57 protein-coding genes and 1 other RNA gene (2 of these 58 cut by a window edge) are annotated in these 57,671 nt (G+C 34.3%); 38 read left to right on the forward strand and 20 right to left on the reverse strand.

Annotated elements, in window-relative coordinates; translation table 11 throughout:
- From tig to AC0L5Q_RS19350, 6 genes are all read left to right on the forward strand, one after another.
- A protein-coding gene (gene tig, locus AC0L5Q_RS19325; protein ID WP_473613173.1) for a trigger factor crosses the window boundary here: on the forward strand, positions 1–200 show its 3' end. Its footprint begins 1,108 nt before the window's first position; the window shows 200 of its 1,308 coding nt (coding positions 1,109–1,308); its start codon lies off the left edge, out of view; it ends in the stop codon at positions 198–200.
- Between the two features lie 88 nt (positions 201–288).
- On the forward strand, positions 289–924 hold the full coding sequence (clpP, locus tag AC0L5Q_RS19330) for an ATP-dependent Clp endopeptidase proteolytic subunit ClpP (RefSeq protein WP_473613174.1): 636 nt from the start codon (positions 289–291) through the stop codon (positions 922–924).
- 87 nt (positions 925–1,011) lie between these two features.
- Positions 1,012–2,289, forward strand: a complete 1,278-nt coding sequence (clpX, locus tag AC0L5Q_RS19335) for an ATP-dependent protease ATP-binding subunit ClpX (RefSeq protein ID WP_473613175.1) — start codon at positions 1,012–1,014, stop codon at positions 2,287–2,289.
- 150 nt (positions 2,290–2,439) lie between these two features.
- Positions 2,440–4,788, forward strand: a complete 2,349-nt coding sequence (lon, locus tag AC0L5Q_RS19340; RefSeq protein ID WP_473613176.1) for an endopeptidase La — start codon at positions 2,440–2,442, stop codon at positions 4,786–4,788.
- A 317-nt stretch (positions 4,789–5,105) separates the two neighbouring features.
- Positions 5,106–5,381, forward strand: coding sequence for a nucleoid-associated protein HU-beta (gene hupB, locus AC0L5Q_RS19345; RefSeq protein WP_473613177.1), 276 nt, complete (start codon positions 5,106–5,108; stop codon positions 5,379–5,381).
- A gap of 325 nt (positions 5,382–5,706) precedes the next feature.
- The gene (locus tag AC0L5Q_RS19350) at positions 5,707–7,608 is read left to right on the forward strand and encodes a SurA N-terminal domain-containing protein (RefSeq protein ID WP_473613178.1); all 1,902 of its coding nucleotides are present in this window, start codon (positions 5,707–5,709) and stop codon (positions 7,606–7,608) included.
- Between the two features lie 125 nt (positions 7,609–7,733).
- Here AC0L5Q_RS19350 and AC0L5Q_RS19355 read toward each other — a convergent pair whose 3' ends face one another.
- Genes AC0L5Q_RS19355 through pspF form a run of 6 tightly spaced genes read right to left on the reverse strand, consistent with a single transcriptional unit; the run spans position 7,734 to position 14,144 of the window.
- Entirely contained in the window at positions 7,734–8,516 is a 783-nt protein-coding gene (locus AC0L5Q_RS19355) for a peptide ABC transporter ATP-binding protein (RefSeq protein ID WP_473613179.1), read from the reverse strand.
- Position 8,517: 1 nt separating this feature from the next.
- Entirely contained in the window at positions 8,518–9,507 is a 990-nt protein-coding gene (locus AC0L5Q_RS19360) for an oligopeptide/dipeptide ABC transporter ATP-binding protein (protein WP_473613180.1), read from the reverse strand.
- Positions 9,507–10,400 (reverse strand): ABC transporter permease subunit, encoded by an 894-nt coding sequence (locus AC0L5Q_RS19365; protein ID WP_473613181.1) that lies wholly within the window; start codon positions 10,398–10,400, stop codon positions 9,507–9,509. Before AC0L5Q_RS19365 ends, AC0L5Q_RS19360 begins: the two co-directional genes overlap by 1 nt.
- Positions 10,390–11,418, reverse strand: coding sequence for an ABC transporter permease (locus tag AC0L5Q_RS19370; protein WP_473613182.1), 1,029 nt, complete (start codon positions 11,416–11,418; stop codon positions 10,390–10,392). The genes AC0L5Q_RS19365 and AC0L5Q_RS19370 overlap by 11 nt, the downstream gene beginning before the upstream one ends.
- Positions 11,418–13,034, reverse strand: a complete 1,617-nt coding sequence (locus AC0L5Q_RS19375) for an ABC transporter substrate-binding protein (protein ID WP_473613183.1) — start codon at positions 13,032–13,034, stop codon at positions 11,418–11,420. Before AC0L5Q_RS19375 ends, AC0L5Q_RS19370 begins: the two co-directional genes overlap by 1 nt.
- A gap of 3 nt (positions 13,035–13,037) precedes the next feature.
- A complete protein-coding gene (gene pspF, locus AC0L5Q_RS19380; protein ID WP_473613184.1) occupies positions 13,038–14,144 on the reverse strand; it encodes a phage shock protein operon transcriptional activator in 1,107 nt (368 codons plus the stop codon).
- Positions 14,145–14,335: 191 nt separating this feature from the next.
- On the opposite strand from pspF, the gene pspA reads away from it, so the two are divergent.
- The 10 genes from pspA to ffs all read left to right on the forward strand — a co-directional run bounded on the left by pspA (position 14,336) and on the right by ffs (position 22,782).
- Complete coding sequence (gene pspA / locus AC0L5Q_RS19385; protein ID WP_473613185.1) at positions 14,336–14,995, forward strand: phage shock protein PspA; 660 nt, start codon at positions 14,336–14,338, stop codon at positions 14,993–14,995.
- Positions 14,996–15,033: 38 nt separating this feature from the next.
- The gene (gene pspB, locus AC0L5Q_RS19390) at positions 15,034–15,261 is read left to right on the forward strand and encodes an envelope stress response membrane protein PspB (RefSeq protein WP_076418179.1); all 228 of its coding nucleotides are present in this window, start codon (positions 15,034–15,036) and stop codon (positions 15,259–15,261) included.
- Positions 15,258–15,710 carry an envelope stress response membrane protein PspC gene (gene pspC / locus AC0L5Q_RS19395; protein WP_473613186.1) on the forward strand — a complete coding sequence of 151 codons (453 nt, stop codon included), beginning with the start codon at positions 15,258–15,260 and terminating at the stop codon, positions 15,708–15,710. The genes pspB and pspC overlap by 4 nt, the downstream gene beginning before the upstream one ends.
- Positions 15,711–15,906: 196 nt before the next feature.
- Positions 15,907–17,337 carry a YcjX family GTP-binding protein gene (locus AC0L5Q_RS19400; RefSeq protein WP_473613187.1) on the forward strand — a complete coding sequence of 477 codons (1,431 nt, stop codon included), beginning with the start codon at positions 15,907–15,909 and terminating at the stop codon, positions 17,335–17,337.
- A complete protein-coding gene (locus AC0L5Q_RS19405) occupies positions 17,334–18,338 on the forward strand; it encodes a YcjF family protein (protein ID WP_473613188.1) in 1,005 nt (334 codons plus the stop codon). Before AC0L5Q_RS19400 ends, AC0L5Q_RS19405 begins: the two co-directional genes overlap by 4 nt.
- 273 nt (positions 18,339–18,611) lie before the next feature.
- Complete coding sequence (gene phhA, locus AC0L5Q_RS19410) at positions 18,612–19,397, forward strand: phenylalanine 4-monooxygenase (RefSeq protein ID WP_473613189.1); 786 nt, start codon at positions 18,612–18,614, stop codon at positions 19,395–19,397.
- Between the two features lie 41 nt (positions 19,398–19,438).
- On the forward strand, positions 19,439–19,777 hold the full coding sequence (locus AC0L5Q_RS19415) for a 4a-hydroxytetrahydrobiopterin dehydratase (RefSeq protein ID WP_473613190.1): 339 nt from the start codon (positions 19,439–19,441) through the stop codon (positions 19,775–19,777).
- Positions 19,778–19,892: 115 nt separating this feature from the next.
- The gene (gene tyrR, locus AC0L5Q_RS19420; protein WP_473613191.1) at positions 19,893–21,443 is read left to right on the forward strand and encodes a transcriptional regulator TyrR; all 1,551 of its coding nucleotides are present in this window, start codon (positions 19,893–19,895) and stop codon (positions 21,441–21,443) included.
- 204 nt (positions 21,444–21,647) lie between these two features.
- Entirely contained in the window at positions 21,648–22,535 is an 888-nt protein-coding gene (locus tag AC0L5Q_RS19425) for a DUF3014 domain-containing protein (RefSeq protein ID WP_473613192.1), read from the forward strand.
- A 150-nt stretch (positions 22,536–22,685) separates the two neighbouring features.
- Positions 22,686–22,782, forward strand: an RNA gene (gene ffs / locus AC0L5Q_RS19430) — signal recognition particle sRNA small type.
- A gap of 545 nt (positions 22,783–23,327) precedes the next feature.
- Here ffs and AC0L5Q_RS19435 read toward each other — a convergent pair.
- Positions 23,328–23,798 (reverse strand): hypothetical protein, encoded by a 471-nt coding sequence (locus AC0L5Q_RS19435; RefSeq protein WP_473613193.1) that lies wholly within the window; start codon positions 23,796–23,798, stop codon positions 23,328–23,330.
- A complete protein-coding gene (locus tag AC0L5Q_RS19440; RefSeq protein ID WP_473613194.1) occupies positions 23,798–25,021 on the reverse strand; it encodes a PepSY-associated TM helix domain-containing protein in 1,224 nt (407 codons plus the stop codon). Before AC0L5Q_RS19440 ends, AC0L5Q_RS19435 begins: the two co-directional genes overlap by 1 nt.
- Positions 25,022–25,198: 177 nt before the next feature.
- On the opposite strand from AC0L5Q_RS19440, the gene AC0L5Q_RS19445 reads away from it, so the two are divergent.
- Entirely contained in the window at positions 25,199–27,298 is a 2,100-nt protein-coding gene (locus AC0L5Q_RS19445; RefSeq protein ID WP_473613195.1) for a TonB-dependent siderophore receptor, read from the forward strand.
- A 156-nt stretch (positions 27,299–27,454) separates the two neighbouring features.
- On the opposite strand, the gene AC0L5Q_RS19450 is transcribed toward AC0L5Q_RS19445, so the two are convergent.
- The 3 genes from AC0L5Q_RS19450 to AC0L5Q_RS19460 all read right to left on the reverse strand — a co-directional run bounded on the left by AC0L5Q_RS19450 (position 27,455) and on the right by AC0L5Q_RS19460 (position 29,305).
- Entirely contained in the window at positions 27,455–27,718 is a 264-nt protein-coding gene (locus tag AC0L5Q_RS19450) for a late competence development ComFB family protein (protein ID WP_473613196.1), read from the reverse strand.
- 192 nt (positions 27,719–27,910) lie between these two features.
- Positions 27,911–28,522: a primosomal replication protein PriC gene (gene priC, locus AC0L5Q_RS19455; RefSeq protein WP_473613197.1), complete on the reverse strand. Its 612-nt coding sequence runs from the start codon at positions 28,520–28,522 to the stop codon at positions 27,911–27,913.
- A 9-nt stretch (positions 28,523–28,531) separates the two neighbouring features.
- Positions 28,532–29,305: a sulfite exporter TauE/SafE family protein gene (locus AC0L5Q_RS19460; protein ID WP_473613198.1), complete on the reverse strand. Its 774-nt coding sequence runs from the start codon at positions 29,303–29,305 to the stop codon at positions 28,532–28,534.
- A 551-nt stretch (positions 29,306–29,856) separates the two neighbouring features.
- On the opposite strand from AC0L5Q_RS19460, the gene AC0L5Q_RS19465 reads away from it, so the two are divergent.
- The 6 genes from AC0L5Q_RS19465 to AC0L5Q_RS19490 are packed head-to-tail and all read left to right on the forward strand — an operon-like array spanning position 29,857 to position 34,797.
- Positions 29,857–30,636 (forward strand): DUF3450 domain-containing protein, encoded by a 780-nt coding sequence (locus AC0L5Q_RS19465; protein WP_473613199.1) that lies wholly within the window; start codon positions 29,857–29,859, stop codon positions 30,634–30,636.
- Complete coding sequence (locus AC0L5Q_RS19470; protein ID WP_473613200.1) at positions 30,636–31,979, forward strand: MotA/TolQ/ExbB proton channel family protein; 1,344 nt, start codon at positions 30,636–30,638, stop codon at positions 31,977–31,979. Before AC0L5Q_RS19465 ends, AC0L5Q_RS19470 begins: the two co-directional genes overlap by 1 nt.
- Positions 31,979–32,503, forward strand: a complete 525-nt coding sequence (locus AC0L5Q_RS19475) for a MotA/TolQ/ExbB proton channel family protein (RefSeq protein WP_473613201.1) — start codon at positions 31,979–31,981, stop codon at positions 32,501–32,503. Before AC0L5Q_RS19470 ends, AC0L5Q_RS19475 begins: the two co-directional genes overlap by 1 nt.
- Positions 32,504–32,515: 12 nt before the next feature.
- Positions 32,516–32,917: an ExbD/TolR family protein gene (locus tag AC0L5Q_RS19480; protein WP_473613202.1), complete on the forward strand. Its 402-nt coding sequence runs from the start codon at positions 32,516–32,518 to the stop codon at positions 32,915–32,917.
- Positions 32,918–32,920: 3 nt separating this feature from the next.
- Entirely contained in the window at positions 32,921–33,538 is a 618-nt protein-coding gene (locus tag AC0L5Q_RS19485; RefSeq protein WP_473613203.1) for an energy transducer TonB, read from the forward strand.
- Positions 33,538–34,797, forward strand: a complete 1,260-nt coding sequence (locus tag AC0L5Q_RS19490; protein ID WP_473613204.1) for a tetratricopeptide repeat protein — start codon at positions 33,538–33,540, stop codon at positions 34,795–34,797. The genes AC0L5Q_RS19485 and AC0L5Q_RS19490 overlap by 1 nt, the downstream gene beginning before the upstream one ends.
- A gap of 48 nt (positions 34,798–34,845) precedes the next feature.
- On the opposite strand, the gene AC0L5Q_RS19495 is transcribed toward AC0L5Q_RS19490, so the two are convergent.
- Together AC0L5Q_RS19495 and AC0L5Q_RS19500 are read right to left on the reverse strand one after the other, a co-directional pair.
- A complete protein-coding gene (locus AC0L5Q_RS19495) occupies positions 34,846–36,168 on the reverse strand; it encodes an IS4 family transposase (protein ID WP_473613205.1) in 1,323 nt (440 codons plus the stop codon).
- A gap of 147 nt (positions 36,169–36,315) precedes the next feature.
- Complete coding sequence (locus AC0L5Q_RS19500) at positions 36,316–37,227, reverse strand: tRNA-dihydrouridine synthase (protein WP_473613206.1); 912 nt, start codon at positions 37,225–37,227, stop codon at positions 36,316–36,318.
- Between the two features lie 429 nt (positions 37,228–37,656).
- Between AC0L5Q_RS19500 and AC0L5Q_RS19505 the strand changes: the two genes are divergently transcribed.
- Positions 37,657–37,806 (forward strand): hypothetical protein, encoded by a 150-nt coding sequence (locus AC0L5Q_RS19505; RefSeq protein ID WP_473613207.1) that lies wholly within the window; start codon positions 37,657–37,659, stop codon positions 37,804–37,806.
- A gap of 49 nt (positions 37,807–37,855) precedes the next feature.
- Here the strand turns inward: AC0L5Q_RS19505 and can are convergent, their stop codons facing one another.
- Positions 37,856–38,467 carry a carbonate dehydratase gene (can, locus tag AC0L5Q_RS19510; RefSeq protein ID WP_473613208.1) on the reverse strand — a complete coding sequence of 204 codons (612 nt, stop codon included), beginning with the start codon at positions 38,465–38,467 and terminating at the stop codon, positions 37,856–37,858.
- A 203-nt stretch (positions 38,468–38,670) separates the two neighbouring features.
- Between can and ppiC the strand changes: the two genes are divergently transcribed.
- The gene (gene ppiC / locus AC0L5Q_RS19515) at positions 38,671–38,949 is read left to right on the forward strand and encodes a peptidylprolyl isomerase PpiC (RefSeq protein ID WP_473613209.1); all 279 of its coding nucleotides are present in this window, start codon (positions 38,671–38,673) and stop codon (positions 38,947–38,949) included.
- A 15-nt stretch (positions 38,950–38,964) separates the two neighbouring features.
- On the opposite strand, the gene AC0L5Q_RS19520 is transcribed toward ppiC, so the two are convergent.
- Together AC0L5Q_RS19520 and AC0L5Q_RS19525 are read right to left on the reverse strand one after the other, a co-directional pair.
- A complete protein-coding gene (locus AC0L5Q_RS19520) occupies positions 38,965–39,132 on the reverse strand; it encodes a DUF2897 family protein (protein ID WP_473613210.1) in 168 nt (55 codons plus the stop codon).
- Between the two features lie 9 nt (positions 39,133–39,141).
- Positions 39,142–39,744 (reverse strand): PilZ domain-containing protein, encoded by a 603-nt coding sequence (locus AC0L5Q_RS19525; protein WP_473613211.1) that lies wholly within the window; start codon positions 39,742–39,744, stop codon positions 39,142–39,144.
- A 240-nt stretch (positions 39,745–39,984) separates the two neighbouring features.
- Between AC0L5Q_RS19525 and AC0L5Q_RS19530 the strand changes: the two genes are divergently transcribed.
- Genes AC0L5Q_RS19530 through lolE form a run of 3 tightly spaced genes read left to right on the forward strand, consistent with a single transcriptional unit; the run spans position 39,985 to position 43,188 of the window.
- On the forward strand, positions 39,985–41,241 hold the full coding sequence (locus tag AC0L5Q_RS19530) for a lipoprotein-releasing ABC transporter permease subunit (RefSeq protein ID WP_473613212.1): 1,257 nt from the start codon (positions 39,985–39,987) through the stop codon (positions 41,239–41,241).
- Positions 41,234–41,923, forward strand: a complete 690-nt coding sequence (lolD, locus tag AC0L5Q_RS19535) for a lipoprotein-releasing ABC transporter ATP-binding protein LolD (RefSeq protein WP_473613213.1) — start codon at positions 41,234–41,236, stop codon at positions 41,921–41,923. Before AC0L5Q_RS19530 ends, lolD begins: the two co-directional genes overlap by 8 nt.
- Positions 41,923–43,188 (forward strand): lipoprotein-releasing ABC transporter permease subunit LolE, encoded by a 1,266-nt coding sequence (gene lolE / locus AC0L5Q_RS19540; RefSeq protein WP_473613214.1) that lies wholly within the window; start codon positions 41,923–41,925, stop codon positions 43,186–43,188. Before lolD ends, lolE begins: the two co-directional genes overlap by 1 nt.
- Before the next feature lie 22 nt (positions 43,189–43,210).
- Here lolE and AC0L5Q_RS19545 read toward each other — a convergent pair whose 3' ends face one another.
- Positions 43,211–44,314, reverse strand: coding sequence for a GGDEF domain-containing protein (locus tag AC0L5Q_RS19545; RefSeq protein WP_473613215.1), 1,104 nt, complete (start codon positions 44,312–44,314; stop codon positions 43,211–43,213).
- 98 nt (positions 44,315–44,412) lie between these two features.
- Positions 44,413–44,931, reverse strand: coding sequence for a DUF2062 domain-containing protein (locus AC0L5Q_RS19550; protein WP_473613216.1), 519 nt, complete (start codon positions 44,929–44,931; stop codon positions 44,413–44,415).
- A 38-nt stretch (positions 44,932–44,969) separates the two neighbouring features.
- Here AC0L5Q_RS19550 and AC0L5Q_RS19555 point away from each other — a divergent pair, with 38 nt between their 5' ends.
- From AC0L5Q_RS19555 to AC0L5Q_RS19580, 6 genes are all read left to right on the forward strand, one after another.
- Positions 44,970–47,432 (forward strand): DNA internalization-related competence protein ComEC/Rec2, encoded by a 2,463-nt coding sequence (locus tag AC0L5Q_RS19555; RefSeq protein ID WP_473613217.1) that lies wholly within the window; start codon positions 44,970–44,972, stop codon positions 47,430–47,432.
- Between the two features lie 109 nt (positions 47,433–47,541).
- Entirely contained in the window at positions 47,542–49,299 is a 1,758-nt protein-coding gene (gene msbA / locus AC0L5Q_RS19560; protein ID WP_473613218.1) for a lipid A export permease/ATP-binding protein MsbA, read from the forward strand.
- Positions 49,300–49,310: 11 nt separating this feature from the next.
- A complete protein-coding gene (gene lpxK / locus AC0L5Q_RS19565) occupies positions 49,311–50,396 on the forward strand; it encodes a tetraacyldisaccharide 4'-kinase (RefSeq protein ID WP_473613219.1) in 1,086 nt (361 codons plus the stop codon).
- Positions 50,397–50,407: 11 nt separating this feature from the next.
- Positions 50,408–50,584: a Trm112 family protein gene (locus AC0L5Q_RS19570; RefSeq protein ID WP_473613220.1), complete on the forward strand. Its 177-nt coding sequence runs from the start codon at positions 50,408–50,410 to the stop codon at positions 50,582–50,584.
- 21 nt (positions 50,585–50,605) lie between these two features.
- The gene (kdsB, locus tag AC0L5Q_RS19575; protein WP_473613221.1) at positions 50,606–51,370 is read left to right on the forward strand and encodes a 3-deoxy-manno-octulosonate cytidylyltransferase; all 765 of its coding nucleotides are present in this window, start codon (positions 50,606–50,608) and stop codon (positions 51,368–51,370) included.
- A 150-nt stretch (positions 51,371–51,520) separates the two neighbouring features.
- Complete coding sequence (locus AC0L5Q_RS19580; RefSeq protein WP_473613222.1) at positions 51,521–52,954, forward strand: zinc-binding metallopeptidase family protein; 1,434 nt, start codon at positions 51,521–51,523, stop codon at positions 52,952–52,954.
- An 87-nt stretch (positions 52,955–53,041) separates the two neighbouring features.
- Here AC0L5Q_RS19580 and AC0L5Q_RS19585 read toward each other — a convergent pair whose 3' ends face one another.
- Positions 53,042–54,142 (reverse strand): 1-acyl-sn-glycerol-3-phosphate acyltransferase, encoded by a 1,101-nt coding sequence (locus tag AC0L5Q_RS19585; RefSeq protein ID WP_473613223.1) that lies wholly within the window; start codon positions 54,140–54,142, stop codon positions 53,042–53,044.
- A gap of 618 nt (positions 54,143–54,760) precedes the next feature.
- Here AC0L5Q_RS19585 and hpf point away from each other — a divergent pair.
- The 4 genes from hpf to nudC all read left to right on the forward strand — a co-directional run bounded on the left by hpf (position 54,761) and on the right by nudC (position 57,071).
- Positions 54,761–55,120: a ribosome hibernation-promoting factor, HPF/YfiA family gene (gene hpf / locus AC0L5Q_RS19590; protein ID WP_473613224.1), complete on the forward strand. Its 360-nt coding sequence runs from the start codon at positions 54,761–54,763 to the stop codon at positions 55,118–55,120.
- A gap of 98 nt (positions 55,121–55,218) precedes the next feature.
- Entirely contained in the window at positions 55,219–55,629 is a 411-nt protein-coding gene (arfB, locus tag AC0L5Q_RS19595) for an alternative ribosome rescue aminoacyl-tRNA hydrolase ArfB (protein WP_473613225.1), read from the forward strand.
- A gap of 145 nt (positions 55,630–55,774) precedes the next feature.
- Positions 55,775–56,116, forward strand: coding sequence for a winged helix-turn-helix transcriptional regulator (locus AC0L5Q_RS19600; protein WP_473613226.1), 342 nt, complete (start codon positions 55,775–55,777; stop codon positions 56,114–56,116).
- Positions 56,109–57,071 carry an NAD(+) diphosphatase gene (nudC, locus tag AC0L5Q_RS19605; RefSeq protein ID WP_473613227.1) on the forward strand — a complete coding sequence of 321 codons (963 nt, stop codon included), beginning with the start codon at positions 56,109–56,111 and terminating at the stop codon, positions 57,069–57,071. Before AC0L5Q_RS19600 ends, nudC begins: the two co-directional genes overlap by 8 nt.
- Before the next feature lie 77 nt (positions 57,072–57,148).
- Here the strand turns inward: nudC and AC0L5Q_RS19610 are convergent, their stop codons facing one another.
- A protein-coding gene (locus AC0L5Q_RS19610) for a peptidylprolyl isomerase (RefSeq protein WP_473613228.1) crosses the window boundary here: on the reverse strand, positions 57,149–57,671 show its 3' portion. Its footprint extends 281 nt past the window's final position; only the last 523 of its 804 coding nucleotides appear in the window; its start codon lies off the right edge, out of view — the gene reads right to left on this strand; it ends in the stop codon at positions 57,149–57,151.

The raw sequence follows: 57,671 nt of genomic DNA on the forward strand, positions 1-57,671 counted from the left end.
ATGAGCTTATTGCATCAGCAGCTTCTGCGTACGAAGATCCAAAAGAAGTGATTGAATACTACACAACTAACAAAGAGCTTAATCAACAAATGCAAAATGTTGCATTAGAAGAGCAAGCTGTTGAAGTAGTACTTGCAAGTGCAAAAGTTAAAGAAAAGAAAGCAAGTTTCAAAGATATTATGAATCCTGAAGGAAAATAAGCCTTTTAGATTGACATTTTATCAAGCAATCGCTTAAATGGCTTGTATGGAAACATACAAGCCATTTTTTTAATCTAAGGACAATCTGTTGTTTACTTCTCATACTTCTCAAAATTTAACAAGTGTTACTGAAAGCGCTTTGGTACCAATGGTTGTTGAACAAACACCAAAAGGTGAACGTTCATATGATATTTACTCTCGTCTTTTAAAAGAAAGAGTAATATTTCTGTGTGGTCAAGTTGAAGATCATATGGCAAACCTTATTGTTGCTCAGCTTCTTTTTTTAGAATCAGAAAGCCCTGAAAAAGATATTTTTCTATATATTAATTCACCGGGTGGCTCTGTTACTGCAGGTATGGCTATTTACGATACTATGAAGTTCATTAAACCGAATGTAAGTACGGTATGTATTGGTCAAGCTGCAAGTATGGGAGCATTCCTATTATCGGGCGGCGAAAAGGGTAAACGTTATTGCTTACCTAATGCGCGAGTTATGATTCATCAGCCTTTAGGTGGCTTCCAAGGTCAAGCGTCTGACTTTGAAATTCATGCTAAGGAAATTTTATACATAAAAGAAAAAATGAATCGCTTAATGGCAGAGCATACTGGTCAGCCGATAGAGAAGGTTTCAGAAGATACTGATAGAGATAACTTCTTAAGTGCAGAAAGTGCAGTTGAATATGGATTAGTTGACGCCATATTAGAACAAAGACAAGATAAATAATTTTATCTTTTATCGTAATATCATTTGTAAAATGATTAAATACTTAAATGTATAAGTAAATTCAAATTAAAGAATTAGAGGTACCGTATGACCGATATAACTAAAGGTGACGGTGATAACGGCAAGTTGCTGTATTGTTCATTTTGTGGCAAAAGTCAGCACGAAGTACGTAAACTTATCGCAGGTCCATCTGTGTTTGTTTGTGACGAATGCGTTGAACTGTGTAACGATATTATTCGTGAAGAAATTAAAGAAATTTCGCCAAAGCAAGACAAAGAAAAATTACCAACTCCAATGGAAATCAGAGATAGCCTTGATGATTATGTTATTGGTCAAGACCATGCTAAAAAAGTATTGTCTGTAGCGGTATATAACCATTACAAACGTTTACGTAATGGTGATTCTCATAATGGTGTTGAATTAGGTAAAAGTAATATTTTACTTATTGGTCCAACGGGTAGTGGCAAAACCTTATTAGCTGAAACTTTAGCAAGGTTATTAGATGTTCCATTTACTATGGCTGATGCAACCACATTAACCGAAGCTGGTTACGTTGGTGAAGATGTAGAGAATATTATCCAAAAATTATTACAGAAATGTGATTACGACGTTGATAAAGCTCAACGTGGCATCGTCTACATTGATGAAATTGATAAAATATCTAGAAAGTCTGATAATCCATCAATTACTCGCGATGTATCAGGTGAAGGCGTTCAACAAGCTTTATTAAAGCTTGTTGAAGGTACTATTGCTTCAGTACCTCCTCAAGGTGGTCGTAAGCATCCACAGCAAGAGTTTTTACAAGTTGATACGTCTAAAATCTTATTTATTTGTGGTGGTGCTTTTGCTGGGCTTGATAAAGTTATTGAACAACGTTGTCAAACAGGAACAGGTATTGGTTTTGGTGCTGAAGTTCGTGGAAAAGATGCTGAAAAATCATTAACTGAAAGGTTCCAAGACGTAGAACCTCAAGATTTAGTTAAATACGGTTTGATCCCTGAGTTTATTGGTCGATTACCTGTAGTGGCTACCTTAACTGAGCTTGATGAAGACGCTTTGATACAAATATTACAAGAACCTAAAAATGCCTTAACTAAACAATTTATTGCGCTTTTCGATATGGAAGGTGTTGAGTTAGAGTTTAGAAAAGATGCATTATTAGCTATTGCAAATAAAGCGATGAATCGTAAAACAGGTGCCCGTGGTTTACGTTCAATTGTTGAGAGTGTATTACTCGAAACTATGTACGAGTTACCATCATTAGAAAATGCGTGTAAAGTGGTTGTTGATGAAACCGTCATTAAAGGTGAGTCAAAACCTATCGTGATTTATGAAACACCACAAGACCAAGCTGTTTCGGAGTAACTTAACCTATAAAGTTAAATAGTTGTTTGAAATTAAATAAAAAAGAGTCGTAATGGCTCTTTTTTTTCTTTGGCTGTTGAAAGCCTTACGATAATCCCCATATACTTTTTAAGTGTAAATTCTTCATACTAATTCCCGAGAGAGTAATCTATGAGCGATGAGTTATCTGGCGTAACTGAAATTCCAGTACTAGCCTTACGTGATGTTGTTGTATACCCGCAAATGGTGATCCCATTATTTGTAGGCAGAGAGAAATCAATTCGTTGTTTAGATATTGCTAACGAAAAAGATAAACAAATATTTTTAGTTGCACAAAAAGATGCTGCTATTGATGATCCATCTTTTAACGATGTCTATCAAACCGGAACTGTTGCCTCTATTTTACAAATGCTAAAACTACCAGACGGAACTGTAAAAGTTCTTGTTGAAGGGGTTAAAAGAGCAAAAATTTCTGAATTTGTAGAAACTGAAGAATATTTTACGGCGAACATAGATTTTCTTCAAACAACAGATGGCGATGTTGAAAATAGTGAGGTATTAGTTAGATCAGCTATTTCGCAATTTGAAGGTTACGTAAAGCTTAATAAAAAAATACCTCCTGAAGTATTAACCTCAGTAGCAGGTATTGATGATCCTGAACAACTAGCAGATACCATGGCTGCTCACATGCCTCTTAAATTAGAGGACAAACAAAAAGTATTAGAAATCGTCAATATATCAGAGCGATTAGAATACTTAATGGGGTTAATGGAAGGTGAAATCGACCTTCTTCAAGTTGAAAAGAAAATTCGTACTCGCGTTAAAAAGCAAATGGAAAAAAGCCAACGTGAATATTATTTGAATGAGCAAATGAAAGCTATTCAAAAAGAACTTGGCGATATGGAAGATACGCCTGATGAAGCAGAATTAATTAATAAAAAAATTGATGCTGCTCAAATGCCTAAAGAAGCCAAAGAAAAAACATTAGCTGAAGCTAAAAAATTACAAATGATGTCACCAATGTCAGCAGAAGCTACTGTTGTGCGAAGTTACATTGATTGGATGACAAGTGTACCTTGGAAAAAGAAAAGTAAACTTAAGCGTAACTTAGCATTAGCCGAAGAGGTTTTAGATCAAGATCATTATGGTTTAGATAAAGTTAAAGAACGTATACTTGAATATTTAGCGGTTCAGCAAAGAGTGACATCATTAAAAGGACCTATTTTATGTTTAGTAGGACCTCCAGGTGTAGGTAAAACCTCACTTGGCCAATCTATTGCCAGATCTACAGGTCGTAAATATGTACGTATGGCATTAGGCGGTGTAAGAGATGAAGCTGAAATTAGGGGGCATAGACGAACCTATATAGGCTCATTACCGGGGAAGCTGATTCAAAAGATTGCAAAAGTGGGTGTTAAAAACCCATTATTCTTATTAGATGAAATTGATAAAATGGCATCTGATATGCGAGGAGACCCAGCTTCAGCACTTTTAGAGGTTTTAGATCCAGAGCAAAATAGCAGCTTTAACGATCATTACTTAGAAGTTGATTATGATTTATCTGACGTAATGTTTGTCGCTACGTCGAACAGCATGGATATTCCAGGTCCTTTACTTGACCGTATGGAAGTTATTCGTTTATCGGGTTATACCGAAGATGAAAAATTAAATATAGCTAAAAACCATCTTCTTAAGAAACAAATAGAGCGTAATGGTTTAAAGGAAAGTGAAATAACTATTGAAGATAGTGCTATTATTGGCATTATTCGTTATTACACACGCGAAGCAGGTGTACGTAGTTTAGAAAGAGATATATCTAAACTTTGTAGAAAAGCAGTTAAAGCTATTTTATTAGATAAAAAGCTTAAAAGTGTTGTTGTTAATCAAGACAACTTATCTGAATACTTGGGTGTGCAACGCTTCGATTATGGTAAAGCCGATGAGCAAAATCGTGTAGGGCTTGTTACAGGCCTAGCTTGGACATCAGTTGGTGGTGAACTACTTACTATTGAAACCGCTTCAGTTCCAGGTAAAGGTAAGCTGACTTACACTGGTTCATTAGGTGATGTTATGCAAGAGTCTATTCAAGCAGCCATGACGGTTGTTAGAAGTAGAACTGAGAAGTTTAGAATTAATGAAGACTTCCATGAAAAGCGTGATATACACGTTCATGTACCTGAAGGAGCCACTCCTAAAGATGGTCCAAGTGCAGGGGTTGGTATGTGTACTGCGTTGGTTTCTAGTTTAACTGGCAATCCGGTTAAAGCTGAAGTGGCAATGACGGGTGAAATAACGTTAAGAGGTGAGGTTTTAGCTATTGGTGGTTTGAAAGAAAAATTACTTGCTGCTCATCGCGGAGGAATTAAAACCGTCATAATTCCTAAAGATAATGAACGTGATTTAAAAGAAATACCTGAAAATGTGATTGCTGATTTGACTATCTATCCAGTAAAGTGGATTGAAGAAGTATTGGATATTGCACTCGAAAACCCAATTGAGAAGGTTAAATTAAAAAGTTAACGTAGTGGATTTTGGGCATTTTTTGAATAAAATGTTCAAAAAAGTGTAAAAAAACAAAAAAAAATGAAAAAAAATGAAATTTTAGCTTTTCAAACGCTGAAACTGTGGTAAGTTAACAACGCTGAGAAGGTCGAACCCCAATATAGATACGGGGTCTAGTCGAGATAATAGCAATAATAATTATTCTATTATCTAAATTTAAAATTTCTTTAACTCAGTGCTTGATGTTCAAAATAAAGCTTGCTATAAAATATGCTTTTGCAGGACGCTACAAACAAATGATAGCGCTGGAATAATAACAATTGAAGGGGAAAACTGTGAATAAATCTCAACTAATCGAAAAAATTGCAGCTGGTGCTGATATCTCTAAAGCAGCTGCGGGTCGTGCATTAGACTCTTTTATCGAAGCTGTTACAGAAGAATTAAAGGGTGGCGATCAAGTAGCGCTAGTTGGATTTGGTACTTTCTCTGTGCGTGACCGCGCAGCTCGTACTGGCCGTAATCCTCAAACAGGTGCTACAATTGAAATTGCTGCAGCTAAAATTCCATCTTTCAAAGCTGGTAAAGCGTTGAAAGATGCTTGTAATAACTAATCACAGTTATATGATTGAATGAAAAAACCACCTTTTTAGGTGGTTTTTTGTTATATAAATTTAAAATTAAAGTAATATCATTCCACTTAACTATTTAGTGTTTTAATGAGAATAAAGTAAGTATTTAAGTAGAATGATATTAACAATAACTAAAAGTGCATTTCTAGGTGAAAATATTTTATATTTATCTTTTAATCTAGCTTCAAGGTGTGTGTTCATTCTGTTAAAATCACGCGCAAATGATCTACAAATTTTATTAAATATCATAATAGAACATAATTTAATTAGAATTTGAAATAAGCACTCGGTGTAATAAGAGAGAGAAATGTTAGAAAATATTAGAGAAAGTTCTCAGGGTATGGCAGCTAAGATTATTCTTGGCTTAGTAATTTTGACTTTTGCATTGGCTGGGATTGGTAGTTATACAAATTCTACGGATACTTCAGTTGCTGATGTTAATGGTGAGAAAATTACTCAGCAAGACTTTAACAAAGCGTATCAAGCACAAAGAAATAGAATGCAGCAACAATTTGGCGAAATGTTTGAAAACCTAGCGGCAGATCAAACATATATGGCAAATTTTAGAAATGGTATTGTTGATAATTTAATTAACGAACGTTTAGTTGATCAAAATTCAGCGAATTTATCTATTAAAGTGTCTGATGAACGAATTAAAGAAACAATTCGTACTATGCCTGAATTTCAAATTGATGGTGTTTTTGATAATAATCGTTATTTAGCATTAATTAATCAAGCGGGTTTTTATCAATCATCTGATTTTAGAGATTATTTACGATTAGAAATGAGTCGTCGTCAATTAACTCAAGCTTTAGTCGTAAGTGAATTTGCGTTACCGTATCAAAGTACTATGGCTGCAAAATTACAAAATCAAAAACGTGATATTCGATTTGCTTCAATTGATTTAGAGCAATTTAAAAGTTCGGTTGAAGTAACAGAAGAAGAAATTAAAAGCTTCTATCAAGAAAACCAAGCTCGTTTTATGAATCAAGAAAAGGTTAAAGTTAATTACATCGCCTTGAATGTTGCAGATATTGCAAAAGATATCATAGTTTCAGACGACGATGTAAAAGCTTACTATGAAGAAAATATCAAAAATTTCCGTCAAGAAGAACAACGTAAAATTTCTCATATACTCATCGAAGTTAATGACGATGAAGCTAAGGCCAAAGCAGAGGCTGAATCTATACTTACTAAAATAAATGCTGGTGAAGATTTTGCTGAATTAGCTAAAAAATATTCAGCGGATACCTTTAGTGGTGAAAACGGTGGTGATTTAGATTGGTTAGAACGTGGCTCAATGGATGAAGTTTTTGATGAAAAAGCGTTTGCTTTAGCCAATGTTGGTGATGTTAGTGATGTTGTTAAAACTGAATATGGTTTTCATATTATTAAGTTAACGGATCTTAAAGCTGAGGTAACAAAACCTTTAAGTGATGTGTTTGACGAATTGAAAGTAACCGTGAGTAATCAAAAAGCACAAGAAGAGTTTTTTGTACTTCAACAAGAAATGGCTCGTGTAAGCTTTGAATTTCCAGATAGCTTAGATGATGCTGCCGAAGCTGTTAAAACGAAAGTAATGACTTCAGAATGGTTATCTCGTACAGGTAATTCTGCACCTTTTGAAAATCCAAAAGCAATAGATGCAGCATTTTCTGATTTAGTTCTTAATGAGAACCTTAACTCTGATGTTATCGAAGTAAGCGACTCAATGGCTATTGTTATACGTTTAAACGAACATCAAATGGCTAAGGTTAAATCTTTAGAAGAAGTAACGGAAACGATTAAATCATCTTTAATAGCGCAAAAAGCTAAAGCTGAAGCTCAAAATACAGTAGATGCTTTATTGGCTGAATTACAATCAGGTGCTGATATTACTGAAAAATTAACGCAATACGGTGCTGTTTTTGAAACTAAAGCCGATGTGACTCGTTTTGCAACAGATGTTGAACGTTCAATAGTAGAAAAAGCGTTTACCTTAGCACATCCTGCAGAAGGTTCTGTATCAGCAGGTTTATCTGATTTATCTAATGGTGGCTTTGCTTTAATTGAAGTACAAGCGGTTAAAACCAGCGAAAGTAAATTAGATGCCAACGTCGAAAACCAGCAAGTGAATCAGTTAGCTCAATCGGCATACTTAAGCTATGTTGAATCATTAAAGGCTAATGCTTCAATAACTAAGAATTCTTTAGTTACATCAGTTAATTAAGTTTCTTAATTCTGAATAGTCTAATTTCGGATAGATAATAAAAAAGCTGCTTAATGCAGCTTTTTTTAATTCCAGTATTACGTAGTAATAAGCAAATAATTTTTGGGGGCGTATAACATTTTTATTCAACGAGCAAAGACTTGAAACTGTTGGCTCATAATTAATTTTTTTGTATATTTATGTTTTGGGTTGGCTAAAACCTCAAAGGTTTTGCCTTTTTCAATAACTTTTCCCTGATTCAATACAATAATTTCGTCACTAAAATGTTTAACTATCCCTAAATTATGAGAGATCAAGATAAATGCTAAACCCATTTGTTCTTGTATATCGAGTAATAAATTAATCATTTGAGAGCGTAATGATGGATCTAGGGATGCTAGGGCTTCATCGAGTATAATGACTTGTGGTTTTAAAATAATTGCTCTAGCCAATGAAATTCTTTGCTTTTGACCTCCTGAAAACATATGAGGATAAAAGTTCATATGGTCAGATAATAATCCTACCTGTTGTAAAGTTTCACTAATGAGTTGAGCTCGCTCTAATTCATCTAAGTTAGTATTTAGTTTTAGAGGTTCGTCTAGTAGTTGATGAATGGTTAAGCTCGGATTTAATGTTGTACTTGAATCTTGAAATATCATTCTGATATGTTGACAGCGTTGCTTAAAATTACCTGCTTGGAGTGTTTGTCCATTTAGCTTTATATCGCCTGAAGTAGGCTTTTCTGCTCCCACTAATAACTTCGCTAACGTTGACTTGCCTGCACCAGACTCACCAACAATAGCGAGTGTTTTATAAGCTTGTATATCAAAATTTATAGGGTACAAAGCAGTTTGCTTTTTTCTATTAAAAAAATAGCCCGGTTTTTTATATTCTTTAAATAGCTCGTTGACATGAAGTAAAGGGATCAATTTAATATGTATCCTTTAGTGAGTGGTGGCAGCTAACGATGTGACCATGGTAATTTTTAGCTTTTGGTGCATTTACGCAGGCTTGTTGTGCTCTTGGGCATCTTGGTCCTAAACGGCAACCTATTGGTAAGTGCTGTAAAATAGGAATGCTGCCCGGTAACGCTGATAATTTAGATTTTGGTTCGAGGGTCAAGCTAGCATGTGAGGTACTTTCTACCAAGGCTTTAGTATAAGGATGAAACGGGGTGGTAAATATTTGTTCAGTTGTTCCTGCCTCTACAAATTGTCCGCTATACATCACTGTTATTCTTTTGGTCCAGTGTGTCATATTTTCCAAGTCATGACTTATCAATAAAACAGACATGTTTTTAAGTTGATTCAAACTTGCTAATAAACGGAAGATTTGACCTTGGTTTGTGCTTTCCATAGCTGCAGTAGGTTCATCAGCAATAAGTAGTATAGGACGTCTAGCAAGAGCCATTGCAATCATTACACGCTGACACAGGGCTTCTGTTAATTGGTGAGGGTAACTACGTGTACATTCAGTGTGCTTTTTTATACCCACTTTATGTAATAGCGTAATTGCCGCCAGCTTTCTTTGTTTCTTCTTTTGCCAAAAAAAACCAGTCAGTTGTTTATTATCTACCGCTTCTTCTAATTGTTCTCCAATAGTTGTTGTAGGATCTAAGCAAGACATAGGCTCTTGAAAAATCATGGCGACATCTTTTGAAATAATTTTTTTTCTTTCAGATATTGATAGCCGCATGAGATCTTTACCACGCCAATGAAATCTATCCGCATCTACTATCCATTTTTCGTCTAAAACACCTATTATTGCTTGAGCTAGTAAAGACTTTCCTGAGCCTGATTCACCTACTAAACCTCGTAATTCGCCTTCTTTCATTACAAGAGAAATGCGATCAATTGCAACTATTCTTTTATTGCCAGAGAGCATGACTATTGAAAGGTTTCTAATATCAAGTAGGTTCATTAGTGTTCCTTTCTTTGTTTCAATGCATGGCGTAAGCCTTCACCAACAAGGTTGGTTGCAATAACTGAGAATAGTATCGCTAAGCCAGGGAAATAGACGGTCCATGGAGCAATATAAAAGAGATCTATACCATTCGATACCATGGTACCCCATTCAGGTATATTGTTTGGTGCTCCTAAACCTAAAAAACCTAGCGCAGCTATGTCTAAAATTGCTGCCGATTGGGCAAGTGTAGCTTGAGTAATTATTTTTTCGATGATATTTGGGAAGATTGAGTATTGTAATAATCTTAAAGGACTTGCTCCATCTAGCTTTGAAGCTAACACGTAATCTTTAGAAAACTCTTTTTTTACTTCATTTCTTGTTGTATGAATAAACTGAGGTATGAGTACAATAATAATAGCTAAAACTGTATTACTTAATCCTGTTCCTAATATAGCTACTATAACAATAGCGAGTAAAAGAGATGGGATAGATAAAATTACATCCAGAAAGTGATTAAGAAAACTCGATTTAAATCCTGAGGTTAAAGCAGATAATGACCCAATAACTACACCTATCATGGCAGAAGTTATAACAATAATAAAACTTAAACCAAAAGTAAAAGAAGCTCCATGCATAAGCATCGATAGCATGTCTCTACCTAGTTGATCTGTCCCTAACAAAAAGCTTACGTTACCATCATCATTCCATGCTGGAGATAGTAAAATGTTTTCCAAATGGGTTTGTGATGATGAAAATGGCGTTATTAAAGGCGCAAATATCGCTAAGAAAACTAAGGCTAAAAAACAGCTGAAAGCCAACATTATCATGGGCTTTTCTTTGAAGTTGTACCATAGCTGTAGAAGCGGAGAGGGGAACTCTTCTTCTTGGTATATATTCTCACGCGCCATGTTTACGATCTCTTGCTAGTGGGTTTAATGCAGCGTAAATAAAATCTGTTAATATATGTACAATAAATATAAAGCTCGATAAAGCTAAAAGCCCACCTTGTATAGCGGTGTAGTCTCTTTGAAATATACTTTCAATTAACCATCGCCCTATGCCAGGCCAGCTGAAAATAACTTCTGTTACCATAGCTAAGGTGACTAAATTGGCAAATTGCAATCCTACATGTCTAATAACATTCACTAAGGCATTTCTAATCGCATGACGGTAAATTATTTGCCATAAGGTTAGGCCTTTAGCTTTAGCAGCAGTGATATAACTTGACTCTAGTACTTCCATCATTGATGTTCTAGCCAGCCTGATAAAAATAGTCATGGGAGCGATTGCTACCACACTAGCTGGCATTATTATATGTAATGTGGCGTTCTGAAAAGCTTGCCATTTATATTCATTGTCACTTAATAAAATATCGAAGAATTGAATGCCGGTAATATGTTTTATTTCATATACTAAACTAATACGGCCTGCAGAAGGCAGCCAGCCTAACTGAATCGAAAAAATTAGAATAGCCAATAATCCTAGCCAAAAAATAGGAATTGAGTAACCCAACATAGATACAAATAATATGATTTTATCGGGAATTTTTTCGTGGTTAATTGCCGCAATAAAACCGATAGGAATACCAACTAACATCGCGATGAATAGGGCGACTACACTTAATTCTATTGTTGCTGGTAACAGGTTCATTATTTCAGAAGAAATAGGAAGATGACTAGCGATTGAAATTCCAAAATCACCATCAAATAAATGGGATATGTAGGCCCAATATTGTTTAAAAATATTACTATTATATTGGTATTCTGCTATTAATAATTCACGTTGTTCGGGACTTGCATTAACTTGACCTGTTAAATTAATAAGAGCATCACCAGGAAATAAAGAACTTAAACTGAACGATAAAGCGGTAAGTACAATAAAAGTAAATATAAAAAGATTTAATCGTCTTAAAGTAAATATCAACATTAGTTTTTATTTACCTCAACAAAATTAATTCCGCCAAAGGATTTTAATAATTGTCCTGTTATTTTTTTGTCACGAGCTTGAAACCTTTTAGAGTGAGCAAGAGGGATAAGCGGTATTTCATCTTCTATTATTTTCAATGCACTTTCATAATATTTTTTTCGTTTAATTACATTGGTAGTTTCTAAAGATTGACTGATAAGTTTATCAAATTCTTTATTACACCAAAATGTTCCTGTACTGCCCTGTTTAGATGAGGAACAGCTTAATAATGGCGTGAAAAAATTATCTGGATCTGGGTGATCAGCTGTCCAACCTAGTAATACTGCATTATGTTGACCTTCAGCTATTAGCTGTAAAAATGTACCCCATTCATATTTATGAACAATATTTACCGTTATACCTATTTTTTTTAAATCGCTAGCGATTAATTTTGCCATAGTTAGCGCATCAGGATTATAGGCTCTTTGAATTGGCATTGCCCATAAACTCATCGTAAAACCATCAGGGTAACCTGCTTCATTTAATGTACTAATAGCTTTATCTATCGAATATTCTTGTTTAGTTATGTTTTCATCATACGCCCATGACGTAGGCGGAACAATGGTATTTGCGACTTCGGCTTTACCAAAATAAATAGTATCAATGATAACTTTTTTATTAATGGCGTAAGAGATAGCTTTACGCACCAGTTTATTGTTAAAAGGCGGTTTGGTTGTATTAAAACCTAAGTATCCAATATTGAATGACGTTATCTCATTTAATATTAAATCAGGCCTTTCGATAATTTTTGTATGGGCTATAGGATAGGCGACTACATCGCATTCTTTTGCTAATAATTTTGTCAGCCGACCTGTGTTACTAGGAGTAATATCAAAAATTAATTGTTCAATACCTACTTTCTTCTGCCAATAATTTTCATGAGCTAAATAACGGATAAAAAATCCTGCTCTGTATTCTTTGTATTTAAATGGTCCTGTGCCTATTGGTAGCATATCTATTTGTTGGTGAGAATCTAATTCAGATAAATACTGAGCATATTCAGCAGATAAAATAACGGCAAAGTCTGTGGCTAAATTTGCTAAAAAAGAACTGTCGGGTCGGCTTAAAGTAAAGCGGACTGTATATTCATTGATTTTTTCAATATTGGTGACTAAAGAATTAAATTCTATGCTGTGAAAAAAGGGATATAAGCCACCAGATACTTCATGATATTCATGATCTATATTTAATATTCGGTTAAAAGAGAAAATTACGTCTTCAGCATTAAGCTTTCTTGATGGTTTGAAATAGCTAGTGTGATGAAATTCAACATCTTTACGTAGGTAAAAGGTTACTTTTTTCCCATCTTTAGTTATATGCCAAGATTTAGCAAGAGAAGGGGAAACCTCATTATTATCACCACTATAGGTAACTAAACGGTTATATAGTTGGTTAGATGTTGCATCAGTCGTTACACCTGATGTGACTGTTTGGGGGTTAAAATTTTCTGGAGAGCCTTCACTGCAGTAGATAACACTTTTTGTACTTAATAAAGTGGTATCTTCCTCGTTGCATCCCTGTAATAGGAAGCCAATAAAAGGTAGTGTTAGAAAACATATTAAGGGATTGAATGACATCAATTAATCCTCATTAGTCATTTTTCCATCTAATAAATTATATTTTTTCAAATAACCACGTAATTGATGATACGTAAGTTCAAGAGCATCAGCTGTTTTTTTCTGATTAAATTGACAGTGCTTTAATGCATCTTGGATCAGCTTTTTTTCATAATTTTGAGATAAACCTTTCAGCGAAAGAGGAAATTCATAGTGTGATGCTTTTTGTTCTATTTTGGAAGAAGTATTGTTGGAATGCATACTTTCATTTATTTCATTTTCAAGTTTAGCTGATGTTGCATTGTTTTGCGCTATTCTATCATGTGTTTTCACTCGTTGTGATGGTCTGTAAGGAGATTCAAATGGATCAATCACTAATTCATGAACAGGTAGGTGGGGGTTGTTACATCTATATACACTACGTTCAACAACATTTTTTAGCTCACGTACGTTACCAGGCCAAGAATATTCTAATAAACTGCGCTTAGCTTTATCGGTAAAACCACTGAAAAGTTCAAATTCTAGCTCTCTGGCCATTGATATAGCAAAGTGTTCAGCGAGTAAAAGAATATCTTCTCTTCTTTCTCTCAAAGGAGGAAGGGTAATTACATCAAAAGCTAATCGGTCTAGTAAATCGGCTCTAAATTCCCCTGTACTTGCTAATAAAGGCAAGTCTTCGTTGGTTGCTGCTACAAGGCGAGCATCTGTTTTTATAGTTTTAGAGCCACCAACACGTTCAAATTCGCCATACTCAACAACTCGAAGGAGTTTTTCTTGAATGAGTCCTGAGGTATTGGCTATTTCATCTAAAAACAAAGTCCCTCTATCTGCTCTTTCAAATCGTCCTTCATGGCGCTTAGTTGCGCCAGTAAAAGCGCCGGGGTCATAACCAAATAATTCTGTTTCTAATAAATTTTCATTTAATGATGCACAATTTAGTTTTAAATAACTTTGTTCCCAGCGTTTTGATAAATAGTGTAATCTCTCAGCAATAAGCTCTTTTCCCGTACCTCGTTCACCAATAATAAGTACAGGTTTACTTAAAGGAGCTATTTGAGATATTTGTTCTAAAACTTCTAAAAAGCTGTTGGATTGGCCAATAAGATTATCTTGTTTATTAAAACGAGCCATGTAGTAGACCTAAGATTTGGTTTATTTCACTAACAAATAGTGTATTTTATTAACCATAATCATTAAAGTGTTTTTACAAAATAAATTTAATAAATAAAAACAATTAGTTATGGTGAATGAAAAGTTGGCGTGGAACATGAATATACCCTAAATATGTTTTTACCATTTATTTTCACACAGAGGAATGAATTATGGGAATTTTTTCAAGATTTACCGATATTATTAATTCAAATATTAATAACATTTTAGACAAAGCTGAAGACCCTGCAAAAATGGTTCGTCTTATTATTCAAGAGATGGAAGATACCTTAGTTGAAGTGAGATCTTCATCAGCCAGAACCTTAGCAGATAAAAAAGATTTAGTACGTCAAATAAATCGTTTTGAAAAAGAAGTACAGCAATGGCAAGACAAAGCTGAGTTAGCTTTAAGTAAAGACAGAGAAGATTTAGCGAGAGCTGCATTAATTGAAAAGAAAAAATGTGCTGACAATGCTGACTCATTAAATAATGAGTTAAGTAATATTGAAGAGCATATTGCTAAACTCCAAGAAGAAATATCACAACTACAAGATAAACTAGCTGATGCTAAAGCACGTCAACAAGCTATTTTAATACGTGAAAAAACAGCACATTCTCGCTTAAAAGTTAAAAAGAATATTGATAGCAATAAAGTGAATGACGCATTGGGTCGTTTCGATCAATATGAAAGAAAAATCGATGATATTGAATCGCAAATAGAAGCTTATGAAATAGGAAGTAAATCGTTAGCCGATGAAATATCAGAACTTGAAACAGATGAAAGTGTTGATAATGAATTAGCCGAATTAAAAGCTAAAATAAAGAAAGGTTAATTATTTTTAATTAATAACACTATTGAAGGAGAAAACGTGTGGAAGAAATTCTTGTAGCCCCAATTATTATTTTTATGCTAGTGGTAGCGCCTATTTGGCTTGTTTTACATTACAAAAGTAAACGTCAAATTAGCCAAGGATTAACGACAGAAGAGTATACTCAATTGTCGGAGTTATCTGAATTGGCAGATAAAATGACTGATAGAATAAAAACCCTTGAAGCCATACTAGATGCAGAAACTCCAGATTGGAGAACTAAAGTATGAGTATAAAAGGTAAAGGCGAATTATTTAGAGATCCTGATAACGGTAAAGTCGCTGGTGTTTGCGCTGGTTTAGCTAACTATTTTGGCTGGGAAGCTTGGTTAGTAAGAGTGTTAGTTGCTTCAGGTACCTTATTAGGTATGAGCTGGTTTATTGTTATTTACATCGCAGGGTGGTTTATTCTTGATAAAAAGCCCAAACAGTCTAAATCTTTCAAACAAACGGGTAATACTTCTACTAATAGCACTACTTCAGGTGAAGATCGTAATAGCGATTTAGCTAATGAGTCCATAAAGGTAAAAGCAAAAGTTTGGCAAGCGGGCGAGCCACCTAAACAAGCTTTTCATGATATAAAACGTAAATTTACACTACTAGAAGGTCAGTTGAGAGCCATGGAGCGATATGTGACGTCACCAGAGTTTACAGTTTCAAGAGAAATTAATAAATTATAAAGTGATACTGTCGCTTTTATTTTATTTTTTATGTGAGATAAACACTTATTACTGATTTGCCATATTTATTTATCTGTAAAATAAGGTATTGTGTATTATCGATATTTAATCATAGTTAATTCAGTTCACAGTTTTATTCATTGTAAATTAGGCTGTGTAACTAATGGTGTAATTAACGTAAAAATAAATAGATATAATGGCTATAATTAAAAAAGAGCAACTTCAAAAATTTAAGCGTAAGGCAAATGATTTGCTGAACCGAACGCTTGATCAACATATTACTCTGGCTGTAACAGGCTTAAGCAGAAGCGGTAAAACAGCATTTATCACATCTCTTGTTAATCAACTTATAAACGAAGGGAATAACTCTCACTTAAGCTTTTTTAATCCGGTGCATCAAGGTCGTTTTATTGCGGCTAAACGTGTTCCACAAAAAAATCTTCATATTGGTCGGTTTGAGTATGATGCATCCTTAGCTTCTTTTTGTAATGAACCACCGACATGGCCTCAAGCAACTAATGGTATTAGTGAGCTACGCTTAGCTATTCGTTATACACCTAAAAATTCATTACTAAAATACGCGACAGATACTGCTACTTTGTATTTAGACATTACAGACTACCCTGGTGAATGGCTGCTAGATTTACCTATGTTAAATCAAACCTACGAAGAGTGGTCTGAAAGTACATATGCTTTAATGCTAGAGTCGCCTCGAAGTGAGCTGTCAAAAGCGTTTATTGAAAAAGTGAATCAATTAGATCCCTTTGAATCTGTTGATGAGCAACATCTTGCCGATTTAGCTAAAGAATATACCGAACTATTACATCAGTTTAGGCATGATCTTGGTTTGTCGGTTATACAACCAGGTCGTTTTATATTGCCGGGTGATTTAGCTGATGCGCCTATTTTACAGTTTTTTCCTTATACCGCTTTTGAAAATATTGATATAAATGCCTATCAAAATGCTCAAGATGATACTTTAATTGGTATGTTACGCGCTCGATTTATCGAATATAAAGAAAGGGTTGTACGTAAATTTTATAAAGAACACTTTATAAATTTTGATAGACAAATCGTTTTAGCGGATTGTTTAACGCCATTAAATAACGGTGAATCGAGTTTTAACGACTTGCAACATGCCATAACCTTAATTTTAGAAAGTTTTAACTATGGGCAATCAAGTTTATTTTCTCGCTTGTTTTCTCCTAAAATTGATAAGTTATTGTTTGCTGCTACAAAAGCAGACCATGTAACTCCTGAACAACATCAAAATCTTGCTTCATTATTAAATCAGTTGGTTTATAAAACTAAGCATCAATTAAATTATGAAACCATTGAAATGAAAACATTAGCTATCGCTTCAGTTAAAACAACACAAGTAGGTAATAGTTTACATAATGGTCAGCCATTACCTGTATTGCAGGGTAGAAGGGCGGATAACGATAAATTGATCACGCTATTTCCTGGGGCTGTGCCTGACAAATTACCTAAAAGTAGTTTTTGGGAGGATCAGCAATTCAATTATATTGCTTTTAAACCACAACAAATATGTGATGTGCACGAATGTTTACCTCATATTAGAATGGATCAAGCTATGCAATTTCTATTCGGAGATAAAATGAAATGATTGATAAATTTCAACAACAAATATTATTTGATGAAATAGAAAATAAAGAACAAGAGAGTGAAAGGTTAACGAAAAATCAAATTGTTTTTGAAAATACCGATTGGCTTCCAGAGACTCAAGAACTTGTTGAAAATAATGAAGTGATAGAAAAATCCAAACCTCGTTGGCTATGGCGAATAGCTTTTGTTTTATTTATTGGGCTTTTGTCATATGAGTTGGTTGAATTTTTTATTTCAGGTTTTGAGAATTCACCCATAGTTGCAAGCTTGTACGGCGTACTTTTATTTATTATGAGTATTATTTTTGGAACTACAGCGTACAGGGAAATTTCATCATTACGTCAGCTATCTCGTCAAGATAATGTCCGTGCACAAATTCAAAGTATTTTAGAAGATAACCATAAATACGATGCTAGACAGCTATGTGAGAAAATATCTGAACAATTACCTTGTGATATTTCCATGGGTGAAGAAAAAACATGGGAACAAATTATTCAACCAGAATACACCGACATAGAAGTGATCAATTTATATTCAAAAGAAATACTTTCAAGCGTGGACCAGAAAGCTTTAGATGAAGTTGCTAAATTTTCAACCGAGTCTGTTGTACTTATTGCTATAAGCCCTGTAGCCATTATAGATATGATGCTGATGTTTTGGCGTAATCTTCGTATGATTGATAAAGTTGCAGGGCTTTATGGTTTAAAATTAGGTTATTGGAGCCGAATACGTTTAATAAAACATGTATTTATTAATATGGCTTACGCTGGCGCGAGTGAGATTATTGCTGATTTTGGTGCGGACTTATTAGGTGCTGATTTATTAGGAAAACTTTCTGGTCGTATGGCCCAAGGGCTAGGCGCTGGTATGTTGACTGCTCGTTTAGGAATAAAAACTATCTCATTGTGTAGGCCTATTCCTTTTCAAAATCAACCACCTAAATTAAATGATATTCGTAAAAAAATAATTATACAGATTAAGGGGTTACTTAAACCTGCTTAGTGCTCTGCTTTTATTTATCTAGCGTATTTAGTTTTACCCTAATTCTCAGGTTGCTAAATACGTTTATTCTTAAATTTCAATTCTACGGCTGTATTTCTTTAATTACGTTTTTGTAAGTAAAGTTGTACATAACGATTCTTTTGGTTAAAAAATACCCGATTGGCGCTTAGTGCATTTATCCAAAAAACTGTCGTACTATCTAGTCATCCCGTTACTAATAATTGTAATAGAAAAGTTACTCTATATTTAGAGTAAAAATAAAGGTTAGTAAAAATGGCTAAGTCAACAAAATACGTATCAAGAACCGCTGATGAGAATGGCTTTATTGATTGGTCTGAAGAAGAAAACTCTATTTGGAATGAATTAATCAATCGGCAATTAAAAGTTGTTGAGGGCGTTGCGTGTAATGAGTTTACTCAAGGCTTAAAATTATTAGATTTGCCTTTAGATAAAATTCCTCAACTACCTGATGTAAGTAAAGTACTTAAAAATACAACAGGTTGGCAATGTGAACCTGTTAACGCGCTTATCGGTTTTGGAGAGTTTTTTAAACTTCTATCTGAACGAAAATTTCCCGTAGCTACTTTTATTAGAACACGTGAAGAGTTTGACTACTTACAAGAACCCGATATTTTTCATGAAATATTTGGACATTGTCCATTACTGACTAACCCGTCATTTGCAGATTACACGCAGGCTTATGGCAAAATGGGACTCAATGCGACAAAAGAACAGCGAGTATTTCTTGCTCGTTTATATTGGTTTACGGTGGAGTTTGGTTTATTAGATACGCCTGAAGGGATTAAATTATACGGAGGAGGGATTTTGTCTTCACCTAAAGAAACACAGCATGCTGTGTTTAGCGATAAAGCCAAACGTGTTCCCTTGAATATATTAGATGTACTAAGAACACCTTATAAAATTGATATTATTCAACCTATTTATTTCACCTTAAATAAGGTGAGTAACTTAGACGACATTAGAAAGCATGAAGTTTGTGAAATTATGTCATTTGTTGAAGAAGCTAAGCAACTTGGTTTACATAACCCTATGTATTAACACTTATAAAATAATTACAGGATCAAAAGAGGTAGAAAGCTATGAATAACGAATTATCAACACAGCAATGTGAGGCGTGTCATGCTGATGCACCACAAGTTACGGAAGAAGAACTCGCAATACTTTTGAATGAAATACCTGATTGGGTCCCTGTTGTTCGCGATAATGTGATGATGTTAGAGCGTGTGTATACTTTTAAAAATTATAAGTTAGCTTGGGCTTTTGCCAATAAAGTGTCTGAGTTAGCAGAAGCTGAATTTCATCATCCTGCAACCTTACTTGAATGGGGAAAAGTCACGGTAACATGGTGGACTCACGCAATTAATGGTTTACATAAAAACGATCTTATTTGTGCAGCTAAAACAGATAAGCTTTTATAAATTATGTAAGCAATATTTAATTAACAACTATTTCCTTAAAAGGTGCATTTTTTTATTGTTGTAACTAATAGTTTACAGTAAAGTGTGCTTCTCTTTGTTGTTTAAGGTTTGTTGTATGCGCTTAGAATTAATTTGTCGTAACCGGGTTGGTATTCTTAAAGAAGTATCTTCTATTTTTGTTGAGCACAACATAGATTTAGTCGGAATTGAAGTACATAAGCCCGGACACGTTTTCATAAACACGCCTAATGTAGATTTTACCGAACTACAGAAAATTATGCCGCAACTACGCTTAATTGATGCGGTAGACGACGTAAAAACCGTTCCTTTTATGCCATCAGAAAGGGAAAAAAATGAATTTGAAACGCTTCTAAGAAGCTTCCCCGATCCCTTTATATCTATTAGTGCGAAAGGGCAAATTCGTATGCTAAATAATCTTTCTTCATCCATGATGGGGAATACAGGAAGTAATTTAATAGGTGAACAAGTTAATAGTATATTAAAAGGTTTTAACTTTAATAAATGGCTAGACGGCAGGGAAGTGCTGGCACAAACTATTCGATTAAAACTTCAAAATGAAGATTTTGTGGCAGATTTAATGCCTATTCATGTAAGTGAATTTGAAAACCATAATGTGTTAGCTGGCGCTATTATTATTTTAAAATCAGAGCGACGATTAGGACAACAAATAAGTGCATTAAAGCAAATTGATGATAATAACTTTTCTGGTATCCAAGCAACAAGCGGCTCTATGAGAAAAGTGATCAGAGAAGCCAAAAGAATGGCATTATTAGATTCCTCTATTCTTATCTCTGGTGAAACAGGAACAGGTAAAGAACTACTAGCACACGCATGTCATGAAGCAAGTGAGCGAGCAGCAAACCCATTCATGACCTTAAGCTGTGCTGCATTACCTGACGATGTAGCAGAAACTGAATTATTTGGCTTAGGTCATCAAGATAAATCATCAAGTAAAAAAGGCTTATTTGAATCAGCAAATGGCGGTACTATTTTCCTTGATGAAGTCGGTGAAATGTCACCCAAATTGCAAACGAAATTATTACGTGTAATTCAAGATGGAAGCTTTAGAAGAGTCGATGACGAACAAGAAATAAAGGTGAATGTTCGTATTATTGGTTCTACCAACAAAGATCTATTACACATGGTTTCTCAGGGCCTATTTAGAGAAGATCTTTATTATCGATTGAATGTTTTAGGTTTAAATATTCCATCCTTACGAGAAAGACGTTCTGACATTATCCCCTTAGCAGAATATTTTGTCGCAAAATCAGGTTTGAAAATTGGGAAAACCAATGTATCTATGTCAGACGATTGCCGAGAGTTTATTGAATTTTACCCATGGCCAGGTAATGTAAGGCAACTAGAAAATGTTCTCATTAGAGCCGTGTCTTTAATGGAAGGAAATATAATTACTACTGAATATATAGATTTACCTGCATACACTAGAGAGCATGGATATTTAGAGCAAGACTTTGAAGGAACTCTCGATGTAGCGGTTAAAAAATATGAAGCTGATTTATTAAGAAAGCTTTATCCTGCTTATCCAAGTACACGGCAACTAGCTAAAAAATTAGGTTTAAGCCATACTGCTATCGCAAATAAACTTCGAGAATACGACATTAATAAAAAAACGGTAAAAATATAATGCTTATTTTTGTATTCATTTTACAATTTTTCTCACTCCAACCCTGCTCATAAATCGACCTTTTGAACCAGTAAAAGTTATTCATTAATTAGCGGGATGGTTATTAAACAAAAAGATACATAATAATCCTATGATTATCATCAAGTAGATTTATACTTATAGATAGTCGAATCGTATTTATATATTAATAAGGTTGTGAATAATATGTCTTCAAGTGATTCAAAACCCTCATCTTGGGCTCTTGTTACTATCATTATAGTTATTGTTATCGGTCTGTTTTTATCTTGGAAATTTTTTCTTTCAGATTCAGATATGGATAAAGCACCTGAGACAATTAACGAGCCTGTTGTTATTGAAGCTCCATTAGTTGAAGAACCTAATATCAATGAACCAACGGATGACGATATTAATAACTCTATTATTGAAGAGTCAATAACAAAAACACCTCCAGTGGAAGTTATTGAGCCAGAAGTCGATACGGTAATTGAAATACCTGTATTAAACGAAAGTGATTTATGGGTTAAAGAAAAGTTATCTGCAATTATATGGCGTAAAGAATTACTCGAATTATTAATTGACGAAGATATGATCCGTAGGTTTGTTGTTTTTGTTGATAACTTTTCACAAGGTAATATTGCTTATAGCCACAGCCCTTTTATCAAGCCATCCACAAGTTTTACAGGAAAAAAAGTTGCCTTAGAAGGCGAAGTGCAAAAGTGGGAGTTTGATGAATCTACTTTTAAACGCTTCTCACTTTATGTGGATTTATTTCGCTCTGTAAACTCAGAAACTTTAGTTGAATGGTATAAAGAATTACACCCGTTAATAAAACAAGCATATTCAGAGCTGGGGTATCCAGATCAAGATTTTGATCAAGTGCTACAAGTAGCTATAACGAAAGTGCTAGACCTTGAGTTTCCAAAAGAAAATAAGGAACTTGTTAGGCCAAGTGTTATGTATCGATATAAGTCAGCAGAAATCGAGGCTTTAGATGATGCAGATAAACTCATGCTACGCATTGGTAAAGACAATTTACTTATTATTAAATCAGTACTTTTAGAAATTAATGAAAAATTGAATAAAACTGAGTAGTGCTCCCAGTAAAATAATATACAAAACATAGTTGATAATTGACGTTTTGTATAAAAAAAAAGCATCTAGACAATATCTTGTTTTTAGTACTTGCAACACGGTAGTGCTTTAGGGATAATCCACGCCGTTAAACACTATCTATGGTGACCATTTCGGTCCCCTCGCAATGATACTTTGTGAACTCAGCCAGGTCCGGAAGGAAGCAACTGCAGCAAAGGACTCATGTGCCGAGGTGTGGCTGATTTGGTTACCACCACTCCTTCGATACTCCCAATAAAATACACCTTGCTAGATAAATACATTGTCTCGTGTGATCGCTTTAATTTTTATTATTAGATAAAACTGAAGCGTAATCTTATTGATGTAATTACGTTATACCTGTAAATACTTTCTGGTTTGCTTTTTATCATCTAAACAATACGCCGACAGGTACTAGATAAATAAAAGCAAGAAAGGTGAGAATGTTTGAACGATGAAATTGGGCAAGCATGGTATAAGGCACAATTTTCACAGTATTCACCATAAAGAAAACATTACAGAAGTGCCAATAAATACACGCTTTTCTACCCCTTGTAGAATAGTGTAAGCTTGAAATTACATGTGCAATAAAACTGGTAAATTCTGCGCTTAAACCTGCGAGTAAACCTGATTGAGGAGCAAAGTGTTATAAAACTAAGATAACACATTGTTTAATCATTCAATGTTGTGTATTTCGAGCACGATAAAACTCAAGTCTATTTTATGAGACTCCAACTGATTCTCAGGAAATGATTAGAGTCTTCTGCAGGTTTATCATTGAGCGGTTAATTTTTCAGGTAGGTCCCATTTAGTCACTAGTTGTTCGCCTTGCCAGTCTTCAATTGTTAGCCAAGCTTTATGTTCTGGCTTCAAGGTGGGAGGTGCAATACCATGCACTTCTTGACCATGTTGGCTACCATGCAAAATGCCTTCATCACCCGCTTGTAATCTAGCGAGCGGTAATGGTTCTTCTCCAATATTTAAATAGGCTTGGCGGATATGCTTCAAGTCACCTCCACTAAAAATAAGCATAAAGTCTTTAGTATAATGGCCTCCATGAATATAAGGTTGTGCTAGATCGTATGGTGTTAATGTTATTTCAAACGAGCCTATTTTTTTAGTCCCCCAATCTTTAGGGAACTCGGGTGTTAACGACTGGTATAAAAAATAAAAAGGTAAAATTAAAACTAGGGCATTTAGCTTGTATTTGTAGCGGTGCCAAAAGGAATTGTTTGCTCGTGCCATTATTTTTCATCCTGCTGAAGTATTGCTTTAGTATTATTTACAGCTACATACTCTGTTTCTTTTGATGTTGTTTCTATAGTTTCTGAAGGAGTATTTCTTGCCGCTTTTACGGTTCGACTTCCCCACATTAAGAAACCTGTTATAGACATACCCGTTAGTAAAACACCAAAAATAAACCAAATAGCTTTTGTCCATAAACCTCCAATGGTGCCGTAATGAAGTGGGTTAGCTATATGAGACAAGGTTTGCAAACTTGTCATTTTTTCAGGAGAGCGTTCATCTATAACTTTACCTGTCCAAGGATCAACAACTACACCGTAAGAATATTCATCATGAAAAATAAAGTCACCCGCACCATATAGTTTGTAGGTATCGCGGTTATGCTCTGGCAGCATAATGTAGCTTTCTTTAAAGTCAGGAAATTTTTGTTGTGCAATAACTAAAGCATCTTGTAACGAAAAAGGTGGAGTGGGTCCTTGAGTAGTAGATTTCACTGGAGACGTGTTTAATGGGATTTTTTCAATAGCAACAATAGGTGAATGAGGCTCAATATCAATATCAGCATGCCAAATAACAGCTTGCACCAAATACCATAAACCCGTTAGGCTCATTAGCATTAAGAACCAAATCGACCAAACTCCTGCCATACGGTGTAGATCAGCTAAAAGTGTTTTTTTACCTTGTTTAATACGTATTTTAGGTTGAGTAAATGCACGCCAAAAGTTTTTATAAATAACTAAGCCTGTTATAAGTGCGCCAAGCATTACAATAGCCATAGCACAAACAAGGTAATAACCAATACTGTAGTTATGATCCCACGGAAATAAAAGCCAGCCATGTAAGGAACGCATAAAGTTTATAAAGGTTATGCTTTGATTAATTTCTTGAATTTTACCTGTGTATTGGTTGACGTAAGCTATTGCATAAGGTTTGTCGCTATCGGTAAAAATAACAGCATTAACTAGGTAAGGCTCGAAAGCTAATACAAGACTAACTTTTGCGCTGGGGTAGGCGTCTTGAACAATAGAAGCTAGTTCGTGTGATGACTTTTGACTAAGTTGCTGAGGGTTACTCGCACGAGCATCAGGGTTAGTTAACCATGTTAATTCATGACTTATAACCGAAATTGTTCCAGTAAGACATACGAAGCAGAATATTACCCAAATAGGTAACGAAAACCATCCATGAAGCTGAAACCAAAAGCGATTACTGAGTTTTAACATTGCAGTTTAATTAACCTTATACAAAAGGCTTATTCTAATCCAATCAAAACTCATACATCAATAGTTAAATGAGAATTGTTTTGTTTTTTATATGAGAATGATTCCTGTTTACATTTGTGTTTGTGTGAATGTACAATATCCCTATATTTTCAAATTATTAATTACATAAGGGTAAACATGAAACTCAAACGTACTTTTGCACTATCTTCTTTGGTTTTAGCTATGGGGTTTCCAGCATATGCTCAAGAAGCACAGCCAGAAGTTGTCGTTAAGGATAATGATAAACAGTTAGAAAAAATATTAATTGTAGGTGTTAGGCATAACCGAGTTAGCCAAGGTGCTACCGGTTTAACAATGGAAATTGATGAAACACCACAATCTATCAGTGTTATTACCGCGGATTTAATCAAAAACTATGGTGCTAATAATTTAAATGATGCACTAAAACTTGCACCTGGTATTGGCGTAGAAGAGTGGGAAACAAATCGCTCTAATTATACTTCTAGAGGTTTTGAAATAAAAAGCACACAAATAGATGGCGTTGGCTTACCAAATGATTGGGGCATAGTTACTGGTGCAATGGAAGCGTATGGCTACGAAGAAGTCGAAATTATTAGAGGAGCTAATGGACTTTTAACCGGTGTGGGAAATTCTTCAGGCACAATAAACTATGTACGTAAACGCCCAACCAATGAAAATGAAGGTGAAGTTGGTTTAACTTTAGGCTCATATAGTAATAAGCGTCTAAATGCTGATTACTCAATGTTATTAACTGAAAGTGGTAGCTGGGCGGCTAGATTTGTTGTCGCAACTGAAGAAAAAGAGTCACACCTTGATGGTTTAGAAAATGACCGTAGTTATTTCTACGGTGTAGTAGATGGCCAATTAACTGAAAACTCTACACTTGCAGCGGGCTTCTCTTATCAAGATGCTAACACTGACAACAACATGTGGGGTGGTTTAGTATTTAACTATACAGACGGTACTCAAGCTGAATGGGATACAAGCGACACAACAACACAAGATTGGGCAATGTGGGACACTATCAGCACTTCAGGTTTTATTGAGTATGCTTACCTATTTGATAATGATTGGGAGGTAAAACTTACATACAACAAGCAGAATTTTGAAGATAAAAGTAAATTATTCTATGCATCAGGAACAATCGATAAAGAAACTAAATTAGGCTTAGGGGGCTGGCCGGGCAGATACGATAGTGAATTTAGTTCAGATATTATTGACTTAACAGCTGTTGGCAAATATAGCTTATTCGGTAAACAGCATGAAGTGATATTTGGCGCAAGTAGAGCTAAAAGTAACCAATTGAGATTCGATTACCCGTTTGATTATGCTACGACACCAGCATTTGGGCCAACACCTAGTTTTCCTTATGCACAAGATGCAATACCAGAACCTGTTTGGGGCGCAAAACATAAGTATTCAGATATTGACGTAACTTTAACGAGACTTTTTGGTTCAACCAAGTTTAATATTTTAGATAACTTATTTGTGATTGCAGGCTTTAATGCTATTGAATATAAGCGTGTGGGTGTTAACACTACTGTTGATATTGATAATGATGAAAGCGAGATAAGCCCTTATGGAGGGATAACTTACTCAATTACAGAAGATGTTAATGCTTATGTGAGTTATTCAGATATATATCAACCTCAAGAGCAATATAATTTAGAAGGTGAGTTTTTAATGCCTACCAAAGGTGTAAATTATGAAGCGGGTATAAAAACGCAATGGCTTGATAATAATTTACTTACCACCTTTGCCGTATTTACTGCAGAGCAAGAGAATTTAGCAACATATGCAGGTTTAAATCCCGCAGGACAGTTTTTTTACAAAGGAACGAATACTAAGTCAGAGGGATTTGAAGTTGAAGTTGTTGGTAATGTAACTGATAACTTGAATGTATTACTTTCTTATACGTTATTAAGCGTAGAAGATTTTAGCGGTGAAAACGCTAATGAATGGGCGCCAAGAAATGCGATTAGTTTTTCTGTAGATTATACTTTACCAGAAATGCCAGAATTTACATTCGGAGTAGGAGGGAAGTGGCAATCAAAGACTCATAATTCTACATATGGTGTTGACCAAGATGCTTACTTACTTGTAAATGCTTTTGCTAGTTGGGATATTTCAGAGCAACTTAACCTTCAAGCTAATATTAATAATATAACTGATGAAAAATATATAAATAGTTTGATAAATGTAGGTTATTACGGAGCTCCTGTTAACGGAACGCTTGCTTTAACTTATAGTTTTTAAATAACTAGATATTGGAAGTGAATTAAGTTAGTTAAAAGCTTAATTCACTTTTTAATTGTTCTTGTATTGGCTCTTAAGCTTCAGAGCAATACGGGAGAAGGGACTAGGCTAATGTAAAGTTCAGCAAGGGAAGTTTTACAGAGCCACATTGTTCAATTAAATATGATGTAATTTCATAAATTTAAGCGCTTTATCTACAGCTTCCTTAACATTACTTTCCATTTCAAATCGCTCAGAAGCCGGTAAATAAAAAGCCATATCTACTTCATGTCTAATATAACGGGTAGGGAGTTGATTAAGAACTACACAAGTCAGATCTGCTATAAAATCATCATCGTATTTTTCGTCTATTTTTAATTTAGTAAAATGTTGTGAAACTAAGTTTTCATAATAGTTATGAATGTCATCAGCTATTTTCATTGAAATTCCCTTAAATTATTCAGCTAAAATTTAGTATAGGCCAATTTAACATTTTACGAGTTGTTATTTAAAGAGGAATATAAAAGTTATTTAATTCTGTCTTGGATAGGGGGAATGAAGTGTGATAAATAATTTAAAATAAATTTAATTATTATAAATCAATGGATTAATGTGTTTTTTAGGTGGGTGAACTTAATTCCGACTTTCAAATTTAACTATATCAGCTTCTATTTTTGAAATAGCTTGTCTACAACGACCTAAGCGTTGATGTAAAGCGAGTACTTCTTGTGATATTTTTTCTTCAGTAAACTTTGAAGACCTGATACGTTCTTGTTCTTTATCTTGTAGCATTTGTGATAGACGCCGTTCAAACTCATGATGTTCTGATAAGTTTTGATACAGATTTTGGCTGGGTTGAATAACAGCTTTAATTGCTTTTTTATAGCGACGATTTTTTATAGCATTTAATCTGTTTTGAGCTTCATTATGGATATTACTATTCGATTGAAATGCATTGTAAAGGGATGTTATTTGTTTTTCTAATAGCTCAATTTGATATTTTACCAAGTCATTATTTTGATTTTTAATTAAACGTTCTAACTGTATTGTTTTATTTTTAATTTCTATAACGTAGTCAGAAAATAAGTCGCTGTTTGTACTAAATAAATCAATTGAAAATAATGGTGAATCTTGCAATAACTTATGAGCTTTTAATTTACTGTTATTATTATCAAGTTCTAAAGCTGTTTGCTCTAACTCAGCTAAAATTTTATATATTTTTTTTATAGAAACAGAGTTTTTCATCGGTTAGTTTTACCAAGCCTGATAGGCTAAATTAATAGCCATTCCAATAACAATAACAGCAAATACAGGTCGAATAAACTTACTGCCTAATTTTATAGCAAAATGCGATCCTACCATTGCTCCTAACATAATAAAAATACCAATCGATAAACCTAAAATAAAGTTTACATGGCCCAAATAAATGAAAGTTAATAAGCTAAAAAAATTACTGATAAAGTTTGTTGAACGCGCTAATCCACTACTGATCAGAATATTCGTTTTATAGAGAATAGTAGAAGATACCGTCCAGAATGCTCCAGTGCCAGGGCCTGCAACACCATCATAAAATCCTAATGTTAATCCTTGAATGATCTGTTTTAATAATAACTGTTTGTTTTCTTTAGGGAGTTCAGAGGATTCTTTTATTACATTTTTAGCGAATACCGTGTAAATAGCGGTGATAACTATAATAAGAGGTAAAGCTTTTTCTAAGAATTCAGTACTTAAGTAATTTACAACGAATGTGCCAAAAATAGCTCCTAATGCAGTTGTATATAATGAATACCTCCAAAATTTTGGGTTAAAAAGCTTATTTTTATAAAATGCTACAGATGCAGTAAAAGATCCAAACGATGCGGCTAATTTATTTGTACCCAGAGCCATGTGAGGCGGTAGGCCAGATGTTAATAATGCAGGTATTGTTAGCATTCCACCACCTCCAGCTATCGCGTCAATCATTCCTGCACAAAAGCCAATGCCACATAAGGTCATCCATGTATTTATATCAAGTACTGCATCGATCAAAATAGTTTCCTAGGTATTCTTAAAATTTTGGGCGACATTATACCATAACCATAACGTAAGGCCTTTTATCATTTAGGCCTAACTTCTCAGATTAAATAAACATCAATTAATATTATGTTAAGAAACATCCCATATTTGTTTGTCGGTTAAAAACGAATAAAAAATGAACTTATTTGTTTTAAATTAACCAAAAAGTAACTTTTATCGTAAGAATGTTTGACTTAGTACGAATGAATTAGTAAAACATACGACGGCAAATATAAATGTAGTGGTGAAACTCACTGGTCTGAGGAGTAAGCACTTATTATAATTACTGATAAAAATATTATTCATGTGTAGTAATTTGTCGGGGTATAACATTATAAAACACAATATAAATCTTCTATAACGTTTCGTTATAAACCCATTCTCAGTAGTTGACAGAAATGTCATGTGAGAATATCGTATTGTTCTTATTCTAGAGAAATAAAATAATACCTTTATTAAGATTTTTTCATTTGCGTTAACAATAATATTTGTTATCAAAATTCAATAGCAATTGGTTGGGAACTATGTCCAAATTAAGTAAAAAAAGCCTTATCGCTTCTTCAGTGATTGGCGCATTAACATTAGCAGCGAGCACTTTTGCAGTTGCAGATCAGTTAACTGATCTACAATCAGCAGAAGCGCGTACTTTCAAAGCATCGATTAAGTCACAACAAAAAATCGAAAGCATCTATGAGCAAACTATTGATCTTCTAGGTGAATACCGTAATACAGTTGATGAAGCTGAGGTGTTATCTGGTTATAACGATCATGTTCAACTTATGGTTAACGATCAACTTAAGAATATTGCCTCTTTACAAAAGCAAATTGACGGTGTTGATAAGATTAAGCAGGGTGTTGTTCCTTTAATGTATAAAATGATTGAAACATTAGAAAAGTTCGTAGAACTTGATGTTCCAATGAATATTGATACACGTAAAGAACGCATCGAAACTTTACGTACTGTAATGGGTGACTCTAACGTTACTACATCAGAGCAGTTTCGTTTAGTACTTGAAGCATATGAAATTGAAGCTAACTACGGTACTGCTTTCGAGTCTTACCAAGGTGAACTTGATTTAGGCGATCGTACTATTACTGCTGATTTCGTTTACATGGGCCGAATTGCTTTCTTAGCTCAGTCTTTAGATATGAAAAACGCTTGGGTATGGAATAATGAAACTCGCTCTTGGGAAGAACTTGGGGATGAGTACATTAAAGCCGTTAAATCAACTATTGCAATGGCACGTAAGCAATTACCGATGGATTTAACTAAATTACCAGTTTTCGCAGCAGGAGCTAAATAATGAAAAAGTTTCTTAATTATGTAATGCTTACTGCTTCTTTTACATTAGCAGCATCGGCATCAGCTAATGATTTAAATAAGTTATTAGAGCAAGTTAAAGCGGATAGAATTTCTGAAGCTAAACTTGATAAAAAACGTGAAGCAGAATTTATTGCTGCTAGAGCGGACAAACAAGCATTATTGAATAAAGCTAAACAAGAGTTAGCTAACCAAAATGCTCGTAATAAACGTTTAACTAAAGAATATGCTGCAAATGAAATTACGCTAGCACAAAAAGAAGTTGAACTAGATAACGCAAAAGGTACTTTAGGTGAAATGTTTGGTGTAAGTCGTTCTGCAGCAGCTGACGCTTTTGGTCAAATATCATCTTCAATCGTTAGTGCTCAATACCCAGGTCGTGGTGAAGCATTAAGCCGCATTGCTAACTCTAAAGAAATTCCAGCGTTAGAAGATTTAGAAGAATTATGGTTTGCGCTACAAACTGAAATGACTCAGTCAGGTGAAGTTGCACAGTTTACTGCAGAAGTAACTAACCTAGATGGCTCTAAGTCTACCGAAACAATCACTCGTATAGGTACATTTAACTTAGTATCTGATGCTGGTTACTTAACTTATAACGATGAAGTTGCTCAAGTTCAGCCTTTAGCTAAGCAACCTGCTGGCTATATTTCAGGTACAGCTTCAGACTTCTTTAACACTTCATCAGGCTACGCTCCTGTTTACGTAGATCCATCTCGTGGCGGTATCTTAGCTCTTGAAACTCGTAAACGTACTTTAATGGAATTTTACCATCAAGGTGCTGAAGTTGGATATGCGATTACTGCATTATTATTCTTAGGTTGTTTAATTGCTCTTGAGCGTTTAATTGTTCTAGGTTCAATGAGTTCTAAAATTAAAGCTCAAGAGAAAAACCTTGATACACCTAATGAAAACAATCCACTAGGTCGTTTACTTAAAATTTACCATGACAACAAGTCAGTTGATGCTGAAACGCTTGAACTTAAACTTGATGAAGGTATTTTACGCGAAACACCAAAAGTTGACCGTGGTATTAACTTAATCAAAATGTTTGCTGCAATAGCTCCATTAATGGGTCTATTAGGTACAGTTATCGGTATGATCATGACGTTCCAAACAATCACATTATTTGGTACAGGTGACCCGAAAATTATGGCAGGTAATATATCTCTAGCTCTTGTTACAACAGCGTTAGGTTTGATTTGTGCTTTACCTCTAATACTAATTCACAGTGTAATTGCTGGTCGTAGTAAATCTGTTCTGCAAAAACTAGACGAGCAAAGCGCTGGTTTAATCGCTGCAATCGCAGAGAAGGAGTCTAAATAATGTTATTCCTGATAGAGCTTATAGAATCTGTCAGGAGTTTTATTGCGACAGGTGGTAATGTACTTTATGTTGTTGCCTTCGCTCTCTTTTTGATGTGGATTTTGATGATTGAACGTTATTGGTTTTTATCATCAGTGTACCCAAAAATGAAAGACGATATCGTTGGACGTTGGGATGCACGTGAAGACACTACGTCTTGGTATGCACATCGTATTAGAGATACTTGGATCTCCGAAGCGACAGAATTATTAGAGCAACGTATGCTCACAATTAGAACTTTAGTAGCTATGTGTCCTCTTATTGGATTACTAGGTACGGTTACAGGTATGATAGGTGTGTTTGAAGTTATGGCACAACAAGGTACTGGTAACCCACGTTTAATGGCTTCAGGTATATCTATGGCGACAATTCCTACAATGGCAGGAATGGTAGCAGCTTTATCAGGTGTATTTTTTAGCTCAAGATTAGACGCTAAAGTTAAACTAGCAAAGGCTAAACTGGTTGACAGTTTACCTCATCACTAGAGAGAAATTCGAATGGCACGTAAACGTATTCGTGAAGACGAAGAAGCAGTAATAGATATGACACCGATGCTTGATATCGTATTTATCATGCTGATCTTCTTTATTGTAACCACTTCTTTTGTTAAAGAAGCAGGTATTGAAGTTAATAAACCTAAAGCAGCAAACCAAAGTAAGCAAAAATCCGCTAATATTTTCATTGCGGTAAAAGATACTGGTGAAGTTTGGTTTGATAAACGTCGTGTTGATATCGAACGTTTAGCAGCGAACATTGAAAAGGCATTAGCTGAACAGCCTACTGATGTTGTAATCATTCAAGCTGACAAAGACGCTAAACATGGTGTTGTTGTTAAAGTGATGGATGCGATAAAAGATGCAGGTATAGACAGAATCTCTATTGCTGCAGCTAAGGGGTAGTCTATGGTTCGCTTTTTAGTATCAATACTACTAGGCGCAGCGGTAACATTTGTACTATTTTCATTTATGGCTTTCCTTGTTTCTAGCGGTGATAGAAACAAGGAAGAACAGTTAGAAAATATAATAGTAGAAGTTAACACTACGCCACCGAAGTCAGCAGCTGAAACACGTAGACGTGTTCCACCGCCGCCTCCGCCGCCGCCTAAGTCTCCACCTAAGCCTCAAGCTCCAGAGCCTGAAGCTACTAATAATACCAGTGGCATTAGCTTTAACATGCCAGGTATTAAGTTAGCAGGAGCAAATGCAGGTATTTCTGCTCCAGGTGAAGGTTTTGGACGTGATGGAGATGCAACACCTATTGTTCGTATTGAACCTAAATATCCAATACAAGCAGCTCGAGATGGTAAAGAAGGTTGGGTAAAACTTTCATTTACTATTAATGAGATTGGTGGAGTTGAAGATGTAAACGTTATTGAAGCAGATCCAAAGCGTGTCTTTGATAAAGAAGCTAAACGTGCACTACGTAAGTGGAAGTATAAACCTAAGGTTGTTGATGGTAAGCCACAGCGCCAGCCTGGTTTAACAGTTCAATTAGACTTTAAAATGGATGGGGGTAAATAATGAATAAAATTATATTATCTTTAGTTGTTGCTGCTTCGGTAACTGCAGTGCAGTTACCTCTAACGACTGCTGCCTTTGCGGCAGGCGTTGGTGCTGAAGAAAAGGCAAAACGTCCAACTCAGTTAGTTGGTCCATCTGTTGGTAAAAAAGTTGGTGCTGCGTTTGAACTATATTCTGCTGATGACATTCCTGGTGCATTACAAGTTTTATTAGACATTGAGGCGAAAAAAGATTACGACAAAGCTTATGTTAATCGTTTTATTGCAATAATGTATGCCACCATGGGTAAAAAAGAAGAAGAGGCTATTAAGTATTTAGAATTAGCGATTAAACCTGACATCTTAAATGAAGGTGATCATGGTGAAGCTATTAAACTACTAGCTGATTTACAAATGCAGACCCAAAAGTACAGAGGCGCTTTAGAAAACTATAAAGCATGGATGGACTTTACTGGTAAATCTGATGGTGAAACTTGGGTTAAGATAGCTAACGCCCATTATTCACTTAAAGAGTTAGATAAAGTAATAGCTCCAGCTGATAAAGCTATAGCTGCTTTTGGTGATAAGCAAAGTCAGAATCCTTATATTTTAAAACTTACTTCGTTTTATGAACGTAAGATGTTTAAAGAGGCTGTTAAAGTATTAGAAACAACGGTTCAATTATTCCCTGATACCAAAACGTATTGGGTACAATTAGGACAATTTTATACTTTAGTAGAAGATTATGACAAAGCACTAGCAACTTTAGATTTAGCTTATAAACAAGGTTACCTTGAAAAAGAGTCTGAAATTAAAGTACTTGTTAGCTTATATGCTCAAAAAGCAATTCCTTATAAAGCTGCAACATTGCTTGAAAAGCATATTGCTTCAGGTTCAGTTAAAAGAGATGATAAAAATCTTACTATTTTAGCTAACTCATGGCATGCGGCTCAACATATTGATAAAGCAGCTAAATACTATGGTGAATTGGCGAAAATGACCAATGAAGCTAAGCATTATAGCAAGCAAGGTATGTTGTTAAAGCAAGATGAGCAGTTTAAAGGTTCTATTGTTGCTTTAAATAAAGCTTTAGAGCTTGGTATTGAAAATAAAGGTCAGATATATATGAGTATTGCTGAATCTCACTTTTATTTAGAACAATACAAACAAGCAAATAATGCTATAGAAAAAGCAATGGATGACCCTAAAACTAAGAAAGCTGCTAGAGGCTGGGCTGGTTTTATCAAGGACACTGCTAGACGTAAAAAAGTATCTATTTAATCTAATTAAATTTACTTTAAAAAAAACCAGCATTTTGCTTAATGCCGTTCACTTAAGGTGAGCGGCATTTCTTTTTTTAACAGGGTACCTATTCTTAGAACACTTCAATTCTCGCGGATAACTCCGCTCTCTACGTGCTGGCAATACAAACTGTTTGGCACTTTTGGTTATATCCATAACAAATTTTGACACATTTCCTGGCGAACAAAATGGCAACATAGTCAGTTGATAAATTATGTGCATTGAAGCACCATGAAAACTTAATTGGTTTGGATGTATTGAATCGAGTGACTTCGCCATTAATACCATTTGATAACGGATCAGATTATAAGCGAGTAATATCCCCCACAACTCTTGTTTTATAAGCTCAGGTTGATTACTACGCAAGGTAAATTGGCTATCAAGTAGTGACTGCTTCATTTCTCTAAAACCAAGTTCTATCTCCCACCGATGTCCGTATAAATCGACAATATCAGCGACAGGAAACTTCATTGCATCCGTCATAGACGTTAACACTTCGCACGCTTTACCATTAACCTTTCTCGATACTAATCGAGCTTCAATTGATTCAGGTAATTCAGGAAACTTCTTTCGTGCTTGGGGACAGGCGGTTAAACGAACTATTTTATCTTGGCGTCCTAATGAACGAACAATGTCATATTGTACGTTCTTTTTTAGCGGTATCAGCCAATGACGTGATATTCCCGTGGATTGCCAACGATAAAGTAATCCAAGCGAGTAGAAGCCTCTATCAAATAGTGTCAAGCTATGATCTGGTGTTGTTTCAACTAGCGAGCCAGCTAATTTCATTTCGTTAATATCAACACTATCAAAAGCACTTTGTGTTAATAAATGACTTGTTAATTCCATCTGGCATACCATGCGCACTTGGGGGTAACTTGCCTTGCCATGAGAGTTTCCTGTACGTGCAAAATATTCATTATTTTCTTTTGAGTCAGGTGTTCGCCATACAACGCCATCAACACCTAATAGTGTCAATCCACACCATGTGGGGTGAGTAGACTCCTCATGCCATAGCGATTGTGTTTTATTAAAAATAGATTCTATTGCTTTATGACCAAGTTTCTTTCTTGCTTGTGTTACGGCACTAGGTGCAACATAGGGGGCACCGTTAGGTAGAATGATATCAAGCTGATTAACTAATTGGCGGATAGACATTTTACGAAATAAAGCCATACCAATAACAGCCCACACCATTTGCTCCATAGGAAGCTTGCGCTTCCTTATGGTCGCAATACCTGACTGAGCCAACGCTTCATCAACGATGCTTGGGTCTAATAATTCACTTAATCCTGTAAATTCAGTAAAACTATTTTGTGAAACTTGTGATAAGGCAGTAGAGAGTTGCAAAAGAAAAGGCTCCTGAATAAATTCAGAAGCCTTTATATACTAACCAGAAGATCGGTCAATGGATCGTTAAACATTTCTTAACTGATCGGCATTAAGCATTTTGCTGGTTTTTTTATTTCCTAAACTTGTTGGGATTAGGATAAGTCTCTAATTTATAGATTTTATTAAGGATATTATTTCATCTTTATTATTCAGTTTTTTTATCTGTTGAAAAAGCTCTTCGGCTTGTGGGAATTGTAACTTTAGATATCTAAGCCATTGTTTTAATCTACTAGAGAAATAATAGCTTTTATCGCCATTTAACTCCAACTGACTATAAGTCAGGAGTAGCTTTTGCAAATTCGACCAATCCATAGGTTCAGTATCATATTTAATGGTATTAGCAATATTGGGTAAAGATAGAGCACCACGGCCTAACATTAAGTGAGAGGTGTTCGAGACTTTTGAACACTTTAGTGCTGCTTCTCTATTCCAAATTTCACCATTAGCAATAATTTGCATTGTAGAAAATGAAACGGCTTTATTTATGTATTCCCAATAAGCTGGTGGATTATAACCATCTGATTTAGTTCTTGCGTGTATCGCTAATTCATTTACGCCAGAAGAATTGATTGCTGATATTAGCTCATTAAAAAGAGATGTATCATCAAAACCTAAACGTATTTTTGCTGATAATATAGTCTCATCATTTAGTGATTTCTTCATAGTAGATAATATTTGATAAATTTTTTCTGGTTCTTTTAATAAAACAGCTCCACCTTTACTTTTATTTACTGCTTTGGCTGGGCAACCGAAGTTCACATCAATACCATGGGATCCAAGTTCTATTGCTCTTATTGCATTTTCTGCCATCCAACTTGGATCTTGGCCAAGTAACTGTATACGTAGGGGAGTCTGATTACCTGTGTAGCCTTTATCTCTTAATTCAGGGCATATTCGGTAATAGATGTGTTTAGGGACTAGAGAATCAACCACTCTTACAAATTCAGTAACACATAAATCGTAATTATTAATCGAGCAAAGTATTTGCCTCATTAATGGATCTATTACTCCTTCCATAGGTGCTAATATGAGTTTATCAATAAGAATGTCTTTTTTAGAGAAAGGAATATTAATGGTACGTACTTTTATTATTTGATTAATGAAAGTTATTTTATTAAGTTATGGTCAGCTAAGATAGTGTCAATAATAATTAATTTAATAAATAGGGAATCACATAAATATTATTAAAAGTATATAGTAGCGTTATTAATTAACTTCAACTCGGGATAAGCAAAGTTATTCAACAAGCTATTTTTACGCTTAATTTCGTTGAATTTATGACTAATATTCAGCTATCAAATAGAAAAATTCGCCTTGTTATACACAAAAATATCAATATTGAGAGACGAATATATCTTAGGAAAACAACAAAACGCATTAAATATTTGCTAAATAAATCTTTTAATTAATTCACTAACACTCATTAACCCGAGTTGAGGTTAATTAGTGTATTCATATTTACTGTTTTTTACACTTTCATCTAAAGTTGATATTAATCCATTTTCAGATCAGTCTATTGTTCTAATTGTGGCTGATGATCATAAAGGTAAGTGCGAGAAGGTAAGTGAGGTGAAGCTAAAAAAGATAAATCAGTAATCTTTAAAAATTTTAAAAAGGCTGCTAACGAATAACAGCCTTTATCAGTTTATTTAATTGTTAAGTCTTCGCAAACAGAAACATTCAAATCTTGTAAAATACCATCGTGTATGTTGTAAATAAAACCATGCACAGTAATATCTTGATTATTTTTCCATGCGTTTTTTAAAATCGTTGTGTGCGATACATTGGTCACTTGCTCTATGACGTTTAGCTCGCTAAGTAGATCCGCTTTTTTTTCAGGATCAGACACTGTATCTAATTGTTCTTTATTGAAACGGTGTACATCTTCAATATGTCTCAGCCAGTTGTCAATCAATCCATGACTTTCATCATCAAGTGCTGCTTTTATTCCACCACACCCATAATGGCCACATACAATAATATGTTTTACCTTTAAAACATCTACTGCAAATTGTAAAACGGATAAGCAGTTTAAATCAGTATGTATGACTAAGTTAGCTATATTTCTATGAACAAATACCTCTCCAGGTAATAGTCCCATTAAATTGTTTGCAGGAACTCGAGAGTCAGAACAACCTATCCATAAATATTCTGGTGCCTGTTGCTCTGAAAGTGATTTGAAAAAATTAGGATCGCTTTTTTTGATCTCTTCAGCCCATTCAATGTTTTGTTCAAATAAATGTTGGATAGATGCCATAAAATACTCTTAATGGATTAAAATTTCCTAAGTTTATAGTAAAAAAGCATAGAGAAAAATACACTTATTCAAAATTTAGTAACTTATCGTTTCAAGAGATGTATTTTTACAGAATATAATATTTCTTTTAAAAAGACGTACTTGTTTGTTGTTAAGGTATTGGGTATATATAATTGATAAAAACGTAACTAGGATCCATTTTAATGGCTTCAGCAAGTGCCTTACACATATTAGTAAAAACAGAAAAATTAGCACAAGATATACTTTCGCAATTACAAAAAGGAGCTGATTTTTCTGCTTTAGCGAAGAAATACTCTATTTGTCCATCTAAAAAGAAAGGTGGGGATTTAGGTGAGTTTAAAAAAGGGCAAATGGTTAAGCAATTTGACGATGTCGTTTTTAAAAAACCGCTTTATAAAGTACATGGCCCTGTTAAAACTAAGTTTGGTTATCACTTGATCAAAACTTTATATCGGAGTTAATAAAATAACTAACAATTACTCTTCTTTTTTTTCTTCCTTCTCAAGCTCAGTATTACGAGCTTCTATTTTTTGTAGTTGCTCTTCAGTTAAATCAAACTTTTTAGCTGATTGTTTGAGAAGTAAAACAGCACTTACAATAAGCCCTAACGCAATTACTGCGATTATTATTCCAATTAATGACATATATACCTCTTATTCGTTAGGTTGCTTATTTCGCTCTTTAGCGAGTTGTTGTAATTGCTTTGACTGCAAATGCAGGCTTGAACGAACTAGACGCTCTCTATCATCATCTCTTATATGATGAAAAATAGCTTTATGATTGTGCTTGTTTTCAGTACTCTCTACGCTAATAATTTCAGCGTGACAATAAATAGCACAATTTTCATGGGTTAAAAAAATCTTTATTTCAATAAACGTATTTATCGAAAAAGCTGTATTGTGAATAAATTCAATTCCAGCACCGCCAAAAGCAATGCCTTGATAGCGATGTTCTTCATCATCTTGTTCATTGAGCATATGATTAATGAGTAAATCAATTTTTTGAGCTTGAAGATTTAAGTATTGAACTAACTGTCCTGCAACTCCTGTTATTACTCCTAAAGGCGCTAAAGCGGATTGATCTAATGTAGCAATATCGTTGACCAGCTTAAATGGTGTCGGTATATTTTTTAAAAAGTCATGATATGAAATATTATTGCCATTATTTAATGGCTTAGCGTTAATATTGAAATCATGTTTTATAGAAAAAAACTCATTATATTGATTAAGTTTTAAATTGATTTGATCTTCAGGCATTATTCCAACTCTTGCTTGGTTATTGATTTAGTATAAAAGGGTTTTACTAAATACACATCTAAAAAATATTTAAGCCATGTTTTTTAAATTGTTTTGTGACAAAAATTAATTATATTTGATTACAAAATAGCGAAATTATTCTGGTTATAGCCGCTATTCATTATGTTATGCTTAGCTCACAAATGTTTTTCAGTTTTATATTTATAATATAAAATCAATTATTTAAGAACTCTGTTATTCATGTTTTTACCTGCAAGCTTTTTTATTGGTCTACGTTATAGCAAAAGTCAGAGACATTCTGGTTTTGTTTCTTTTATTACCTTTTTTTCAATCGCGGGTATCGTTTTAGGTGTAGCGTCACTTATCACCGTTGTTTCTGTTATGAATGGTTTTGAGGGGGAGCTTAAAAAAAGGATATTAGGAATTGTTCCTCATGTAGTCGTTAATGTAAAGCCGCCAATAGACCCACTTTCTACTAGCTCAAAGGCATTTAACCATTGGCAAAAAACACGTGAAAAACTGTTAACTTTCCCCCATGTAACTCATGTTACGCCTTTCCTTCAATCTGAGGCATTAATTCAATCTAATAAAGCATTACAAGGTGTTTTGATTTTTGGTGTTTTTCCTGAGTTTGAGCAACACAATATTATAAGTACACATATGGTGTTAGGTGATTTAGATAGTTTAAATGAAACACCATATTCTGTAGTTATGGGTAAAGCTTTAGCTTATAAGTTAAATGTAACACTAGGGGACACTATACGTATTGTTCTACCTAATAAAACGGTTTTTACACCTATGGGACGAATTCCTGTGCAACGCACTTTTACGATCACAGGGATATTTAATGTAGGATCAGAAGTTGATGGCTCAGTGGTGTATATGCATAGTAAATATGGCGCTAAGTTATTAAAACAAAAGGGCGATGGTATTAGTCACTTACGTTTGTATTTAGATGATGCTTTTAATGCCGACGCACTAACGAATCAAGTACAAAGTGAATTTACTGAATTAGAATTTGTAACATGGAAGAATAGCCAAGGTGCTTTATTTTCAGCGGTTAAAATGGAAAAAAACATGATGTGGCTTATGTTAAGTTTAATTATAGCGGTTGCTGCTTTTAATATTGTATCCGCCCTTGTTATGGTAGTGATAGATAAACAAGGTGAAATTGGTATTCTTCAAACATTGGGTATGAATAGAAAAAATATTTTAAGTATTTTTATCGTACAAGGTGTTTCAAATGGTGTTTGGGGTGTGTTAATTGGAACTATATTAGGCGTGCTGATTACATTAAATTTAAATACTATTTTATCAACGGTTGGTCTTAGTATTTTAGGACCTGCTTTTGCTGGACAAAACTTACCTATAAACCTTGTTTTCTCTAATGTGATTGTGATTATATCTTCTGCATTATTTACTAGTTTTTTAGCCACATTATATCCTGCTTACAGAGCATCGAAAACATTACCTGCTGAGGTTTTACGAAATGAGTAATCGTTTACTGTGTAAAGCAGTATCAAAATCCTATTTTAATGGGAAGCATGAAACTAAAGTGCTGAATGAATTAAATTTAAGTGTTAATTCTGGTGAATTATTAGCTATTGTAGGGAGTTCTGGATGCGGTAAAAGTACGTTTTTACATATAGCAGGAGTGCTTGATTCTCCCTCTTCAGGTGAAGTTATTATTAATGATGTTAACGTACACGCTTTAACTGATAAAGAAAGAGCGGCTTTTAGAAATAAACACATTGGTTTTATTTACCAGTTTCATCATTTAATGATGGAGTTTTCAGCTATAGAAAATGTCGCCATGCCTTTACTTATCAGAGGGGTTTCACCTAAAGAAGCAAAAATAGCTGCTGAGAAAATTCTATTGCAAGTCAATTTGTCTCATCGTTTACATCATAGACCTTCAGAATTATCAGGAGGAGAAAGGCAGCGTGTTGCGATTGCAAGGGCATTAGTGACTAATCCATCGATTGTTTTAGCTGACGAACCTACCGGTAATTTAGATTTTGAAACCGCAGAGCAAATATATAAATTAATAAGAGAATTAAACGAAACATTAGAGACTAGCTTTGTCATTGTTACCCATGATCTAGTGTTGGCCAGTAAAATGGATCGTCAATTAACACTAGCTCATGGTCAATTAAAAGAGATGGAATTAGCACAATAATGTTCAAACCATTGAGTTTATTTATTGCATTACGTTATGTAAGAAGTCGTCAAAGTAACGGTTTTGCTTCTTTTATATCAGCATCATCAACTATCGGTATAGCTTTAGGGGTTATGGTGCTTATTGTTGTGCTATCAGCCATGAATGGCTTTGAAAAAGCATTAGCTGATAAGTTACTTTCGGTTATTCCTCATGGCCAATTAACAGGAGTAAATACTCCTATACCTAACTGGCAAAGCAAAGCGTCGCAAGTCTTAAAATCACCACATATATTAGCTGTAGCGCCGATTATTAATGAATCAGGGATGATGCAATATAAAGGTGAGGTGAAAGGTATTGAAGTAAAAGGAGTAGATCTTAAACTAGAAACACTAGTTTCATCTATTACCGATTATATCGTTGAAGGGCAATGGAGTGATTTATCATCAGAAAATAGTATTCTTATCGGTGCTGGTATAGCCAAAAAACTCCAACTCTCGGTAGGTGATTCAGTGCAGCTATTACTTCCTCAAAATGTTCATTTAAATAGTGGTAACAATGTCCATCAAAGATTTCCTATTCCCTTAACTAAACAAGTTAATGTGGTCGGTATATTTAAATTTGGCGGTATGGTGGATGACATTAACGTATATATGTCATTTCGTAGTGTGTCTAAACTTATGGGATATAACTTAAATGAATCTCAAGGGCTTAGTGTTAAAGTGGATAATGTATTTAAGGCACCGCTTATTATTAGGGAAGCCGCCTATAAATTAGACCATTATGTTTATGTAACTGATTGGACAAATGAGCAAGGACATTTATTTAACGATATACAACTTGTTCGATTGGTTATGTATATTGTGTTAATTATTGTTATTGCTGTTGCAAGTTTTAATATTGTTTCTACGCTTATTATGGCAGTTAACGATAAAAAAAGTGATATCGCTATTTTAAAAACAATGGGAGCAAGCTCATTTACTATAATGTATAGCTTTGTGATACAAGGTTTTATTAATGGAGTTGTGGGTGTTACTTTCGGTGCTCTTTCGGGAATATACTTAGCGAATAATTTAACGCATATTATTCGTGAAATAGAAACAATATTTAAAACTAAGTTTCTCTCCGCGGATATTTATTTTATTGATTTTTTACCATCTGATTTACATTATTCTGATGTCTATATTACAGTGATTACCGCTTTATCTTTATCATTAATCGCGACTTTATATCCTGCATGGAAAGCTACTAAAATAGAACCAGCGCATGTGTTAGGACAAATATAGTTCTTGTCTTTTATGTTATCACTTAATCAGGTAGTATTTCTTCGTTATCGCTATAGGTACGATTTTTACCTGAGTTTTTAGCTTTATATAGATTTCTATCTGCTGCTGTAATAGCTGACTCAATACTGCTATTACCCACTATGGTGCTTATACCCATACTTACAGTTGTATCAAAAGCTTGTTGTTTACACAAAGGGCTATTGTTTCTAATTGCTTTGTGTATCTTTTGGGCTGTAAGGCCGGCTTGAATTGAATTGGTATAAGGGAGAATAAATAAAAATTCTTCACCACCCCAACGGGCAACGGTATCTTGTGTGCGTACGCAGGTTTTAAATATTTTTGCTAATTCTACTAAAACACAATCTCCTGCGTTGTGACCATATTCATCATTTATACTTTTAAAATTGTCCACATCACAAATAATAATACTGAGCTCAGTTTTATTTCTAACTAAACGGCGTTGTTCATATTCAATAACATTGGTGGCATCTCTACGATTTGATAATTGAGTAAGAGGATCTATTTTAGATAACTGTTCGAATCTGTCACTTACGTCTCTCATTGCTTTATACGATGTTTCTCTTGAATATTCGTATAACGCAGTGAGTGCTGAAACAGTTAGAAAAGAAGAAATAAGTCGAAGTTTAAAATCAAGAGGATATTGGACTGTGGATATAATATCTACAGGAAGAAGTAATATTAGCGATGATATACCTGTAAATAGTAGTAAATTTAAAACGCCTATTCTTAAACCACAAATAAAAAAGGTCACGGGTGCGGTCATAAATATCCATAAAGGCCCAGTATTATTGGCTCCACCAGAGTAGAGTAAATAGAACATTAAGATATAAAGTTGATATAAAACAAGACCAGAAGAGAGTTGATAATTATTCGTCGTTTTTTGAGTGACAGGGCCTAAGGTAAAAATAAAGCATACTACAAACAAAACACAGGCGAGTTGAATGTTATGATTAGTTAAGGCTAAAACTGCTGCTATTCCAGTGATAATCGTTCCGATCAAAGAAAAAAGATAAATAACTAATATTCGTCTGTTTACTTCATCAGAATTAGACTCTCTAGCACCAGAGTGCAGGTATGTTAGTAGTAACGATTTTAATGCATTCATTATTTTTTTCTTTAGAACAGATAATTCACAATAACTAGACCTTATTAAAAAGTATAGTATTTATTCTAAATTTGAGTCTGTTTCCTCCCCAAAAAAAATTATTTTATTCTTAGGTTTTTACGTTTATTCCATTCTTTAGCCACTGAAAAACGCCATATACTGTGAATCCCAATATAACCGATAAGAGAAAAAAGAATAGCACAAACTAAGCATCCTAATAAAAATGCGGGCCCAATTGTGGTTAAACTATCAATTATCCATTGCCAAGTTGCATGAAATTCAAATTTTTCTGCGGGAGCATTTATTATCCATGCACCCACTAAATAACAAACATAAAAAATTGCCGGCATAGTCAAAGGATTTGTTATCCATACCAAAGCGATAGAAATAGGTAAGTTTGCATGTACCAAAATTGCAATACCCGCAGCTAATACCATTTGAAAAGGAACAGGTATAAAAGCAAAGAATAAACCCACAGCAAAAGCTTTAGCTATAGATCGTCTATTTAAATGCCAGAGGTTAGCATTGTGTAATAAACCACCAAAAATTTGTAAATATTTGTTGGTTTTTATAGAGTGAGCATCTGGCATCAAACGCTTAATGATTTTTTTAGGCATAAATAAAATAATTTAAAATTTTTTAGGAATTAATCACTATGGATGGGTGGCTAATCACGTTCTTTATAGGTGCTATATTGTCATTATTTATGGCAATAGTACCAGAGTTTTTTTCTGTCATTTTTTTTACCTTTGTAGGTTTAGCGTGTTCATTGTACCAAAAGACACGAACTATTAGCGGACTGTTTTTAGGGATCGCTTGGATTTTATATTCTGGAGTACAATACCAACAGGTTTGGCAAAAAAACAACATCAATGTTAACGTATTATTTGATTCGACTCATTTTGTTACAGGTAAAGTTAAAACCATACCTTCCACAATAGAATCACGTATACCTATTCAAGAAAAAAACAAAGAACGACTTTTTGAAAATAAAGTAAAAAATAAAATTAAATACAAACGTAGTTATAAATTTAATTTTGAAATAACGCATATTGATCATCAATTACTGTCTACTCCCATTATTACTCGCCTTAGTTGGAATAAATCATCTCATCTTGTTCAACAGGGGAATGAATGGCTTCTAAAAGTAAAGTTAAAACCACCTCATGGTTTTGCTAATCAAGGAGGATTTAATTATCAAATGTGGCTTAGACAAAACAACATTGTGGCTACAGGCTATGTTTTAAATCACACAGATAATGAAATACTTAGTAATAAAATAAGCTATCGTCAGCAGTTATATTCAAATTCACTCACTTTATTACCATCAGGGCAATTGTCTTCTTTGTTAACGGCATTAAGTTTTGGAGAAAGAAATACGATAGACCAAGACACATGGTCAGTACTTAATAAAACAAATACACAGCATTTAATTGCTATTTCAGGTCTTCACTTAGGTTTGATCGCAACAGGAAGTTTTTTAATTATTAGCTTTTTAATTAGAATATTCCCTCTACGTTTTTTTGTTAAACAGCCTCTGCAATCAAGTTATCTAGATTTATTATTATCAAACAATAGTAAACTTATCGCCGTATTTTTTAGTTGTTTAATTACTTTTTATTACGCTTACCTCGCAGGTTTTTCTTTACCTACTGTGAGGGCATTAGTCATGCTTTTACTTTTTTGGTTGTTTAGAATTATAGGGATTAAACCTAGTTTATTAACGTGGCTGTTTCTTACCGTTTTTATCGTTTTACTAATAACGCCAATGAGTTTAATTAGTGGGAGTTTTTGGCTTTCGTTTTACGCGGTGAGTTTAATCTTATTAACTCTGTGGCGCTTTAAACGTTCTTTTACTGGTAAAAATAAAATTACTACATGGCTGCAATCACTTTTTTGGGTTCAGCTTAGTTTAAGTATCTTTATGTTACCTATTTCTATGTTGTTTAATTATCAACTGTCTCTAGTGTCAATTACTGCAAATTTAGTTGCTGTGCCATTAATGAGTTTCACTAGTATCCCTCTGTGCCTACTCGCTGTTTTAGTTATGCCTTTTAGTGAGTTTTTTTCTTCAACTTTATATCAATTAGCTTTATTTTCTACACAAGCTTTATGGCATTGGTTAGTCCTATTGTCTGAGCAACCTAGGGCTTTAGTTGAAGTATCGTTTAATCATATTATTGTAGGAAGCTTGATTATCTCTCTTCTAGGGATAAGTCGATTTTTATCCGTTAAATGGCGACACCTCAGTTTTTTATCATTGCTCTGTTTAATTGGTTTTTGTTATATCTATTTTTTCAATAAACAAGATACCGACTGGAAAGTTATGGTTTTAGATGTAGGGCAAGGGTTAAGCGTTGTTGTTGAAAAAAACAATAAAGCGATTCTTTATGACACAGGAGCAAGCTACCCAAGTGGATTTAATATGGCCGAAGCGGTTGTATTGCCTTATCTAAAACATCAGGGGATCCAAACATTAGATAAAGTTATTATTAGTCATAGCGATAACGATCATGCTGGTGGCTTAAACAAGTTAAAGAGCTCTCTTAATATTAAAGAAATAATTGCAAGCGATCCTAAACTAAAAGGTGATAAAAAATGTGTGGAAGGCAATGATTTTATATGGCAAGGATTAACGTTTAGCCTACTATGGCCATTAAATGAAGCTAACTATGTGGGAGATGAAAACGACCATTCTTGTGTTATAAAAGTAAGTGATGGCGATAAAAGTGTATTACTTACCGGAGATATTTCTACCCGTGTCGAAAAATTACTTGTGGCAAATCATCAACTGTTACCTGCATTAAATTCAGATGTCATTATTGCTCCTCATCATGGCTCTAATACTTCATCAAGTCAGGCTTTTATTCAAGCGGTCTCTCCTCGTTATGTCGTATACAGTGCAGGGTTTATGAATAGATGGAATATGCCGTCTAAATTAGTTAAGAAAAGATATGTCGAACAAAGTGTTATGGCATTTAATACGGCAGAAGTCGGAATGGTCGAAATAAAAGTACAACTTGATAAACTTAAAGAAACACCCAATAACAACAAGAATAGAAAAATTATAGTCACGCCTTATAAACAAGGAAAGTATCCTTTTTGGTTTGCGCAATAAGTTAGTTATTAAATTCAACCCAATTAGTTGGTGTACAAGTAAAATAACGTTAAAATAAATTGTTAACCCAAATCGAGGTTAATTAGTTTTTAAATGAATGAGAGACTTAATGTCTAAAAACGAAGCAGAAAATTTACCTGAAGAAGATACTTGGCAAAACTTTAAACGTCTTATGTCATATTCAAAACCTTATAAAATGGGTTTTGTTGCTGCAATTATTGGTATGCTAGGTTATGCAGGTGTTGATACCTTATTCTTTTCTCAGTTACAGCCATTAATTGATGAGGGCCTTTCAGGTAAAAACCCTAACTTTATGAAATGGGCGCCTATATTCGTTATTGCTTGTTTTGTTGTTCGGGGTATTTGTCATTTTATTGGTAACTATTGCTTAGCTTGGGTAGGTAATCATGTCGTTTCAGACATTAGGCAAAAGCTGTTTGAGCACATCATGTTTTTACCTGTCGCTTTTCATGATAAAGAGTCTACGGGATCGTTAATTTCTAAATTAACCTTTGATACTGAGCAAGTATTACAAGCAACCAGTAAAGCCTTGCTTACTTTGGTTCAACAAGGTGCTTTTGTTATTGGTTTATTAATTGTTATGTTTTATAAAAGTTGGGAACTTTCGGCTATCTTCCTACTTATTACCCCTATTATTGCCGTTATTGTTACTATTGTTTCAAAGCGATTTAGAAAAGTGAGTAAAAGTATTCAAAGCGCTATGGGGCAGGTAACTACTGCCGCTGAGCAAACATTTAATGCGCATAAAGTCGTGCTAACATTTGATGGCCAGCAACGTGAATATGATCGTTTCGAGAAAATTAATAAACATAATCGCCAACAACGGATGAAATTAGTTGCTACACGTTCAGCGAGTGTCCCTCTTATTCAAATTATTGCCTCTTTTGCTTTAGCTTTTGTATTATATGTTGCAAATCTTGAAGGAATGAAAGAAAGCTTAACTCCTGGTATTTTTATTACTGTAATAACGTGTATGACTATGCTGTTAAGGCCCTTGAAAATGCTTACTACCGTTAACAGCGAGTTTCAAAATGGTATGGCAGCCTGTGTGAGTATTTTTAAAGTATTAGATGAAGAACGAGAAAAAGACACAGGTCAGCTTACTTTAGTTAAAGCAAAAGGTTCCTTATCATTTAATAATGTTGATTTTTCATATAAAAATGATAATGAATTAGCATTGAAAAAATTAAATTTTTCGGTAAATCCTGGAGAAACTACTGCTTTTGTTGGTCGCTCAGGTAGTGGGAAATCAACAGCGAGTTCCTTGTTATTACGCTTCTACGATGCTACCTCTGGCGAAGTGCTTATTGATGGTAAAGATATTACCGAGTACAAACTTAAAGATCTTCGTAAGCAATTTGCTTATGTATCTCAGCAAGTCGTTTTATTTAACGACACATTAGCGAATAACATCGCTTACGGAAATCCTGACGCAACCGAAGAGGACATTATTGCTGCAGCAAAAAATGCCCATGTATTAGAATTTGCGGAAAAAATGCCTGAGGGATTAAATACCAATGTTGGAGAAAATGGGGCGCTACTCTCTGGTGGGCAACGACAACGAGTAGCTATCGCTAGGGCCTTATTATGTGACGCACCATTTTTAATTTTAGATGAGGCTACCAGTGCTTTAGATACTGAATCTGAACGACATATTCAAGACGCTTTACAAATTTTACAACAAAACCGCACTTGTATTGTTATTGCACATAGACTTTCAACTATTGAAAATGCCGATAATATTGTTGTTATGGAGGCAGGTGAAATTATAGAGCAGGGCGATCATAAAACCTTACTTGCAAAAGACGGTGCATATGCACAATTGCATCGTTTTCAATTTAGTTAATTGCTGTATTTATGAGACTCATTGAAAAAGTATGGTTTAAACAACACCAAGCTAAATGGCTTGTTGTGCCTTTGTTATTACCTATAACCTTGTTGTTTTTTATTCTTACGAGTTTACGACGTTTCTTTTATAAAATAGGTCTTTTAAAAGCCTGCAAAGTTTCTGCACCTGTTATTATTGTTGGTAATATAGGGATTGGCGGTAACGGAAAAACACCGGTTGTTATTTATTTAATTGAGCAATGTTTAAAACTGGGTTTGAATGTAGGTGTAGTAAGTAGGGGGTATGGTGGTAACGCACCTTATTATCCTTATTTATTAGATAATAGTAGCACAGCAAATGAAGCGGGCGATGAACCCATATTAATTTATAAACGGTGTAATATTCCTGTTGTTGTGGGTTCTGATAGAGTCGCAGCTGCTGAGTTACTCATACAACAAGGATGTAATATTATTATTGCCGATGATGGCCTACAACATTATAAACTAGCAAGAGATATAGAACTTATTATTGTTGATGCTAAACGCAAGTTTGGTAATGGCTTATTATTACCCGCAGGTCCTTTACGAGAAGGTGAATGGCGTTTAAATACGGTTGATTATGTTATTTTTAATCAACCATCAGTACCTAGTAAATTACAAAACACTCAACCTCAGGTGAATAAAACAGCAAACCATTTAGATATGGTATTGTGTCCTCAATTCGTTTGTAATGTAAAAACAAGAGAAAAAATCTCTTTACAGCTATTTATAAAAGAGCATAACAGAGTTAATGCAATGGCTGGCATAGGCGATCCAGAACGTTTTTTTAGCACCTTACGTAATCAAAAATTTGAGGTAGAAAACGCATTAGGCTTTGTTGATCATCATCATTTTACTGAACACGATTTGAAGCATTTTACTTCAGCAATACCTTTACTAATGACAGAAAAAGATGCAGTAAAGTGTCAAACGTTTGCTAAAGAACATTGGTGGTATGTTCCTGTAGGTGCTGAGTTTTCAGAGCAAGAAATTCAACCATTATTAGATAAAATAACAGCATTAGTTTATAAAGCTGATAATGACAATAACTTAAGTAACACAACTAACACAAATTAAGAGAATATCTCATGGCATTTGATACAAAATTAATGGAAATATTAGCGTGTCCCGTATGTAAGGGAAAGTTAGATTATAATAAAGACGATCAAGAACTTATCTGTAATTTTGATCGTTTAGCTTACCCTATTGAAAAAAACATTCCTGTTCTTTTAGAAAATGAAGCTCGTAGAATAACCGAAGAATAATTTAATTAAGGCGTATTTTAAATGTCATTTATTGTAGTTATACCTGCTCGATACGAATCCACACGCTTACCGGGTAAAGTGTTAGCCGATATTAATGGTAAACCCATGATTCAGTGGGTTGTTGAAAAAGCACTGCTAAGTGGTGCAAGCCAAGTTATTGTTGCAACAGACAACGATGAAGTAGAAGCCGTTGTTAAAGAGTTTGGTGGCGAAGTGTGCAAAACACGTAGTGATCACCAATCAGGTACTGAACGGTTAGCTGAAGTAATGACAACCTACCAGTTTGCTGATGATCAAATTATCGTAAACGTACAAGGTGATGAGCCATTTATTCCACCTGAAAACATTGCACAAGTGGCTGATAATTTAGCTATTCAAAATAATGCGAGAATGGCAACACTAGCCATAAAAATAACTGATGTAGATGAAGCCTTTAATCCTAATGCTGTTAAAGTGCTTTGCGATAAAAATGGCCATGCGTTATATTTTAGCCGAGCGACGATTCCATATGATCGTAATCGTTTTTTAAATAAAGATGCTGTTGCGGAAATAGGTGACTTCTATTTAAGGCATATTGGTATTTATGCATACAGAGCCGGCTTTATTAAAGATTATGTTACTTGGCCTACTAGCCAATTAGAACAAATTGAATCTTTAGAGCAATTACGTGTTCTATGGCAAGGTGAAAAAATTCATGTAGCTGTTGCTGAATCAACTGTTCCTGTCGAGGGAGTTGATACGCCAGAAGATTTAGAAAGAGCGATTCAGTACGCACAAACTCTTTAGTTTTTCATGTTTTTAAATAATAAGCCTTTGTTAATCCATAAAGGCTTATTACCACTCTTCTTTTAATAAGCACCATTCAACGTGTAATACTTGAAATTCAGTATTATTCACTTTTATTATGTTAAATATGATAAATGGAGAAAATGACAAATGAATTTAATAAAAACAATCACATGTATTGCTGTTGTCGCAGGGCTTACGATACCAGTAGTAGGTTTTACTAAAGACAATAAAGTAGAAAAAGAACCTGTTAATTCAAGCTGGCTAAGTCTTTCTAAAAAAGAATTAAAGGCTGTTGAAGCGTATGCTATTCAGTATAAAGACTATATTTATAAATCACCTACTGAGCTTACTTTTGTAACTGAAACCGTTAAAAGAGTTGAAAAGAAAGGTTTTAAAAAACTTACAGATAAAAGTAAGTTAACACCGGGAGCACGTTTTTATGACGTAAACAGAGATAGAACTATTTCTCTCATTGTTATCGGTAAAAAGTCGCTAGAAAATGGTACACGTATTGTTGGTGCACATATAGATTCTCCTCGTTTAGAGTTAAAAGGACGCCCATTATACGAAAAGGAAAAATTTGCCTTATTTCAAACTTACGTTCATGGTGGCATTAAAACGTATCAGTGGGTAAATGTTCCTTTAGCTTTAGTAGGCCGTGTTGATAAAAAAGACGGTACAACCGTTAATATTTCAGTAGGTTTTAATGAAAACGACCCTATTCTACTAGTGCCTGACCTAGCGCCTCATGTTGATCACGACAACAGAAATCGTACCAGCCGAGAAGTTATTAAGAAAGAAGAATTAGATGTTATTATCGCGGCTAAACCAGCTCTTGATACGTCTGTTAAAGATGTAGTCACCAATTTTTTACTTACCGAGTATGATATTAGCCTTGAAGACTTAGTGTCTGCGGAATTAGCTTTAATACCTGCTTTGAAGCCTCGTGATGTTGGTTTTGATCGCAGTATGATCGCCGCTTACGGACAAGATGATAAAGCATCTGCTATCGCCGCCGTTAATGCGTTACTTGAACAAAAAACACCTGAATACACCTCTATCGCCTATTTAGTTGATAATGAAGAAGTGGGTAATATTAACAACACAGGGGCAGGTTCAAGTTATTTAGTTGATTTGCTCAGTGGGCTTTTATATAAAGAAAAAGGCACTAGTTATAACGACTATTTACTACGTAAAGTACTAAGAGAAACTAAAGTTATTTCTGCTGATGTAAACCCAGGTGTAAATCCTTCTTGGGCTGGTGTATGGGAGTTAGGCAATGCACCACGTTTAGGTAATGGTGTTAACTTAAAGCTTTATGGTGGCGGTTTTAATGCTAACTCAGAATATATGGCGTGGACGCGTAACTACTTAGATAACAATAATATTAAATGGCAAACATCTACCTACAAAGGGAAAGCATCGGGTGGAACAATAGGAAGTGATTTATCAAATGATAATATGGAAGTTATCGATTTTGGCATTCCTATTCTATCGATACATTCACCCTATGCGGTTGGTTCTAAAGTTGATTTATATTCGCTTTATAAAGCTATGTCTGCTTTTTATCAGGAAAAGTAATATCGATAATAGTTAACGCATTTTTTTCGTTAAATTGAAAATAAATGCGTTATTAAGATTATATGATAATTGGTCGATGTAGAGTTGTTAGGTGTTTAAGGTTTCTTTAGCTAATACAGGATTAGCGTACATAGTTAACAACCATTTTTTCTGTTCATTAGTAAGCTGTTGAAGCCTATTGTAAAGAGGGTTGTCACTTGGCTCAATTTCTGTATTTTTCAGTAGCTCATAAGCTTTTTGATTACTGTCATAAAGTTTATAATTAGCAATGATTTTTTCATCAATAGCTTGAGCTATCGCTTTACTATCTTCAAAATCACCAAGGATAGGATCACAAAACTCAATATGCACATGTCCTTTCTTACCTACTAAACCTCGGGTTATGCTATCAAAATCTTCATTTTCTGATTTTTGATATTCACCGGTTGCTTCTTTTGCTGCTAACTCTTTTGCTTTATCTTGATCACACGGATCAAACTCATAAGAAATGGCAACAGGAATAATATTTAACTGCTCTAAATAGTCGCTAATACTTGTTTCTTTACTTTTATTTAACAGTAGCATAGAAATAAGTGCCGAATTGGTTTTATCAATACCATCTTTAGCTCTGCCTTCACGTTGAGCTATCCAAATATTCTGCTGATTTTCAGATAGCGTGTAGTGAATGTAACTCGAAAGCTGTTTTGATGCAGTTAGCATAGCTCGTTTAGTTTTTTCACTGCGCTTTACAATGAAACTTTTATTTAAACGCATTAAATCAGACACCCAAGGCTGGTTTAATAAATTATCACCAACAGCAGCTTCTACCGTAGTTATTCCACTTTGATACAAAGCTAAATTAACTAGAGCAACATCCATTACAATATCGCGATGATTACTAATAAATAACGACGGTTTGTTTGGATCTATTTTACTGATGCCATTATATGAAAAGTGCGAGCAACTCGTATCAATTAAGTGATAAAGGTACTTCGCAACTTCTTTTTGAATATCATCAATACAATTAAATTTTCTTAAACGACTTTTAAAGTAAACTTTAACAATAAACTTAGCTAAATTTGGAAATATCTTATGCGTTAGCGGAAGTTTTATACCGGCAATTGAGGCTTGCAGTGCAGGTTCATTAATAAGCTTTTGTATTACGGAAGCTACCTCATCATTTCGATAAGGTCGTATATCATCAAACATCTATGGATCCAAAGTAGCGTATAAATAAAAAATAATTTAAATAATTATCTTCTTAAATTGTTTGAACGAATCGTATAACAGAAGTTCAACATATATAGGCATATTATATCGTAAATATTAGCTTCGTTAATGCTTTTATTGTGTGATGGTAGGTATTTTTTCTTGATCTTTAACTGCGCACCAAAAAGGTTAGTATTTAACCTGGAACCGTTGGGAGCTTTAAAAAAGTTAAAAATAGGAGAGGGTAACGTTTAGCAATAAATTCTCAAGGAAGAGCTCTTATTGGGTTCGTTTTATTCTTTATATTTTGGCTGTTTCTTGTAGCTAAAAATTAATACTATGCTATAGATTAAAGAAGGTACTGTATAAAAGCTTGAGTAAGGGGGAAAGAGAAGTAAGCGAAGATTTGAGATATTTACAAGTATTAACGGGTTATAAAATGGAGTAATAAATTGCAAAAGGAGTGTTTTAGTTACAAATTTTTACTGTTCTTGAAAAATATTAATTACTTAAAAACAAATGGTTATGATTTTTAAAAAAATAAAGCATAAAAAATACTTGCCTTTTCACCTGTAAGCCCTCAGGTTATTTAATGAGTAACAATTAAAAGGAAAACCTATGAAAATAAATCTTTCTGGTCATCATGTAGAAGTTACAGATTCAATCAAAGAGCACCTAGACGAAAAATTTGCTAAAATTGCGAGTCATTTTCCCACAATCATCACACTTGATGTGATTCTTTCTAAAGAACACGGACAATATCAAACTGAAATAATTACAAATTATGAAGGTAGTCGAATATCTACATCAGCTAAAAATGATGTGATGTATCCAGCCATTGCTGCTGCTGCTAAAAAGTTAGATGCGGCGCTTAATCATAGAAAAGGTCAATTAAAAGCAAACTTACATAGTAAGCCAAATCCAACAACCCCTATAATTGCACATGAGAAAGTGCAAGAAATGAATTTAAATTCATAGTTTTAAATTGTTTAAAATCCAAACGTTTAGACTTTATGTCAGGAGGGAACTCCTGACAACTTCCCTCCATCTTTACTTCAATTAATTACTGGCTTCATGTGATAATTTCTAATTCTGTAATACTGTTAGATAATGAATACGAACTTAATGCTGTACGTGCTCAAGGTGCTGGCGGACAAAATGTCAATAAAGTTTCTTCAGCGATCCATCTTCGTTTTGATATTAATGCTTCTTCACTCCCTGATTTCTATAAAGAAAGATTACTCGCACTTAAAGATAAAAGGATCACAAAAGACGGTGTAATTATTATCAAAGCACAAGTTCACCGTACTCAAGAGAAAAATCGTGACGATGCTCTCAAACGTTTGCAAGAGCTTATAAAAAGTGTGGCTATAGTTCAGCGAGTACGACGAGCAACTAAACCGACAAAAGGCTCACAAAGAAAACGTATAGAACATAAAAAGCAAAGAGGAACGGTAAAAACGCTAAGAAAAAAAATTGCTCATTAATTTATTATAAACTCTTTCAGTACAGTTCCCTCTCTCAATCTCTTTATCATCATTGTATTAAAATTATTATTTAGGGTGCTACATATTGTGTAGCGTAATATGATCGGATATAGTTTTTATATTATTCATTAAGAGATAAAACAACATGTCATTTCCGTTACCAGGGGAGCCAGTAAGGGGCTCTAAAACGGGTAAACCTATTATGGCGTTATTAGATTTATTAGGTCGAACGTGGGCGCTTGGTATTATTTGGAATTTACAAAAATCTTCATGTACCTTTAGACAGTTGCAAGAAAGGTGCGAAAATATCTCGCCAACTCTTTTAAATAAACGTATTAGTGAATTAAGAGAAACCTCGATTGTTGAAAAAGGTTTAAATGGTTATTGTCTCACTCATTTAGGGAATGAACTTTTTACCCTAATTCAGCCTTTAGGAAGCTGGTCTGTTAACTGGAGTCAATCGTTAAAGGATGATTTGAATGAATAGATTAACTCCCAACTTTTCATTTACTGAGATGTTTTTAGATCGAGCTTCCTCTAAACGTAAGAGTTATGAGTGGTTATTAGAACAATTAAAACATCAAGAATGCCAAATAATACCTATTTGGAAAGGGCAGTTTTTGTTTAATAATACTACTTTATTCATATTTGATCGTAATCGTAAATCTCATATATTGCTTGAAAAACCAGATGGACAAGATAAAGAGAGCCCTTTTATTTTTTTAGGTATGGATAATACATCACCGATTTTTGTAATTGATATATCTTTTATGGAGAGGGATAGCGTAACTGAAATTTGTAATGAGACCATTGAATTAATTGATTTAAGATCCTCATTAGCTATCGTGTCTAGCAAACAAGCTTCAATTTTGGGATATGCTAATTGGCTAACTTATTGGCATAGATCTAATCAATTTTGTGGATGTTGTGGGAATTTTACTAAGCCCCAAAATGCTGGACATTCATTGATTTGTATAAATGCCGAGTGTGGTAAAGAAGTATTCCCAAGAACCGATCCCGTTGTGATTATGTTGGTTGAATATAAGCCTGATAACGGGCCTGCACAGTGTTTATTAGCTGAACATCACAGAATACCCGATAAAGTGGTTTCCACACTCGCTGGCTTTGTTGATCCGGCTGAAACAATAGAGCAAGCCGTTATACGTGAAGTGAAAGAAGAGGCTGGCGTTAACGTTTCTACTGTCAAATATATCACTTCGCAGCCGTGGCCCTTTCCTAGCAGCTTAATGCTTGGCTTTTATGCAACAACCAATGATTCTTTTATTCAAATTGACGATGAAGAAATTCGTGACGCACAGTGGTTTACTGCTGATGAAATACGAACATTTGATGAATGGGGAGATGAGGGGGATAATTACAAATTACCTCGAAAAGAGTCTATCTCTCGCTTTCTAATTAATGCATGGGTAGAAAATAATTAGACAGAGATTTATTGAAAAGAGAAGGTTGGAAGTATACATGTTAAATAATTCCAACCTTAATCATTTAAGTCGTCATATTAATGGGATCTAGTTAATTTAGTTCTAAATACTAATGTACTCAATAAGGCGATTAATCCCCAAAACATAGAACCGCCACTGCTATCATCTGAAGGCGTTGTAGGTTCTTCAGGAGTTGTAGGTTCTTCTGGAGTAATTAACGTATTTTTTACTGGTGTTAAATCTTGAGCTGTTGCCGAAGACGAATCAACAATAACAATTTGATATATAGTAATAAAGTTTTCAGCAGCAGGAACTGCACCGGCGACACAATTAAAATTTACGAGAGGGATGTCGGTAAAGGTAGCACTAGCATTGCAAGTTGGAATATTACCTATTGCTTCCATTACTGCAATATCACCTGCTACCACTTGGCCAAAAACAGTAAATCCATCATTTTGAAGATCTAAGTTTGCACTGTTATCTGTTAAATTAAAAAACCATTGATTTGTCGCACTGTTAGGATCACCTCCTAGCTTTGCCATAGCTATTGTGCCCTTTACATTAGAAAAAACAGGTTCGTTAATCACAGCAGCATTTTGA

It is taken from the genome of Pseudocolwellia sp. G5-9 (assembly GCF_055808995.1).

What these genes read in the sequence shown, in the direction of transcription:
- clpX (WP_473613175.1), top strand. Translation starts at nt 1,012, where the DNA reads ATGACCGATATAACTAAAGGTGACGGTGATAACGGCAAGTTGCTGTAT.
- lon (WP_473613176.1), top strand. Translation starts at nt 2,440, where the DNA reads ATGAGCGATGAGTTATCTGGCGTAACTGAAATTCCAGTACTAGCCTTA.
- AC0L5Q_RS19350 (WP_473613178.1), top strand. Translation starts at nt 5,707, where the DNA reads ATGTTAGAAAATATTAGAGAAAGTTCTCAGGGTATGGCAGCTAAGATT.
- AC0L5Q_RS19360 (WP_473613180.1), bottom strand. Translation starts at nt 9,507, where the DNA reads ATGAACCTACTTGATATTAGAAACCTTTCAATAGTCATGCTCTCTGGC.
- AC0L5Q_RS19365 (WP_473613181.1), bottom strand. Translation starts at nt 10,400, where the DNA reads ATGGCGCGTGAGAATATATACCAAGAAGAAGAGTTCCCCTCTCCGCTT.
- AC0L5Q_RS19370 (WP_473613182.1), bottom strand. Translation starts at nt 11,418, where the DNA reads ATGTTGATATTTACTTTAAGACGATTAAATCTTTTTATATTTACTTTT.
- AC0L5Q_RS19375 (WP_473613183.1), bottom strand. Translation starts at nt 13,034, where the DNA reads ATGTCATTCAATCCCTTAATATGTTTTCTAACACTACCTTTTATTGGC.
- pspF (WP_473613184.1), bottom strand. Translation starts at nt 14,144, where the DNA reads ATGGCTCGTTTTAATAAACAAGATAATCTTATTGGCCAATCCAACAGC.
- pspA (WP_473613185.1), top strand. Translation starts at nt 14,336, where the DNA reads ATGGGAATTTTTTCAAGATTTACCGATATTATTAATTCAAATATTAAT.
- pspC (WP_473613186.1), top strand. Translation starts at nt 15,258, where the DNA reads ATGAGTATAAAAGGTAAAGGCGAATTATTTAGAGATCCTGATAACGGT.
- AC0L5Q_RS19400 (WP_473613187.1), top strand. Translation starts at nt 15,907, where the DNA reads ATGGCTATAATTAAAAAAGAGCAACTTCAAAAATTTAAGCGTAAGGCA.
- AC0L5Q_RS19405 (WP_473613188.1), top strand. Translation starts at nt 17,334, where the DNA reads ATGATTGATAAATTTCAACAACAAATATTATTTGATGAAATAGAAAAT.
- phhA (WP_473613189.1), top strand. Translation starts at nt 18,612, where the DNA reads ATGGCTAAGTCAACAAAATACGTATCAAGAACCGCTGATGAGAATGGC.
- AC0L5Q_RS19415 (WP_473613190.1), top strand. Translation starts at nt 19,439, where the DNA reads ATGAATAACGAATTATCAACACAGCAATGTGAGGCGTGTCATGCTGAT.
- tyrR (WP_473613191.1), top strand. Translation starts at nt 19,893, where the DNA reads ATGCGCTTAGAATTAATTTGTCGTAACCGGGTTGGTATTCTTAAAGAA.
- AC0L5Q_RS19425 (WP_473613192.1), top strand. Translation starts at nt 21,648, where the DNA reads ATGTCTTCAAGTGATTCAAAACCCTCATCTTGGGCTCTTGTTACTATC.
- AC0L5Q_RS19435 (WP_473613193.1), bottom strand. Translation starts at nt 23,798, where the DNA reads ATGGCACGAGCAAACAATTCCTTTTGGCACCGCTACAAATACAAGCTA.
- AC0L5Q_RS19440 (WP_473613194.1), bottom strand. Translation starts at nt 25,021, where the DNA reads ATGTTAAAACTCAGTAATCGCTTTTGGTTTCAGCTTCATGGATGGTTT.
- AC0L5Q_RS19445 (WP_473613195.1), top strand. Translation starts at nt 25,199, where the DNA reads ATGAAACTCAAACGTACTTTTGCACTATCTTCTTTGGTTTTAGCTATG.
- AC0L5Q_RS19450 (WP_473613196.1), bottom strand. Translation starts at nt 27,718, where the DNA reads ATGAAAATAGCTGATGACATTCATAACTATTATGAAAACTTAGTTTCA.
- priC (WP_473613197.1), bottom strand. Translation starts at nt 28,522, where the DNA reads ATGAAAAACTCTGTTTCTATAAAAAAAATATATAAAATTTTAGCTGAG.
- AC0L5Q_RS19465 (WP_473613199.1), top strand. Translation starts at nt 29,857, where the DNA reads ATGTCCAAATTAAGTAAAAAAAGCCTTATCGCTTCTTCAGTGATTGGC.
- AC0L5Q_RS19470 (WP_473613200.1), top strand. Translation starts at nt 30,636, where the DNA reads ATGAAAAAGTTTCTTAATTATGTAATGCTTACTGCTTCTTTTACATTA.
- AC0L5Q_RS19475 (WP_473613201.1), top strand. Translation starts at nt 31,979, where the DNA reads ATGTTATTCCTGATAGAGCTTATAGAATCTGTCAGGAGTTTTATTGCG.
- AC0L5Q_RS19480 (WP_473613202.1), top strand. Translation starts at nt 32,516, where the DNA reads ATGGCACGTAAACGTATTCGTGAAGACGAAGAAGCAGTAATAGATATG.
- AC0L5Q_RS19485 (WP_473613203.1), top strand. Translation starts at nt 32,921, where the DNA reads ATGGTTCGCTTTTTAGTATCAATACTACTAGGCGCAGCGGTAACATTT.
- AC0L5Q_RS19490 (WP_473613204.1), top strand. Translation starts at nt 33,538, where the DNA reads ATGAATAAAATTATATTATCTTTAGTTGTTGCTGCTTCGGTAACTGCA.
- AC0L5Q_RS19500 (WP_473613206.1), bottom strand. Translation starts at nt 37,227, where the DNA reads ATGGAAGGAGTAATAGATCCATTAATGAGGCAAATACTTTGCTCGATT.
- can (WP_473613208.1), bottom strand. Translation starts at nt 38,467, where the DNA reads ATGGCATCTATCCAACATTTATTTGAACAAAACATTGAATGGGCTGAA.
- ppiC (WP_473613209.1), top strand. Translation starts at nt 38,671, where the DNA reads ATGGCTTCAGCAAGTGCCTTACACATATTAGTAAAAACAGAAAAATTA.
- AC0L5Q_RS19520 (WP_473613210.1), bottom strand. Translation starts at nt 39,132, where the DNA reads ATGTCATTAATTGGAATAATAATCGCAGTAATTGCGTTAGGGCTTATT.
- AC0L5Q_RS19525 (WP_473613211.1), bottom strand. Translation starts at nt 39,744, where the DNA reads ATGCCTGAAGATCAAATCAATTTAAAACTTAATCAATATAATGAGTTT.
- AC0L5Q_RS19530 (WP_473613212.1), top strand. Translation starts at nt 39,985, where the DNA reads ATGTTTTTACCTGCAAGCTTTTTTATTGGTCTACGTTATAGCAAAAGT.
- lolD (WP_473613213.1), top strand. Translation starts at nt 41,234, where the DNA reads ATGAGTAATCGTTTACTGTGTAAAGCAGTATCAAAATCCTATTTTAAT.
- lolE (WP_473613214.1), top strand. Translation starts at nt 41,923, where the DNA reads ATGTTCAAACCATTGAGTTTATTTATTGCATTACGTTATGTAAGAAGT.
- AC0L5Q_RS19545 (WP_473613215.1), bottom strand. Translation starts at nt 44,314, where the DNA reads ATGAATGCATTAAAATCGTTACTACTAACATACCTGCACTCTGGTGCT.
- AC0L5Q_RS19550 (WP_473613216.1), bottom strand. Translation starts at nt 44,931, where the DNA reads ATGCCTAAAAAAATCATTAAGCGTTTGATGCCAGATGCTCACTCTATA.
- AC0L5Q_RS19555 (WP_473613217.1), top strand. Translation starts at nt 44,970, where the DNA reads ATGGATGGGTGGCTAATCACGTTCTTTATAGGTGCTATATTGTCATTA.
- msbA (WP_473613218.1), top strand. Translation starts at nt 47,542, where the DNA reads ATGTCTAAAAACGAAGCAGAAAATTTACCTGAAGAAGATACTTGGCAA.
- lpxK (WP_473613219.1), top strand. Translation starts at nt 49,311, where the DNA reads ATGAGACTCATTGAAAAAGTATGGTTTAAACAACACCAAGCTAAATGG.
- AC0L5Q_RS19570 (WP_473613220.1), top strand. Translation starts at nt 50,408, where the DNA reads ATGGCATTTGATACAAAATTAATGGAAATATTAGCGTGTCCCGTATGT.
- kdsB (WP_473613221.1), top strand. Translation starts at nt 50,606, where the DNA reads ATGTCATTTATTGTAGTTATACCTGCTCGATACGAATCCACACGCTTA.
- AC0L5Q_RS19580 (WP_473613222.1), top strand. Translation starts at nt 51,521, where the DNA reads ATGAATTTAATAAAAACAATCACATGTATTGCTGTTGTCGCAGGGCTT.
- AC0L5Q_RS19585 (WP_473613223.1), bottom strand. Translation starts at nt 54,142, where the DNA reads ATGTTTGATGATATACGACCTTATCGAAATGATGAGGTAGCTTCCGTA.
- hpf (WP_473613224.1), top strand. Translation starts at nt 54,761, where the DNA reads ATGAAAATAAATCTTTCTGGTCATCATGTAGAAGTTACAGATTCAATC.
- AC0L5Q_RS19600 (WP_473613226.1), top strand. Translation starts at nt 55,775, where the DNA reads ATGTCATTTCCGTTACCAGGGGAGCCAGTAAGGGGCTCTAAAACGGGT.
- nudC (WP_473613227.1), top strand. Translation starts at nt 56,109, where the DNA reads ATGAATAGATTAACTCCCAACTTTTCATTTACTGAGATGTTTTTAGAT.